Consider the following 55,272-nt stretch of genomic DNA (forward strand, 5'->3'; position numbering starts at 1 on the left):
GGCGATGCGATGCGCGTTGTGCAAAACCGCTATGGGCCCGGACTGTCGGCAATGGGCGAAAGCGCGGTCAGTTCCATCATCCTTGCCGGTCAGCGCGCGGGTGGGAAGGGGCGGCTGTTCCACGTCTATTCAGCGGGCAATTTCATCGAGGCGACAGAGGATACGCCCTATTTCCAGATCGGCGAACACAAGTATGGCAAGCCGATCCTCGACCGGGTGATTACCCCCGAAACCCCGCTCGAAACCGGCATCACCGCCGCGTTGTTGTCGATGGATTCGACCCTGCGATCGAACCTGTCAGTGGGGATGCCGCTGGACCTGTCGGTGATCAAGGCCAGCGAGATCGGAATCGTGCATGAACGTCGCATCGAGGAAAACGATGCCAATTTCCTTCACCTGTCCGACAGCTGGTCTGCCGCCCTGCGCAGCGCCTTTGCCGATATGACCGGCATCCGGGTCTGAGCCTCGCCTCGCCCTACTGGGCGTTCGTCCGCTCGATATAGCTGCGCAGTTCCTCGGCGTCTTGACGCGCATCGCGCAACCCGTCCATCGCCGCGCGCAGTTCCGCCTCTGCCTGCTGTAATTGGCTGGTCAGTTCCTGTTCGCGTTCGTGCAGGTAGGAAAGCGCCTGGTCGCGGGCCTCTTCGGCCTCGTGCAGGGCATGGGCCATCTGGTCCAGTTCGCTCATGTCGGACTGGGTAACGCGCGCGACGCGGTGGATCAGCCAAGAGGCAAACCAGCCCAGCAGGAAGGCCACGAACAGGATCAGCGTAGTCACGATCACGAATTCAGTCCTGTCCATCGCTGGTCTCCTGTGTTTTGTCTGAATCCGCTTGGCTTGGCATGTCGGGCCGGGCTTCGGGGGGAGCGGCGTTGTCGTCCGGGTCCGCGTCATCACCGGCGGTTTTTGCGCCGGTTTCGGGCGTGTCGTCCGTTTCTGTGTCGCCTTCGTCGTGACGGGCCGGTTCGGGCGCGATCAGTCTGAATGCAATTCGCCGGTTGGCCTCGCGCCCATCTTCGGTATCGTTATCCGCGATCGGCTGGCTTTCGCCATAGCCCTTGGCTGTCAGGTTGGATGTCAACACCCGCCGCGCCATCAGCGCGTCCAGGACAGCCTCGGCGCGTTGTTGGCTGAGGGCCTCGTTCATTTCCTCGCGGCCTTGGCTGTCAGTATGGCCGCCAATTTCGATCCGCGCGTCCGGGCAGGTTCTCAGAACGTCCGCGATCTTGTCGACAACCCGCACCGCCGCACCCTCGATCCTGGTCGCACCGGGGGCAAAGTTGATCTTTTGCTCGGCAAGGATCGTTTCGATCTGGGCAACGCAAAGCTCGGGGGCGGGGGCGGTATCGGGGATGGTCTCGGGTTCGCGATAGGTGATGTCGATCTGGAAATGCTCGGTCTCGCCCAGGCGGTCGGTCAGGATGCGGGTTGCCCGCGCGGTGGCGTCCTCATCCTCGGTCAGGCCGCGCAACGTGATGCGGTCGCTCTGGACCAGGACTGATCCGTTGCGAAGCTGCGACAGCGCCTCGAGCCCGGTCAGAACGCGCAACGACCAGCCCTCGGGCAGGGCGGGGTCGATCCGCATCGCGGCATAGACCTGCTGCTGTCCGAAACGCGATCGCGCATAGCTTTCGGCGGCTTCGCGCAACAGGGCATCGGGCACGCGGCCGCGCAATTGAACCAAGCCCTCGGGGGACAGCGTGGCAACGAATTCGTTCGGCCCCCGATCGGCCTTTGCCCCCTGTTCGAGATCGGGCAACACCGCCCTGAGCGCGAAGACGTCCGGCAGGTCGGCCTCCAACGCGCCTGCGACGTGATCGAAAAGCCGCGGCTCGGTGCCCTCGGGGGCGATCAACGACACATCGGCATCCGAAAAGGTCAGCGTGCCGCCCCCCAGTTCACCCACCGCCGCGATGCCGCGGGCCACGGCCATTCCCCAGCCCGGCGCAGGCACGCCAAGCCCCAGGGTGCAACGGCCCGTGCCGGGCATTCCCGCCTTGTGCGCCGCATCGAGGATCAACTCGGCCGCCTCCTCGGTGTCGGCGGTGCAGGCATCGAACCGTGCGCCCTCGTCATCCATGCGGAAGCGCAGGGTAAAGGGCGTGATCACCGGTCGCGGCGCAGAGATGTCCAGAATGACCTCAAGCCCATCGGGCACGGCGCGGTGCAGGTCGCGCTCTATCCGCGCCTTTTGCGTGGCGCTGTCCGAGACCGCGATGACCGATACGCGGTCCTTGCTGACAGAGACCTTCGATCTCTCGAGCAGGTCCAGCGCCTTCATGCCGAAGCTCATCGCGTCCTGCCAGCCCTGGGGTATGTCGTGATTGGCGATTTGCAGCATCTCGGTCACGGGCAGATCGTCGGAAATCTTTTCCAGCTCTGCCACGATGGTTTCCCGCCCGATGCCGAGAGGCACGAGCCCGATCACGGATATCCCGGCCTCGTTGCGCAACAGCTCGATCGAGAAACGCGGTGCGTTCAACGGCTCCGAGGGGGGGACGTCGATTTCGTCAAGCACATGTGCGCTGTCCAGAACGCGCCCGGCCGCTGAAAGGGCGCGGAATCGTCCGGCTTCGTCCGGGGCGGTGCCAGAAAGGTGGACCTGTGTTCCATCCGCGCGGACCGTCGCCCAGGTAAGGCCATCCTCCAAAAGCGCGGTGCGCACCTCTTGCGCGGTGCGTTTTTCCAGCAAGCCGACAGAAAGAACCGACGTTGCGAGTGCCAGCGCGGCGGCAGCGATCAGTGTCGCGGCGGTCAGGATCCTGGGAAATGTGAGTGTCATGCGCCCTGTCCGGCGTTGCGGATCATCGGATGACCCTCCTTAGAGCGGTGGCTGGCCCGTTTCAATCAGGCAAGAATGGCAAGCCCGAAGAACAGGACCGGGATCAGCCCCGCATCCCGGTTGGCGCGGAACAGGCGCAGGCAGGTTTCGCCGTCATCGGGATCAAGCTGGGAAAGTTGCCAGTAGAGATGCCCGGCAAAGCCAGCAACGCCCAGCAGCCCCACGAACAGACCAGCGCCTGACCCATGCCCGACCAGCGCCGTCATAACCGCAAGGACCATCAGTGCAACCGATAGCAAAAGGAACTGGTGCAGCCGCAGGTCTGTCAACTCGCCAAACAACAGGGCGGTCGATTTGACCCCGATCAGGGTGTCGTCGTCCTTGTCCTGATGGGCGTAGATCGTGTCGTAAAAGATCGTCCAGGCAATGCCGGAAGCGTAAAGCAGCAGCGCCGGCCAACCCAGGCTTCCGGTATGCGCAACCCAAAGCAACAGCGCCCCCCAGTTGAACGCAAGCCCGAGGAAGACTTGCGGCCAATAGGTAAAACGCTTGGCGAACGGGTAAATCGCCACCAGCGCCAGTGACCCGACGCCCATCGCGATCGCGTTGGCGTTGAAGGTCAGCAGGATGCCGAGGGCCACCAGCGACTGGATAACCAGCCATGCGATTGCGCCCCGCACACTCACCTGACCCGAGGGAATCGGACGTGACCGGGTGCGCGCGACCTTGGCATCGAACTCGCGGTCGGTGATGTCGTTCCAGGTACAGCCTGCCCCCCGCATCAGGAAGGCCCCCGCGGCGGTACCCACGATCAACCACAGGTCCAGCCAGAGAAACCCGCTGCTGGCCGCGGCCAGCGTGATCGACCACCAGCAGGGCAACAGCAACAGCCATGTTCCGATCGGCCGGTCGGCACGGGAAAGCCGCAGGTAGGGGCGTGCCCAGGCGGGCGCGTCGCGGTCTACCCAGTTGCCTTCGTATGCGTCGAAGACCTGGCCTTGCGGCTCTGGTGTTTCGCCGTTCGCAGGCATAAAACTGACCCCCATGAGCGATGTTCGTTTTACAAAAGTCCGGCTCTATGTAGAGCAGCCCTTGGGGGAGGGGCAATCCGTTCATCTCGCGCGCGAACAGGCGCATTATCTCTTTTCCGTGATGCGGCTTGTGCCGGACGATACGCTGTTGCTGTTCGATGGGCTTAGCGGCGAGTGGCTGGCCAGGGTGGCAGAGGCCGGTAAACGGAGCGGAACCTTGATCTGTGTCTCGCGGACCCGCCCGCTCCGACCGCCGCCCGATCTTTGGCTCTTTTTCGCGCCCATCAAAAAGGCGCGTACCGATTTCATCGTGGAAAAGGCCGCCGAACTGGGCGCGGCACGCATCTGCCCGGTTCAGACCGATTTCACCAATGCCGAGCGCATCCGCCGTGACCGTTTGCAGGCTCATGCGGTCGAGGCGGCGGAACAATGCGGCGGCACCTACGTGCCCGAAGTCGACGACCTGCGACGGCTCGACGATGTGCTGGTCCGCTGGCCCGAAGGGCGACAGTTGATGTTCTGTGACGAGACACTGGCGGGCGCGGGCCAAGGTCTGGGCGAGGCACCCGAGGGGGCGCCCTGGGCGATCCTGATCGGCCCCGAGGGCGGGTTTTCCCCGACTGAAAGGGCACGGCTGCGCGGGTTGCCCTTTGCTCATCCGGTCAGCCTCGGGCCGCGCGTTTTGCGGGCGGATACCGCAGCGGTGGCCGCGCTGACACTGTGGCAACTGGCATTGGGAGATTGGACATGAACCTGATCCGCCCCGAGGCGATGATGGCGATCATGCGGATGCGCGAATTGCTGGGTGCGCTGGCGATGGTAATCGTGGGGTTGTGGCTTTTCAGCGCCGGTGGCGCCTTTTTCAAGGCGCTGGGGGTCGGCGTGATCGGCGGAGCGGCCGCAATCGCCTGGGTCGGTTTGCAGCGCATGCGGTTCCGTACCCTCGATGACGGGCCGGGATTCGTGCGCCTCGACGAGGGGCAGGTGGCCTATTACGGACCGGACAAGGGTGGTTTCGTCGCCCTGAGCGAACTGAACGAAATCACGCTGGTCTTCGACGAGGCCGGCCATCGTTACTGGCGGCTGGTCCAGTCGCCCCGCGAAAGTGTGACGATCCCGGTCAATGCGCATGGGGCGGCCGCGCTTTACGACGTTTTTGTATCCCTGCCGGGCGCGCGTGCGGGGGCCTTCCTGACCGCGCTTGACCGCAGGCCGGGGGACGGGGCGATCACGCTATGGCGACGAGAGGCTCGCCTGGCCTTGACTTGATCGACCGCCCGGCGCACCTGTTGCCCCCGACGAGCAGGAACCAAGCGGAGGCCGCGGCCCATGTCCATTCCCCAATCCGGTGGCGGCCCGATCGAGGATCGCGCCCAACTGGCCGAGTATCTTGAGGCGGGTTGCAAGCCCAAGGATGATTGGCGCATCGGCACCGAGCACGAGAAATTCGGCTATGACAAGAAGACGTTGCAGCCTATCCCCTATGCGGGAGAACGGTCCGTGCTGGCAGTGCTGGAGGGGCTGCGCGTGCGCCATGGCTGGTCACCCGTCCTGGAGGGCGACCACCTGATCGGGCTGGAAAAGGACGGCGCCAATATCAGCCTTGAACCGGGTGGCCAGTTGGAACTGTCCGGCGCGCCGCTTGAGACGATTCACCAGACCTGCAACGAGGTGAACGAGCACCTGCGCGAGGTTAAGGATGTGGCCGACGAGATCGGCGTGGGTTTCATCGGGCTGGGGGCCGCGCCGATCTGGGAACACGAGGACATGCCGGTGATGCCGAAAGGGCGCTATCGGCTGATGACCGATTACATGGACCGGGTCGGCACCATGGGCAAGACGATGATGTACCGCACCTGCACGGTGCAGGTGAATCTCGACTTCTCGTCCGAGGCGGACATGGTGAAAAAGCTGCGGGTGGCGCTGGCGCTGCAACCCGTGGCAACCGCGCTGTTCGCCAACTCGCCCTTTTTGGAAGGAAAGCCTAACGGCCACAAATCCTGGCGAAGCCGCGTTTGGCGCGACCTGGACCCGGCGCGCACGGGCATGTTGCCCTTCGTCTTCGAGGACGGGTTCGGCTTCGAGCGGTGGGTGGATTACGCGCTCGATGTGCCGATGTATTTCGTCTACCGGGACGGCAGGTATATCGACGCGCTGGGCCAGTCTTTCCGCGATTTCATGGCCGGGAAACTGCCCGCGCTGCCGGGCGAGACGCCGACACTGTCGGACTGGGCCGACCACCTGACCACCATCTTCCCCGAGGCGCGGATCAAGAAATTCATCGAGATGCGCGGCGCTGATGGCGGGCCGTGGCGGCGGTTGTGCGCGTTGCCGGCCTTCTGGGTGGGGTTGACCTATGACCAGGACGCGCTGGATGCGGCCTGGGATCTGGTCAAGGGCTGGGATGCCGAAACCCGCGAGCAATGGCGCGTTGCCGCCTCGCGCGACGGTTTGCAGGCCAATGTGGATGGGCGGTCGATGCTGTCGCTGGCCGCCGAGGTGGTTTTGATCGCGCGGTCCGGTTTGCGCGCACGGGCGCGTCCCGGCCTGGGCGGCATGGTGCAGGACGAGCGCCATTTCCTTCACGCGCTGGAGGATTCGATCGAGACCGGCAAGGCCCCCGCTGACGAGTTGCTGGAACAGTACCACGGCGCGTGGGGGGGCGACCTCAGCCGGATCTACGAAGAGTTCTGTTACTGAACCCGTTTTGCTTGACGCATGCAGGAAAAGGCGGCGGGCAGGGTGCTGCTCGCCGTGATGAACGATCTCCGGCCGTCAGCGGAACACGCGGGTTTCGTTGATCCAGTCTACCATCGCCACGTCGAGCCGGCGCAGGATTTCGACCGCCGTTTCGGGGTCGTTGCGATTGACCAGCGCATCCAACGCGATCTGGACGCCACGGTGCATTTGCTGGATGCCGTCGCGCGCCTCGCGATTGGCGGAAGGTTTCATCTCGCCTGTTCCTTTTTGCCGATTTTCGGTTCGGTCCCGGCGATGAGGCGTCGGATATTGCCGGCATGCCGGATATAGATGAGTACTGCCAGCACCATAGCCAGACCGGCCATCTGGCCATATCCCAGCACCATCGCCCAGACCGGGGTCAGCGCGGCGGCGACCAGCGCCGATAGCGACGAATACCGCAGTGCCAGCGCCACTGCCAGCCAGGTGCCACAGGCCGCCAGCCCAACGGGCCAGGCCAACGCCAATGCCGTGCCGAGAAAGGTCGCCACCCCCTTGCCGCCCCGAAATCCTAGGTAGACCGGAAAGAGGTGGCCTAGAAAGGCCGCCAAACCAGCCAGTTGCGCGGCATCGTCGCCCACCGCGGCACGGGCAATCAGAACCGCGAAACCGCCTTTGCCCGCGTCGAGGATCAGCGTCAGCAAGGCCGCCGGCTTGTTGCCTGTGCGCAGCACGTTGGTCGCCCCGATATTACCCGACCCGACCTTGCGCAGATCCCCCAGCCCGAAGGCCCGCGCCATCACGATGCCGAAAGGCACCGCACCGAGCAGGTAGGCCAGGATCGCCACAAGGCCGAGGATCAGCGGGGAGGTTTCGATCACGGGCATGGCTCAGCCTTTCTCGAAGACGGGTTTTCCAGCCACCCAGGTGCCCAGCACATGGCCTTGCATCCTTGCGCCGTCGAAGGGTGTGTTCTTGGATTTCGAACGCAGGCCAAAGCGGTCCAGCACGAAGGGTGCGTCGGGGTCGAACCAGACCAGATCGGCCGGTGCGCCCGGCGCCAGCCGCCCCGTCGCAAGCCCCAGCCGCCGCGACGGGTTCAGTGACAGTGCCCGCCACAGACGGGGCAGGGCGATCGCGCCAGCATGGTAAAGCCGCATCGCGGCGGGCAAGAGCGTTTCGAGTGCCACGGCCCCGCTGGCGGCCTCTTCGTAGGGCAGGCGTTTGGACTCTTCGTCTTGCGGCGTATGCATGGACGAGATCACGTCTATGAGGCCCGAGCCCACCGCCTCGACCATCGCGAGGCGATCATCCTCGGACCGCAGGGGCGGTTTTACCTTGAAAAAGGTGCGATAATCGCCGACGTCCAGCTCGTTCAGTGTCAGGTGATGGATCGACACACCCGCAGTCACGTCGCGCCCGTTCTGCTTGGCGCGTTCCAGCGCGGGCAGGGCGCGCGCCGTGGTGATCTGGTCTGCATGGTATTTCGCACCCGTCATTTCCACCAGTGCAAGATCGCGGTCAAGCGCCATGCGCTCGGCCATGGGCGCAACCGCTGGCAACCCGCGCAGCGAGGCGAACTTGCCCGAGGTGGTGCAGGCCCCCTTGGATAGGCCGGGGTCTTGGGGATGGGCGATCACCAGCGCGCCAAGGCTGCGCGCATAGGTCATCGCGCGGCTCAGAACCTTGGTGTTTTCCACCACCCTGTCGCCATCGGTAAAGGCCACGGCCCCCGCGTCCAGCAGGAATCCGATTTCCACCATCTCGCGCCCTTCGCGGCCCTTGGTCAGGGTGGCCATGGGCTTGATTCGGACCGGGCTGGCCTCGCGCCCGCGGCGAGTGACGAATTCCAGAACCTCGGGCGTGTCGATGGCGGGGCAGGTATCGGGGCGTGTGACCATCGTGGTCACGCCGCCGGCCGCCGCCGCCGCACCTGCCGAGCCAAAGCTTTCCTTGTGCCGCTCGCCCGGCTCGCAGACCTTTACGCCGATATCGACAATTCCGGGGGCAAGGCATTTTCCGGCGCAATCGATCTTTGTTTCGGCGGGCGGCGCCTCGCCCGTTCCGATTGCAAGGATTGTCTCGCCCTCTACCAAGAGCCAGCCGAGCGCGTCGGTTTCGGCCTCGGGGTCGATCAGTCGGGCATTCGTGAAAAGGGTTTTCATCATGCGGTTCCCCGGCTTGTCTCGATCCGTGCGCGCACTGTCTCGGGATCGGCAAGAAACTTGACCAGGTGCTTGTCACCCGTCAGCGTCACCACCTGCACCGCGCTGCCCAGCTTCCGGGTAAGGCGGATCTTGTCCAGCGCCACGCGGCGCCCGCCGGGGCCCAGAAGGGCGCGGTCGGTCAGCGTCCAGACCACGGCCAGTTCCTCTTTCATCAGGTAGGCCCCGCGCAGGCCCACGCCCAGAACCGCGGCCACGATCCCCACCCAGGGATGGGGATTGCCGGTCAGGGCCAGGATGGCGCTGGCCGCCAGGCCGCCGACAAAGGCCAGCAGGATATGTGCCCTGACATACGTCGCGCGGTCGGGGAAAAAGCGGACGAGGGCGGCTTCGCCCGGTTCGGGGGGCGTCTGCGTCGCAGGATCAAACATTCAGGCTCTCCCGCCCCGCGCGCGCGGTTCGCAGGTTACGGGCCAGCAGGTCCATCGCGGCCATGCGCACCGCCACGCCCATTTCCACCTGTTCCTGGATCACGCTGCGGTTGATGTCATCGGCGAGCGTACCGTCGATTTCCACGCCCCGGTTCATCGGGCCGGGATGCATCACGATCGCGTCGTCCGCGGCATGGGCCAGTTTTTCGGCATCCAGCCCGTAGCGATGGAAATACTCCCGCTCCGAGGGGATGAAGCCGCCATCCATCCGTTCCTTTTGCAGGCGCAGCATCATCACCACGTCGGCGCCGGCCAAGCCCTCTTTCATGTCGTCATAGACTTCGACACCGAATTCTGTCGCCTTGGCCGGGATCAGCGTGGGCGGACCGACCAGGCGCACCCGGTTCTCCATCTTGCCCAGAAGAAGGATGTTCGACCGCGCCACGCGCGAATGCGCAATGTCGCCGCATATCGCGATGGTCAGCCGGTGCAGCCGTCCCTTGGCCCGGCGGATTGTCAGCGCATCCAGCAGTGCCTGGGTGGGATGCTCATGCCGCCCGTCGCCCGCGTTCAGAACCGCGCAATTGACCTTTTGCGCCAAGAGGTCCACCGCCCCCGAATTCGGATGCCGCACAACCAACAGGTCGGGGTGCATCGCGTTCAGCGTCAGCGCGGTGTCGATCAGCGTCTCACCCTTTTTTATGCTGGACGCCTGCATCGCCATGTTCATCACATCCGCGCCCAACCGCTTGCCCGCGATTTCGAAACTGGCCTGCGTGCGGGTAGAGGCCTCGAAGAACATGTTGATCTGGGTCATGCCCGCCAGCACGTCGCTGTGCTTTTGCGGGCTGCGGTTAAGGTCGACATACTCGTCGGCCAGATCCAGGATGGTAAGGATTTCGTCGGGCTTCAGCGGTTCGATGCCCAGCAGATGGCGCGCGCGGAATGTCATGGGGCCTCCGACCTGATCGCCCCGCTTATAGAAAGCGGGCCGGTCGCGGGCAAGGGAGCGTTGGCCATTGCCGTGCCCGGCCGCGCGGCCTAGCCTGTGCGGCATGGAGTCGGTACTGGATCATCACGATGCGCTGGCGCTTTTGACGTGGCAGGTCGAACTTGGCGCGACCGAGGCGATTTGTGATGCGCCGGTCAACCGCTACGAGATGGCAACGGAATCCTCCGCGGCCATGGCGCCCGACCGGCCTGCCGCCCCCCCCGCTGTTCCCCCCCGTCCTGTCGCAGCCCCTGTAACGCCGCCCGCCGCCCCCGGCATCGATCCCGTTGCGGTGGCTCGCCAGGCCGCCGCCGCGGCCAGGGATCTCGGCGAGTTGCGAGAGGCGATGGCGGCATTCGAATTCTGCGATCTCAGGCTAGGCGCGCGCAACCTGGTCTTTGCCGATGGAAACCCGCGCGCGCGCGTTATGGTGATCGGCGAGGCGCCCGGGCGCGACGAGGACATTCAAGGCAAGCCTTTCGTCGGTCGCGCGGGGCAGTTGCTTGACCGGATGTTCGCGGCCATCGGTATGGGCCGGGCCATGTCCGATGGTGCGCGCGCGGATGGTGCGCGCGCGATTTATATTACCAACGTCCTGCCCTGGCGCCCACCGCAGAACCGCGATCCAAAGCCCGACGAAGTGGCGATGCTCTTGCCTTTCGTGCAGCGTCATGTCGAACTGGCAAGCCCCGATATCCTGGTGCTTATGGGTAATATTTCCTGCAATGCGCTGCTGGGGCGCAAGGGCATCACCCGTTTGCGCGGCCAGTGGGCCGAGGTGCTGGGCAGGCCGGCGCTGCCGATGTTCCACCCGGCATACCTGTTGCGCAATCCCCATGCCAAGCGCGAGGCTTGGCATGATCTCTTGATGTTGCAGGCCAGGTTGCGAGAACTCGCATGAGCAGACCGGCAAGGGCGTTGCGCGTGCCACCGGGGGCGGCGGGGTGCGGTGTTACACGCCCCGGACGGGTTGGATGAGGTCACCCCGATCGCCCGTTCGGCAGGGGATGTTTGATCGGACAGCCCGTCTTTCGCGTCCGGCCGCGGCTTGCTGTTCGCGGTCATTTCCATGATAGCTGGGGCTGGGGTCGGCTTTGAAACGGCCGAGTCGCCGCCATGCCCCGTTATCCACCGGGGCGAGATCGGGGAGGACAGATGAGCCGCATCGACGAATCCAAGGACTTCATCCCCGTTCGCATCGCGGTCCTGACGGTGTCGGACAGCCGCAGCATGGCAGAGGACCGTTCGGGCCAGATCCTGGCCGACCGGATCGAGGCCGCGGGGCACAGGCTGGCCGCCCGCGAGATTTTGCCGGATGAACGCGATTTGATTTCCGCGCAATTGCGCGTCTGGTGTTCCGACCCCACCATCGACGTGGTGATTTCCACCGGCGGCACGGGGCTGACCGGCCGCGATGTGACCGTCGAGGCGCACCGTGATGTCTATGAAAAGGAAATCGAGGCCTTTGCCACGGTGTTTACCATCGTATCGATGAACAAGATCGGCACCTCCGCGGTGCAAAGCCGCGCCACGGGCGGCGTGGCGCAGGGGACCTACCTGTTCGCGCTGCCCGGCAGCCCGGGCGCTTGCAAGGACGCCTGGGATGAAATTCTCGCTCCGCAGTTCGATTATCGACATCGGCCTTGCAATTTCGTCGAGATATTTCCGCGGCTCGACGAACACCGGCGACGGAAATAGCCGGTTCGCGCGTAACGGTGTTGTTGCTTGGCGGATGCGCGTCCGGCGCCTATCTAGCGGCTGCGCGCGATAGCTTGCCTGCCGGGAAAGGAATTTGACTATGCGTTTTCTTCGCCGCAGCCTCGTGGGGCTGTTCCTGGTTGCCGTGACGGTGGGCATCCTGGCCTATGCGGGCAATTCCGTGCTGTCCGCTGTCAAGGCGCGCCTTGCACAGGAACCGGTCGAGCGTCCCGCCCGCGAGCGGGTCTTTGCCGTCAACGTGCTGGCCTATCAGTCGCAGGACATCGCCCCGGTGATGACGGCCTTTGGCGAGGTGCGTGCCCAGCGCACGCTTGAGGTGCGGGCACAGGCGGGCGGCGAGGTGGTCTACCTGCATCCGCATTTCGAAGAGGGCGGCGCGGTCGAGAAGGGCGAATTGGTGCTGCGCGTCGATCCGGCCAATGCGCAATCGGCACTGGACATGGCGCGTGCCGACCTGGCAGAGGCAGAGGCCGATCTGCGCGATGCCCGGCGTACGCTGGACCTGGCGCATCAGGAACTTGCCGCGACCGACGAACAGGCCCGCCTGCGCCTGCGGGCGCTGGAACGCCAAAAGGATCTGCGCGCGCGCGGCGTTGGCACCGATTCGGCGGTCGAAGAGGCCGAGTTGACGGTGGCATCCGCCAATCAGGCGGTGGTGTCGCGCCGCCAGTCGGTTGCCCAGGCTGAGGCCTCGGTGGAAACCGCCAACACCCGGTTGCAGCGTGCCCGCATAACCCTTGCCGAGGCGGAGCGCGATCTGGCTGACACGGAAGTTTTCGCCGCCTTTTCCGGCCAGTTGAGCAATGTGAGCCTGACCGAGGGGGGGCTGGTCTCTGCCAATGAACGGGTGGCCGACCTGATCGACGCCTCGGCGCTGGAGGTCTCTTTTCGGCTCTCGACGGTGCAGCATGGCCACCTTCTGGACGATGCCGGCCGCTTGCGCCCCGCGCCGGTGACCGCGGTTCTGGACGTGTTCGGCGCCGACCTGGTGACCGGGGGACATATCACGCGCGAGAGCGCGGCCGTCGGTGAGGGCCAGGTGGGGCGGTTGCTATTCGCACGGCTTGACGTTGCGCCCGGCTTTCGCCCCGGCGATTTCGTGACTGTGCGCATCGAGGAACCCGTGCTGAAAGGCGTCGCGCGCCTGCCCTCATCGGCTCTGAACGCCGCCGCAGAGGTACTGGTTCTGGGCGAGGATGACAGGCTCGAGGCGGTCGAGGTCACGCTTCTTCGGCGCGAGGGCGACAGTGTAATCGTGCGCGCGCCGGGGCTCTCAGGGCGCGAGGTCGTGGCCGAACGCTCGCCACTTCTGGGGGCGGGGATCAAGGTTCGCCCGATCCGGCGCGGCGTCGATGCCGCGGCACAGGATACGCCTGAAATGGTCGTGTTGACCCCCGAGCGACGCGCCGCCCTGATCGCTTTCGTCGACCGCAACCCGATGATGCCAGAGGATGCCAAGGCCCGCGTCAAGGCTCAGCTTGAACAGGAGCGTGTGCCGATGAAGATGATCGAACGGCTCGAAAGCCGGATGGGAGGCTGATCCATGTCCCGCTTTCCCAGCGCCGCGGGCGGTTTGCTATCTTATTTCACGCGCCACCGGACGGCGGCGAACCTGTTGTTGGTGATCCTGATCGTGGCAGGCCTCGTGGCCGCACCGCGGATGCGGGCACAGTTTTTCCCCGACGTGGTGATCGACGATATTTCTGTCGCGATCCAGTGGGAAGGCGCGGGTGCCGAGGATGTGGATGCAGGCATCGTGCAAGTGCTGGAGCCTGTCTTGCTGGCCGTCGAGGGTGTCGAGGGAAGCAGTTCGCGCTCTTCCGAGGGCAGCGCGATGATTACGCTGGAATTCGAACCCGGCTGGGATATGGGGCGGGCCGCCGACGAGGTGCAGGCCGCCGTCGACGGTGTGACGACCCTGCCCGATGAGGCCGAGGAACCAGAAGTGCGCCGCGGCGCATGGCGCGACCGGGTAACCGACGTGGTCATCACCGGGCCCGTAGCGCCGGACCAGTTGGGCCGCTTTGCCGATGAATTGGTGACGCGGCTTTTCGCGGTCGGTGTAACGCGCACGACCATCCAGGGCCTTGCTGCCTCCGAAACGGTGATCGAGGTTCCTTCGGGGGAACTCATCCGCCATGACGTGACCATGGCCCAGATTGCCGAGGCCATCGCCGCCGAGGTCGACACGGCCCCGGCCGGCGACGTCGCGGGCGGTAGCGCGCGGGTGCGCACCGGCGTGGAAAAGCGCGCCGCCGACCGGATCGCGGAAATCGTGCTGCGTTCCAACGCGGACGGCTCGAAACTGACCGTGGGCGATGTCGCCACGATCCGGCTTGAAGGCGTGGATCGCGCAAGGGCCTATTTCGTGGATGAAAATCCAGCAATCAGCGTGCGGGTCGATCGATCGGCGCAGGGCGATGCCATTGCCTTGCAACACCGGGTCGAAGAAGTGGCGGCCGAGTTGCAGGCGACCCTCCCCCCCGGCGTGTCGGTCGACCTGATCCGCACGCGGGCGGATTACATCCAGGGGCGGCTGGATATCCTGCTCGATAACGGGCTGATGGGGCTGGGGCTGGTGCTGGTGCTGTTGTTCCTGTTTCTCAATGCGCGCACGGCCTTCTGGGTGGCCGCGGGCATCCCGGTGGCGATGCTGGCCACGGTCGCGCTGATGTATGTGTCGGGCCTGACGATCAACATGATCTCGCTGTTCGCGCTGATCATCACGCTGGGCATCGTGGTCGATGACGCGATCGTGGTCGGCGAACATGCCGATTTCCGCGCCCGCCGACTGGGCGAGGGGCCTGTAGAGGCCGCAGAAAATGCCGCGCGCCGCATGGCTGCACCGGTCTTTTCATCGACCTTGACCACGGTGATCGCGTTTTTCGGGCTGGTTCTGATCGGTGGCCGGTTCGGTGACATGATTGCCGACATTCCCTTCACGGTGATCGTGGTGCTGTTGGCCTCTCTGGTCGAATGTTTTCTGATCCTGCCCAACCACATGGCCCATGCCCTCGCCCATTCGGCGAAACAGCATTGGTACGATGCACCCTCCAGGGTGGTCAATCGCGGGTTTGGCTGGTTTCGGCGCAGCCTTTTTCGTCCCTTCATGGCCGGTGTGGTCTGGGCGCGTTACCCGGTGATGGCCCTGACCATCCTGTTGCTTGCCAGCCAGGTGTCGCTCTTGATCCGGGGCGATGTGCCGTGGCGCTTTTTCAACGCGCCCGAGCAAAGCTCGGTCACCGGGAATTTTGCCATGCTTCCGGGGGCAACCCGCGAGGACACGCTGGAAATGATGCGTGAGATGCAGCGCGCAACCGAAGAGGTCGCCGCGAGATATGAGGCAGAGCATGGCGTTAACCCGCTGGATTACGTGCTGGCCCAGGTTGGGGGCACGACCGGGCGCGGGCTTGCCGGGGCGGATACCAAGGATGAGGATCTGCTGGGCTCGATCGCAATCGAACTTATCGACGCCGATCTGCGCTCCTATTCCTCGTTTCAGTTCGTCGGCGAGTTGCAGGACGCCGTGCGCCAGCATCCAAGGGTCGAAACCGTCAGCTTTCGCGGCTGGCGCGCGGGACCCGGTGGCGATGCGCTGGACGTGCAATTCTACGGGGCCGATGCCGATACGCTGAAAGCCGCGGCCGAGGCGCTGAAGACCGAGCTTGCCCAGTATGGTGAGGTCTCCGCCGTCGAGGACAGCATGGCCTATGACAAGGAAGAGCTGATCCTCGACCTGACCCCGCAAGGGTCGGCATTGGGTTTCACCATTGATGGTCTTGGCGGCGTGCTGCGTCACCGCCTGAACGGGATCGAGGCCGCGACCTATCCCGACGGCCCCCGCTCGGCCACGATCCGGGTGGAACTGCCCGAGGGCGAGCTGACCGCCGATTTCCTCGAACGCACCCTGCTGCGCGCGCCCTCTGGGCAATACTTGCCGCTGTCCGACATCGTGACCGTGCAACAGCGAACCGGATTTTCCACCGTGCGGCGCGAAAACGGGCTGCGCGTGGTGTCGGTTACTGGCGACATTTCCGAGGACGACCCGGCCCGCGCCGAACAGATCATGACCGAACTGCAGGAGGTGATCCTGCCCCGGATCGAGTCAGAGCATGGCGTCGCATGGCGCCTATCGGGCCTGGCCGAGCAAGAAAGCGAGTTTCTTGCAGATGCGAAATTCGGTCTCTACATCACCCTGATCGGAATCTACCTCGTGCTGGCCTGGATATTCTCAAGCTGGACAAGGCCCGTGGTGGTGATGGCGGTGATCCCCTTTGGGCTGATCGGGGTGGTTTACGGCCACATGCATTGGGGTGTGCCCCTGTCGATGTTCACAGTGGTCGGCCTGATCGGGATGGTTGGCATCATCATCAACGATTCCATCGTTCTAGTCAGCACGGTCGATGAATACGCCCGCACGCGGGGTCTTTTCCCGGCGATCATCGATGCGGCATGCGACCGGTTGCGACCGGTGCTGTTGACGACGGCGACCACGGTTTTGGGACTTGCGCCGCTTCTGTTCGAGAAGTCCCAACAGGCCCAATTCCTGAAGCCCACCGTGATCACGTTGGTCTATGGGCTGGGCTTTGGGGTCTTTCTCGTGTTGCTGGTGGTGCCGGCTTTGCTGGCCATGCAGCAGGATGTCGCCCGCCAGCGCGCCGCGCTGCGCCATGCTCTGCGCGCGGGGGCGCGGGGGCGGTCGGTCAGGTTGGCCACGGGCGGGGCGGCCGCGATCCTCGGTTTGTGGTTCGCCGCGACGATGGGCGCTGCGATCGTGACCGGGGCGCTGCCCGGTGCGCTGACCGGGATGGTGCCGCCGCTTAGTCAGGCTCCCGCGCTGCCTGCGGCTCTGGGCCTGTTTCTCGGGGGGGCTGTGTTGGTGGTGCTGGTGGCCTATTCGGCCGCGGCGCTGGCTATCGGGCGGGCAGGGCGCGCGGGCTGATCCCCCGCGCAGCCCCGGATATCGATGGCCTGTTCCGTACTCAGAAGGGTGATCCGCACCGAGGCTCGGTCCAGCTCGAAGGGTCTGCCGCTGACAGGAACGAGGTCGGCATGGGCCACCATTGTCTGCCCCGCCCGCAGGGTTTGTGCCTCTGACACCCAGATCGAGGGATCGCCCAGTTCGAACACCGCCGCCTCGCCGTCGCCAAGTTCGGGCACGTCGATCTTTGCCGTCAGCCGAATTCCGTCGGAAATCGGTTCGACCGCACAGAGCACCTCGCCCACTTGGGCCTGGTCGCCGGGCATGGGACGCGCGGCAAGGGCTGCGCGAATTGGGGCCTGTTGTCGCCCCGTGCCCGCTGCGGGCAGGGGCGCGGCGAGATCCAGGTCCATCGGCATGCAGATGTCATGGCATACGCCCAGCTCGATGCGGGCGCGCAACGCAATGGGTTCGCCCGGACGCGCCGGGGTCAACTCGACCGGAAGCACCACCTGCGTTTCATATCCGATCGTGCGCATGTCGTTGTTCGAGAACAGTTTGGGCCTGGGCCAATGCACCTGGACATCGGCCAGGTTATCCGACCCTGACCAGTCAAAGCGCGGCGGAATGCCTGCATCCCCCGGCGCGCGCCAGTAGGTTTTCCATCCCGGCGCCAAGTCCAGCCGCAGACCAGCCATGTAGGTGCCCGAGGCAGTTTGCCATCCGGGCAGGATCTCTGCATTCAAGATCTGGTCGTCGGCTGCGCCGGCCAACCGCGGCTGCGCAACAAGGACAACCAACGCCGCGGCGGCCACAAGGGTTCTGTTCCGTATACAGGTCATGGCCGACACCATATCAAGAGCCACGGAAAGCAAAAATCACATTCGGGCGAGAGCGTTGCGAAAAGTGTCGCGCTCCGGCTTGCGCCGGGAACGGCGCGGGCTCATTCTCGGGATATGAGCGCGATCCGACACCTCCTTCAGTTGAGCGGCAAGCTGTTGATCGCGATGCCGGGCATGGGCGATCCCCGTTTCGAGAAAAGCGTGGTCTATCTTTGCGCCCATTCCGACGAGGGGGCGATGGGGTTGATCATAAACAAGCCTTTGAAAGGTTTGTCGTTTTCTGACCTTCTTGAACAACTCGGCATTCCGAGTGCCCCGGGCGCGCGCCCGGTGCGCGTCCATTTCGGGGGGCCGGTGGAACATGCCCGCGGTTTTGTCCTGCATAGCGGCGACTATGGCGGCGACCGCGACAGCACGCTAAGGGTCGATGGCCGCTTTGCCATGTCGGCGACGGTGGATGTCCTTGCGGACATCGCACGAGGCGATGGTCCGGCCCGCGCGCTCTTGGCATTAGGCTATGCGGGCTGGGGGCCCGGCCAGCTAGAGGGCGAGATCCAGCAGAACGGCTGGCTTACCTGTGAGGCCGCGCCCGAACTTGTCTTTGACGAGGCGGACGCGACCAAATGGGAACGCGCATTGCGCACCCTTGGTATAGATCCCCTGATGCTGTCCGCCGCCGCCGGACATGCCTGAAGGCGGCAGGGTGATCGCTGCCACCCAAGGCCCGCCCTTGCCGCGCCCGCGGCCTCAGGCGTTCAACACCCGCCCGGCAATCGCGTCCAGCCGCGCGACCAGCGCCGGGTCGCGTTTTTCCGGCGCCGTGATAAGGGCGTATTCCAGTGCCGTATCACAGCCCTTCTCACAAGGCTTGTGGGCGCCCAGAAGTCCCGGCAACCGGGTCACCATCGCGCGGGCCTTTTCGGCATTGCCGACAAGCGTCTTGACGATGTCGGCCACCTCGACCGCGTCGTGGTCGGGGTGCCAGCAATCGTAATCGGTGACCATGGCGATCGAGGCATAACAGATTTCGGCCTCGCGGGCGAGTTTCGCCTCGGGCATGTTGGTCATGCCGATCACGTCGCAGCCCCAGTTTTCCCGGTAGAGTTTCGATTCCGCCAGCGTCGAGAATTGCGGCCCCTCCATCGCCAGGTAGGTGCCGCCCTGGTGGATTGTGATGCCCTCGTCGCGGGCGGCCTGAAGGCAATGGGCGCCAAGCCTGCCGCAGGTCGGGTGCGCGACGCTGACATGGGCGACGCAGCCCTGGCCGAAAAAGCTCTTCTCGCGGGCGAAGGTGCGGTCGATGAATTGGTCCACGACCACGAAATCACCCGGCGCCAGTTCTTCGCGGAATGACCCGCAGGCGGACACCGACACGATATCTGTCGTCCCCAGCCGTTTGAGCGCGTCGATATTGGCGCGGTAGGGCACGGTCGAGGGCGAATGCACGTGGCCCCGGCCATGGCGCGGCAGGAATGCCATCTTAACCCCGTCCAACGTTCCGGTCAGGATCTCGTCCGACGGTGTGCCCCAGGGGCTTTCTACCGCTGTCCATTGCGCGTCCTCCAGCCCGTCGATGTCATAGACGCCCGAGCCACCGATCACCGCGATCATCCGTTCCATGTCATCCGCCCTTTTTTCGTTGAATTGGCATGCGCGCCCCTTCTACCGGGATCAGCCACCAAGTGAAGCCGCAGCGTGGCCGCAGGGGGGAAATCGGAACAGGCCGGGCCCGTAGACCTGATTTTTCGTCGAAAATCACGTCCGGTACCTAGTCGTCGGGACGATCGAGCGCGAATAGAGCGTCGATCACGGCGTAATCGCGATAGCCCATTCGGGCCAGCGGTCGAAACTGCGTGACGTCGAAATACCCCGCGACAACGAAATCGTCGCGCATGTGAATGCCGGTGACTTCGCCGAAAACGGCGAAATTGGCCGCGCCCGGAAGTTGCAGGATTTGGGTCAGGCGGCATTCCAGGTTTGCGGGCGCCTCTGCTACGCGGGCGCAGGCGATGGTCTGGCAGTCCGCCTTGGCGATGCCTGCCTGTTCGAATTCGTCGATTTCGCGCCCGAAGGCACCCGAGGTCGCGTTCATCGCGTCACGCATCTCGAAGGCGACGATATTCACGCAAAACACGCCGGTCTCGCGGATATTGGCAACGCTGTCCTTGGTGCCGTCTCGATCCGGTTTCGCGGCGGTCGAGGCGAACATCACCTGTGGCGGCTCATAGGCGACCGCGTTGAAAAAGGAATAGGGCGCAAGGTTGTCGGCGCCCTTGGCGTCACGGGTGGAAATCCAGCCGATCGGGCGCGGCGTGACGATTGCGTTGAACGGGTTGCGGGGCAGGCCGTGGCCGTCTTGGGGGCGGTAGAACATGGGTGCATATCTCGCTGGCGTTTGCCCCCGGCATAACCCCGTGCTAGGGCCGTTTCCAGCAGGAAGGCAGGGGCGCGCGTGATCCGTCTGGCACAAGAAACCGCGGCAGACTGGTGGGAGGTCGAGGGGCTTTATGACCTGTGCTTTGCCCCCGGCCGCACCGCGCTGTCCTCTTACCGGCTGCGTGAGGGCGTGGCGCCGGTGGCCCCGTTATCATTGATCGTGCGCGACCGTGACGGCATTCTTGCCGCTGCGATCCGTTATTGGCCGGTGCGGGTGGGGGGTGTTCCGGCGCTGTTGCTGGGGCCGATCGCGGTGCATCCCACGCGCCAAGGCGAGGGGCTGGGGGCCGCACTGATCCGTGCCTCGCTGGAAAGGGCGCGGGATCTTGGCCATGCACGGGTGATGCTGGTGGGTGATGCGCCCTATTACGAACGCTTTGGTTTTGCGCGCCTGAACGGGGTGATCATGCCGCCGCCCACCAACCCCGAGCGCGTGCTGGGAATCGACCTGGTGCCGGGGGCATGGGCGGGCGTTACGGGCGAGGTGACGCGCGCGGATGCGTGAGGGCGCGCGATGATGGCCGCAACGTGACGCGACGGGAAATTTTCGTGAAAAACCGCTGGTCGGGATGCCAGCGGTCATTCCCCCCGCCGACGCAGCCAGTCCATCACCGCCGGGCGCACCGATTGCGCCCCGCTGGCGCGTGCCGCGTCGATGACCGCACGGGCCTCGGAAAGGTCGCTTTTGCGCAGCATGTGCTTGACCGGCCCGATCGAGGCCGGGCGCATCGACAACGCCCTCAGCCCGATGGCGGCAAAGCACAGCGCCTCGACCGGCCGCCCCGCATCCTCGCCGCAAAAGCTGAGCGGTGTGCCGGTCTCGGCGCAGCGTTTCACGATCAGTTCGAGGAAAGTCAGGAAACTGACATTCAGCGTGTCATACCGGCGGCGCACATGCTCGTTCTCGCGGTCGGCGGCAAAAAAGAACTGTTTCAGATCGTTGCCGCCGATCGAGATGAAATCGGCCTCTTCGTAGAATTGCCGAGGCGCAAAGGCCATTGACGGCGTTTCCAGCATCGCGCCGATCTCGACCTTTTCGGGCAGGGCGCGGCCAAGTCGCTCTTCGCGTTCCAACTCGTTGAAGACATGTTCGCGCGCGGCGCGAAACTCGTCGAGTTGCGCGATGAAAGGAAACATAAGGGCGAGCGGCCGACCGTTTGCCGCCCGGATGAGCGCCTGCAACTGCATTCGCATAACGCCGGGCCGATCCAGCCCGACCCGGATCGCGCGCCAACCAAGCGCGGGGTTGGGCTCGTCGCGACGCTTCATGTAGGGCAGCATCTTGTCCGAGCCGATATCGAGGGTTCGGAACACGACCCGTTTGCCGTCCGCGGCATCCATGACGCGCGCATAAAGGGCGGCCAGTTCGCTGCGCCGGGGCACGTTGGAACGCACCAGGAATTGCAACTCCGTGCGGAACAGGCCAACGCCCTCGGCCCCGGAACTGTCCAACGAGGGCAGGTCCGCCATCAGCCCCGCATTCATCGTCAGCGCAACCCGGCTGCCGCACAGTGTCAGCGCCGGTTCCTTGCGGATCGAGGCATAGCGTTTCAGCGCCTTTGCCTGCATCGCCATCTTGTCGCGGAACGCGGCGGCGACGGTTTCCTCGGGGCGCAGATGCACGATGCCCTGTTCGCCATCGACAAGGATCGGGTCGCCATTCAGCGCCTCGGTTGTGATCCGGCCTGCATGTACGATCAAGGGGATTGCCAGCGCGCGCGCCACGATCGCCGCGTGACTGCCGACCGAGCCTTCCTCCAGCACGATGCCACGCAGAGAGCGTCCGTAATCCAGCAATTCGCCGGGTCCGATATTGCGCGCGATCAGGATCGGGTCAGAGGGGCGTTCGGCTCCGGTGCGTTCGCCCTGGCCTGTCAGTATGCGCAACAGGCGGTTGGACAGGTCGTCGAGGTCATGCAGCCGCTCGCGCAGATAGGGGTCGGGAACGGTCTGCATCCGGGCACGTGCGGCGGATTGTTCCTTTTCGACCGCGGCCTCGGCGGACAGGCCGCGGGTGATATCCTCTTCCATCCGGCGTTTCCAGCCGCGGGAATTGGCGAACATCCGGTAGGCTTCCAGCACCTGCAACTGTTCGCTATCGCCGTCGGGTGCGCCGTTCAGCATCTGGTCGACGGTCACGCGCAGCCGGTCGACGGCCTCGTTCAGGCGGGCCAGTTCCGTGGCCGGATCATCGGCGATCGGCCTGGTGACGACCACACGTGGTTCGTGCAGCCAGACATGGCCCATGGCCACACCTTCTTGCGCGACGGTGCCCCGGATCATTGCCGGGCGGGAATGAAGTGCGCTCAGCGCCTCGCCCTCGCCGACAAAGGCGCCAAGTTCCGTCATTTCGGCAAGCACCATCGCGACGACTTCCAGGGCGTAGATCTCGTCGTCGGAATATTGCCGACCCTCCTTTGACTGGACAACAAGAACACCCAGCCGTTCGCCCAGACGTTGCACCGGCACGCCCAGGAAGGAGGAATAGATTTCCTCGCCCGTTTCGGGCATGTAACGAAAGCCGCGTTCCTGCGGCGCGTTGCCGGTGTTGATCGGGCGGGCGGTCTTGGCGACGCGGCCAACCAGCCCCTCGCCAACGCGCAGGCGCGTCTGGTGGACAGATTCCGGCTTTAGCCCCTCGGTTGCGCATAGCTCCAGGGTATCGGCGTCGCGGAACAGGTAGATGGAACACACATCCGTGCCCACCTGTTCGGCGATGATGCGGGTGATGCGATCAAGCCGCTCTTGCCCTGCACCGGGCTCGGCGAGGGTGTCGCGCAGGCGGCCAAGCAGCCTGCGGCTCGCGCTGTCCGTTTGTTCGGGCATTTGCCCCCGCGTCAGGCCGCCTTGTCCAATCCGAACGCATCATGGAGGGCTTGCACCGCAAGTTCCATATATTTCCGTTCGATCAGGACGGAAATCTTGATCTCTGAGGTTGTGATCACCTTGATGTTGATCCCCTCTGCGGCGAGCACCTCGAACATTTTCGAGGCGACGCCCGCATGGCTGCGCATCCCGATGCCTACGACCGATACCTTGGCGACATCGGTATCTGCGACGAGGTCGTGAAAATCGATCTCGTCCTCTTTCTTGGCCTTTTCCATTGCGTCGCGCGCGCGGGCGACCTGGTTGACCGGGCAAGAAAACGTCATATCCGTCCGGCCCTCTTCGGATATGTTCTGAACGATCATGTCCACGTTCACCCCGGCCCTCGCCAGCGGGCCGAAGATCGCAGCCGCGATGCCGGGGCGGTCGGCGACCGAGATCAGCGTCATTTTTGCCTCGTCGCGCTGATAGGCGATGCCAGAGACCACATTCTGTTCCATGATTTCCTCCTCGGCGCAGACCAATGTGCCGGAGTTGTCGTCGGTATCCTCGAAGCTGGAGAGCACCCGAAGCTTCACCTTGAAGCGCATGGCCAACTCGACCGATCGCGTTTGCAGCACCTTCGCGCCAAGGCTTGCCAGTTCGAGCATCTCCTCGAATGCGATGCGGTCCAGCTTTCGCGCCTTGTCCTCGATCCGCGGATCGGTGGTATAGACGCCGTCGACATCCGTGTAGATGTCGCAGCGCACCGCGTCGAAGGCGGCGGCAAAAGCCACGGCTGTCGTGTCCGAGCCGCCCCGGCCCAGCGTGGTGATCCGACCCTCGGGGCTGATGCCCTGGAACCCGGCCACGACGGCCACCCTCATGCCTTCGGCGAATTTCTGGTCGATATTGTCGCGCGGGATTTCCTCGATCCGTGCGGCGGAGTGGGCAGAGCTGGTCTTCAACGGTACCTGCCAGCCCTGCCAGGATCGCGCGGGCACGTCCATTTCCTGAAGCGTCAGCGCCATCAGCCCGGCGGTCACGTTCTCGCCTGAACTGACCACGGCGTCGTATTCGCGCGCGTCGAACAGGGGCGAGGTTTCCTCGACCCAGCCGACAAGCTCGTTGGTTTTGCCCGACATTGCCGAGACGATGACGATCACGTCATGACCGCGCTCGACCTCGCGCTTGACCTTCTCGGCGGCATTTCTGATCCGCCCCAGATCGGCCACCGAGGTGCCCCCGAATTTCATCACCAGAACCGGCATCTTGGCCTTTCGCCCCGTCTATGTTCCGGCATCGTGTAGGGCAAAGCCCGGATACGGGCAAGATCACAAGATCAACAGGGGTGGGGCGTGCGGTCCCAGGTCACGATGCCGCCCGCCCCGCCCATGCCGACATGTTGGGGTGGGCGAGGGCGGTGCGATGCTTTCTCAGTTGGTCTTGCGCCCGATCGCAAAAGGAAGCGGGGCGACGGGGATGCCCTCGTCAATGAGTTTTTTCGCATCTTCGAGCTTGGCCTCGCCGTGAATCGGACGCTCTGGGGTTAGTCCCTCATGCATGTCGCGCGCCTCTTGCACGAAACGCAGTCCGACGTAATCCGAATTTTCCTCGACGTGCCGCCTGAGCGCGGCAAGCGCCTGCTGGGCGGGGTGGGCAGGAGCGGCAAGCCCTGTTTCCGGCGGCGGCGGGGTGTCGTCGGCTGTACTGCTGGCGACATTGGGCGCCATCAGCCCCTTGTCGACGCGCCTGCCGCCGCAGATCGCACAGGCAAGCTGTCCGGCGGCATGCAGCGCCTCGAAGGTCTCGGCCGATTGGAACCAGCTTTCGAAGCGGTGTCCTTCGGCGCAATTCAGCGTGTAACGGATCATCCCGTCGCCCCGTTGCCAAGGATAGCGCAGTAGATAGCGACTGTGCAGAACAATGCAAAGGGCGGCTTGACCGGGGGCGGCGGCGCGATATCTGCATTTGGAGTTGCGATCCGCGGAAGGAGTGACCAGTTGCGTCCGCTGAACTTTCTGGCCGCCTTGTCGTTTTGCGCTGTTGCCGCGGCTGCCGCCCCGGCCGCGGAAGGGTTTCGTTTCGACTCCATCGACGGAGGCGAAATCGCGCTGGGCGATTACCGTGGTCATCCGGTCCTTGTGGTCAATACCGCCTCTGAATGCGGCTTTACCCCGCAATACGAGGGGCTACAGACCCTTTACGACCGATATCGCGACCGGGGGCTGGTGGTGCTGGCCATCCCGTCCGACGATTTCAAGCAGGAACTGGACGATGCCGCCGCGGTCAAGGAATTCTGCGATGTCAATTTCGGCCTGACCTTGCCAATGACCGGGATCACGCGTGTCAAGGGGCCGCAGGCCCATCCCTTCTATCGCTGGCTTGAGACGGAACACGGCTTTACGCCGGGGTGGAATTTCAACAAGGTGTTGCTGGGCCCCGAGGGGAATGTCGTGGCGACCTATGGCGCGTTCACCAAGCCGCTCTCCGCCAAGCTGGCCCGCAGGATCGAGGGAATGCTGAACTAGGCTTGCCGTTTTCGAACATCGTTTCGAACCGCGCGGTCAAAGCTCGCCTCTCTCGTTCCTGTAAAGCGGTGCGAAGCGATGGGATGGAACATGAATGGCGCCTCTTTTCTTGCACGTTTCAGGCTTTTGCGACGGCCGGGTGCCTTGCCTGGCCCAGCCGGTAAATCGGCCATGATCCGCGCCTTTGCCGCCATCGACCTGCCCGGAGATGTCCGAGATCGTCTTGTACGCCTGCAAGAGGCAATGCAGATCGGCCGCCCCGTTCCGCTCGAAAACCTGCACCTGACGCTGGTTTTCCTTGGCGAATTGCCCGAGCAGGTGTTGGACGAGGTGCATCTTGCCTTTTCGCAGATCAGGGCCGAGCCTTTCGAATTGACGCTTTCGGGTCTTGATCTGTTCGGCGGGCACAAACCGCGCGTTCTCTATGCGCGGGTGACGCCGAACCCGGCGCTTGAGCATCTGCAATCCCGCCTGGCCCAGGCGGCACGCATGGCCGGGGCGGCCGTCGAGGGGGGGCGTTTCGTTCCCCATGTGACGCTGGCATACCTGAACGTGGCGCGCACCGGGCGGGCCCGGATCAATCGTGCCGTGGTGGACAACATGGGATTCCAGGCCGGGCCGATCCCGGTCAACGATATCGCGCTTTACCGTTCCGACCTCGGGCGCGGGCCCGCACGCCACCGGGAACTGGCGCGATATCCCCTTTTTGCTTTGTCGGATCCGCCGCCGCCCGCATAATGGGCAAAACGGAGGAGACATGATCTGGCCAATCGCCCCCAACCGGGGTCTCGGACCTCTTTTACTGGGCATGTCGCCCGAGAATGTTGCGAGACTGTCCGGGATGGGACGTGCCGAGCATGTCTATCGTGGCCGCGATGGCCGCATGATGGAATATCGCGGTCTCGACGCGCCTATCTGCGACTATCGCGACGGGCGCCTTTGCCGCATCGTGGCGGGACGCAAGGTCAGGGATGTGCAATTTTCCGGCGTCGACCTCTTCGCCGCCGAGACCCTGACCGTCTTGCGGCTGCTGGAAACTCGCCTGGGGCCGGTAACGCTATGTGCCGAGCAACTGTTTTTCGGAGAGGCCAATCTCTGTCTGGCCGGGTTCTACGATGCCCATGATCACCAGTGTTTCGATCCGGCGACCGAGTATCACGATGAACGCAGCGTGGTTCTGTTTGCACCAGGCGAGGACGGAACGGAGGGTGCGACGTACGAGGTTGTGAGTTTTCTCTAGGCCCTTTGCGGGGCGGTGGCCGAATGTGGCCGGCACCGCCACAACTCTGCGCGAAAGCCGCGGTTCAGGCCGGTTGATTCATCTGGTCGGGTGCCGGGCGGGCAAGGGCGGGTTCGCCCATAAGGCGGGAAAGCTCAGCCAGAAGCGGATCAAGGCCCTTGCCGCTGTCGCGTATGCGGTCAAGCGCGGCTCGCGCCCTGTCGGCCATCCCGGCCTGTTCGTCTGCGTCGAGTGCGGCCAGTGCCTCTGCCAGTTCATCGGCATTGGCAATCCGACGGGCCGCGCGGGCAAAAGTCAGCGCGCCGTAGGCCGAGGTGAAATTTCCAACATGCGGCCCGTGCAAGATCGCCGAGTCATGAGCGACCGGTTCGAACGGGGTGTGACCGCCCTTGTCAACAAGCGAGCCGCCCACGAAAGTCATCCCGGCCAGCCGGTACCACAGCCCCATCTCGCCCATCGTGTCGGCCAGGTAGACCGCGGTTTCCGCTCCGGGAAATTCACCGCGTGAACGGGTGGCGAAGGGCAGCCGCATGCGCGCGATACGCTTGGCGATCTCGGGGGCGCGGCGGGGATGACGCGGCGCCAAAATCAGGCGAAGCATCGGGTTTGCGCGCCGTGCCCTGGCAAAGCCGGTCAGGATCACGCCTTCTTCGCCATCATGGGTCGATGCGGCCAGAAGCGTGGCCTCACGCGCGAAAAGCGGCTTGAGGCGATCAAGCACGGCAGCGTCGACCTCGTCTTCGGGGTAGGCGCCGGACTTGAGATTTACGACCGGCCCGGCCCGACCCTCGTCCAGCCCCAGCGCTATGAAGCGTTCGCGCGAGGCGCTGTCCTGGGCCGAGAGGTAGGACACCGCTGCCAGTGCAGGTCGGATCAGCCCCGGCAGGTATGCCCAGCGTGACGCGCTTTTTGCCGACATCCGCGCGCCCAGCATCACCACCGGACGTCCCAGGCGCGCCATCTCGGCCAGGCGATTGGGCCATAACTCGCTTTCGATCAAGATCAACGAATCTGGCTGCCAAGCTGCGATGAAGCGGCGCAGCGCGATCCGGTAGTCTAGCGGCGCCAAGCGCGCCTCGACCCGATCCAGCGCCCAGCCGCGAACTAGGTTGCGCCCGGTCACGGTATTGCAGGTAACGACCATGCGCGCGGTGGGCAGGCGCTCATGCATCACCGTGATCAGCCCGCGCGCCGATGTCACCTCGCCGTTCGAGGCCGCGTGAAGCCAGATCACCGGACCGCGACGCAGACGAGAAGGGCCGGTGCCGCCCAGCCGCTCGGCAGCCTCGTCGCGCCGGCGCGCCAGGCGCAACCCGATCAGCGGGGCCGCGAGCAAGAGGATCAGGCGGTAAAGTTTCACGGGCAAGGGTCCGGGGCAAACTCGGCCAAGGGTTACGCGGGCATTCGGCCGCTGGCAACCCACAGGCGAAAATGGCTTGTCAAATGACGAATTTTGGACTCACTTTTTTTTGAGCGGAATTGATCTGGGTCAAGGTCTAGACTTGGAGGAATTCTAACCTGAAGCCGACGCGTGAACCCAAAATGAACGGTGCTACCCATGAAACGCTTTCTTACCACCGCGCTCCTGACCACTGCGCTGGCGACCCCGGCTGCCGCCGAGGATCTGCGTCAGCTTGCGCTGGACTATTTCGAGCCGCTGCCCTCCACGATCCCGCAGATGGCCGATAACCGCATCACTCCCGAAAAGATCGAATTGGGCAAGGCACTTTTCTTTGATCCGCGCCTCTCGGCCTCGGGTGTCTTCTCGTGCTATTCCTGCCACAACCTGACCACTGGTGGCGATGACAACATGGAAACCTCGGTCGGTCATGGCTGGCAGAAGGGTCCGCGCAACTCGCCCACGGTGTTCAACGCGGTGCTCAACATTGCCCAGTTCTGGGATGGCCGCGCCGAAGATCTCAAGGAACAGGCCAAGGGCCCGGTTCAGGCCGGTGTCGAGATGGCCAACACCCCCGATAACGTGGTCGCCACCCTGAACTCGATGGACCAGTACAAGGCATGGTTCTCGGATGCCTTCCCCGACGAGGCCGAACCGGTCAGCTTTGACAACATGGCCCGCGCGATCGAGGCATTCGAGGCCACGCTGATCACACCCGCGCCGTTTGACGCCTATCTCAACGGTGACGACATGGCGCTGACCGACGTGCAGAAAGAGGGGCTGGAACTGTTCGTCGACAAGGGCTGCACCACCTGCCACAACGGCGTGAACCTTGGCGGCAACGGCTATTACCCGTTCGGCCTGGTCGAAAAGCCCGGCGCCGACATCCTGCCCGAAAGCGACAAGGGCCGTTTTGCCGTCACCGAAACCGCCTATGACGAGTACGTCTTCCGCGCTGCGCCGCTGCGCAACATCGCCGAAACCGCGCCCTACTTCCACTCGGGCAAGGTTTGGGATCTCAAGGTCGCGGTTCAGGTCATGGGTATCGCCCAGCTGGGCGAAGAGGTCAGCGACGAAGAGGCCGATAAGATCGTGGCCTTCCTCGAAAGCCTGACCGGCGAGGTGCCCGAGGTGACGCTGCCGGTGCTTCCGGCCGAAAGCTCGACCACCCCGCGCCCGGATATCATGGTTCACGAACACTGAGCGGGCATATCTGTCTTCAAGCTTGGAAAAGGGGCCGGCCTTGGGGCTGGCCCCTTGCTGTTCGAGACAAGAAAACGAAGGCGCCAGCCACAGTCAGGAAACAGACGGGCCCGCACAGACGGGACCGCGCGGATCAAGAGCCTCCCGATTGGGGCGGTGATCAGTCTTCGGTTGAACCAGGGGGCATATCGTAAAGCGACCAGCCATGATCTCGCCCGGTGGGCGGAAGATCACTGTCCTTGAGATGGGCCTGCATGAAAGTCTTGGCGATGAAATTCGCCGTGATCGGCGCAGTCAGGAACAGGAACAGAGTGATCAGCAACTCGTGGAATGAAAAACTGCCCTTTACCAGCAGGAAATAAAGCATCGAAGCGATCAGCACGCCGCCCACGCCAAGCGTCGTGGCCTTGGTCGGTGCATGCAGTCGTTGCAGCGTGCTTTGCAATTTGATCAGCCCGAAAGAGCCCACCAATCCGAATACACCGGATACCACCAGGAAAAAGGCGATTACGATTTCGGTGATCATCCCCATATTTGCCTCACTCGATGATGTCGCCGCGCAGAACGAAACGGCAATAGGCAACAGTCGAGACAAAGCCGACCATGGCGACCAGCATGGATGCCTCGTAGTAGATCGCGGTGCCGTGCGATATTCCATAAAGGATCAAGAGGGCGATCAGGTTGATGACCATCGTGTCCAGCGCCAGGATGCGGTCGGCCACGTCCGGCCCCCTGACGATGCGCCAAAGGTTGAACAAGAGCCCCAGCCCGTAACAGCCGAAGGCAAAGGTAAGGGCCGCCTCGATCATTGAAAGATCTCCTTCAGTCGCCGCTCATAGCGCGCCTTGATATCGTCGCGCACCCCTTCGGGATCGTCGGTATGCAGGCAATGCACCAGGATCGCGCGCCCGTCAGAGGCCAGCATGGTTGACACGGTGCCCGGTGTCATGGTGATCGTGCCGGCCAGCACCGTGATCGCCTCGGGCGATGTCAGATCAAGAGGTATGTTGATCCAGTGCGAGTGGATTTTCTCGTTTCGCTTGAACGCGATGATCTTGGCCACCTGGACGTTGGCGACCACGATATCCCACAGCACGATCAGACCGTATTCCACGACCATCAAAGGGCGGCGTAGCCGGGGGCGGTTCGGCCAATAGACCGACGTAACCAATGGCAGGACAATCCCCAGGATGACGCCGAGCAACAGGTTGCCGGGGGTGATCGTATTGACCAGCCCAAGCCAGACCAGCGTCAGCGTGACGCTCATCAACGGGTGCGGGAAAAGGCGATTCAACATGACCTAGCCCTCATGCCCGGTGGCGAGGACAGCCTCGATATAGCCATCGCGGTCGAAAAGCTGTGTCGAGGTGTCCTCAAGAAAGTTGGTGATCGGACCGGCCAGCACCGCCAGACCCGCCATGAGGGCAATCGCCGCGATCACAGCCGCCAGTTCCAGCGGCGTCGCGGGGGACGGTGCATCGGTGGGCTGGGCCTCTGTTTGTGGTGTGTCGGGGGGGGTGGTTTCGGTCGCGGTTGATTTCCAGAACAGCACGCTGCCTGCCCGTGCCAGGCCAACGATCGTCAGAAGCGACCCGACAAGGATCACCGACCAACCGACGACCAGGTGTTCGGGCGCACGCAGCGCGTCCAGCACCATCAGCTTTCCAAGAAAGCCCGACAGGGGCGGCATACCCGCCATACCGATGGCCGCGGCAAAGAAGATCGCCGCATACAGCCCGTTCTGCACCGTGGCGGACTGCGGGCTCAGCCTGTCGCTGCCCCGGCGTGTCAACACGAGATCGGCCAGCAGGAACAGCGCGGCCCCGGCAAGGGTCGAATGCAAAAGGTAATAAAGCGCAGCCGTCGTCGCCTGCGGCGTGAACGCGGCCACTGCCAGCATCAGCGTCCCCATCGAACCCACGACAGAGAAGGCCAGCATCGGCATCAGTCGCCTTGCCCCCATCACGCCGACCGCCCCGACCGCCATCGTGATCGCCGCTGCCGGGAACAGCCATGTGCCCGGCAACCCGTTGGTTGCAATGACATCGGGGCCAAAGACCACCGTGTGCATCCGCAAGATCGCGTAGGCGCCGACCTTGGTCATCACGGCAAACAGGGCGGCGACCGGTGCGGGCGCGTTCGCATAGGTGCCTGGCAACCAGAACTGCACCGGGAAAAGCGCGGCCTTGATTGCGAATACGATCATCAACAGCATCGCCGCGACGCGCACGAGGGCGGCATCCTCAAGAGGGATCTCGCGCACCCGCAGCGCAAGGTCCGCGATGTTCAACGTACCGGTCGTTGCGTAAAGCGTGCCCAGCGCGAACAGGAACAGGGTGGACCCGGCAAGGTTCATCACCACGTATTGAAGCCCCGCGCGAAGGCGCACGCCGCCCCCGCCATGGATCATCAGACCGTAAGAGGCGATCAGCAAGACCTCGAAGAAGACGAAAAGGTTGAAGGCGTCCCCGGTCAGGAACGCGCCGCAGATCCCCATCAACTGGAACTGGAACAGCGCGTGGAAATGCCGCCCGCGCCGGTCCCATCCACTGGCCGCGGCATGGGTAAGAACGATCAGTGCCAATACCGCGGTCAGCAGCACGAGAATTGCCGAAAGCCGGTCCAGAACCAGCACGATGCCAAAGGGGGCAGGCCAGTCGCCCAGCCGGTAGACATGGGTTTCCCCACCTGCGGCCAGCACGGTCAGCCCCAGCGCGATGAACGCCAGCGCGAGCGCGCCCGCGAAAGAGGCTGCGCGCGCCAGCGTGATGTCGTGGCGCATGACAAAGGCGATCACCGGAGCCAGCAGCGCGGGCAGGATGACGGGGGCAATGATCCAGTGATTCATGCGCTGGCATCCCCGTTTTCGGCATCGTCCTCGCGTTCCATGTCGATCCGGTCATGCCCGTTTTCAAGGAAGGCGCCGAGCGCGATCATCACCAGAACCGCCGTCATCCCGAAAGAAATCACAATGGCCGTCAGAACCAGGGCCTGCGGCAGCGGATCGGTATAGGTCGCATCGGCGTATTTCGAAAGGATCGGCGGGGCGTCAACCGCCAGGCGGCCCGAGGCAAACAGGAACACGTTCACCGCGTAAGACAACAGCGCCAGTCCCAGGATCACCGGAAATGCCCTGAGCCGCAGCACCAGGTAGATGCCGCCTGCCGTCATGATGCCAACCGCGCTTGCAATCACGAGTTCCATCTCAGCCCCCCTCTGCCTGCGCCGCCTCGACCCGCCGGGAGGGGTCGTAATCCATCGGTTCTACATTGACGGTTTCCCCGGCAAATCGCGCGATGCGCGAGAGGCTGTAAAGCATCAGCATCACAGCGCCAAGCACGGTCAAGAACACGCCCAGGTCAAACAGGAAAGCCGAGCCCAGCCCGAATTTCTTGATCCCCGGCAAGTCGAAATAGCCATAGGCGCTTGTCAGGAATGGCTTGCCCGCCAGCCACGCGCCCGCACCGGTCAGACCAGCGATCACCGCGCCAAGACCGATCATCGTGTGATACTCGATCTTCTGCCGGGCCTGCGCCCACGCAAAACCCGAAGCCATGTACTGCATCAACAGCGCGATCGAGATCACCAGACCCGCGATAAATCCGCCACCTGGCTGGTTGTGGCCACGCAAGAAGATGTAGATGCCCACCATGACGGCGATCGGCATCATGGCGCGCGTGGCGACCACCATCATCAGGGGGTGCCGGTCTCGCGAACGGTCGTTGGAGTAATCGGAATTTCGTAGCCGACGTGCCGCCGGACCGTCCAGCAACGCCTCCATCAGCGCAAAGATGGTCAGGCCCGCAATTCCCAGGACGATGATCTCGCCGTAGGTATCGTAACCGCGAAAGTCCACCAGGATCACGTTGACAACGTTCGTGCCACCGCCGCCGGTATAGGAATTGGCAAGGTGGAAATCGGAAATCACGCTGACATCGCGCAAAAGGAACGCAAAGGTCAGCATGGCAACGCCCACCCCGGCGGTCACCGCGATGGCCCCATCGCGCGCGCGCCGGGCGGGCGAGCTTTCGCAAGGCGTTTCCTTGGGCAGGAAATGCAGCGCCAGCAAAAGCAGCATGATCGTCACGGTCTCGACCGAGATCTGGGTCAAGGCAAGGTCGGGCGCGGAAAGGTAGATGAAACCGCCTGAAACCATCAGGCCGATGATCCCGATCACGACGAGGGCCTGGAAGCGTTGCCGGTGCAGTCCGACCATCGAGGCCACGGCCACCGCCAGCAATACCCAACCCACCGCGACCACGGCCGGAACCGGCAGCATCTCGCGGGTGGGCGCGCCCAGCCCGCCACCGCTCCAGGCGATGTAGCCCATGGCCACGGTTGCGGCGATGAAAATCGCCAGGTAACGGCTTATCGCGCCGTTATGCAGCCCGCTGCTGACCCTGTCCGAGACCGCCGTCAGCCCGTTCACCAGCCCGTCAAAGATTGCCTTGGCCTCTGGGCGGGGCGCGGCCTGCCATACCCTGTCAAGCGGTCGGTGCAGCGCCAGCAGCACGAACCCGCCCGCCACGGCGATGATCGACATGAACAGCGCGGGCGTGATGCCGTGCCACAATTTCAGGTAGACATTCAGCGACTCGCCGGTCACCGCGCCGGCGGCCACGTTGACCAGCGGCCCGGCCACAGCCGCGGGGAAAATGCCGATCACGATCACCAGCATCGCCAGAAGTGCGGGCGAGGCCCACATGCCGAGGGGCGGGTCGTGCGGTTTGGACGGGTAGTCGTCGCGCACGGGGCCCAGGAACACATGGGCGATGAAGCGGAAGGAATAGGCCACCGACAAGACCGCGCCCAGGGTGGCCAGAACCGGCACCGCGTAATGGCTGCCGGCCCAGACGGTGTGCGCGGCCTCTTCGAGCATCAATTCCTTCGAAAGGAACCCGTTCAACAGCGGGATGCCCGCCATCGACAGCGCGGTAATCGTGCCCAGCGCCGCGGTCACGGGCATCAGCCGGGCAAGGCCGCCAAGCCGCTTTATGTCGCGGGTATGCGCCTCGTGATCGACGATCCCGGCGGTCATGAAAAGCGCCGCCTTGAAAGTCAGGTGGTTCAGCACGTGGAACACCGCCGCCGCCGCCGCCATCTTGGTGCCAAAGCCCAGAAGCATCGTCAGAAGACCAAGGTGGCTGACCGTCGAATAGGCCAGCAGCGCCTTGAGATCGTCCTTGAACAGCGCGATCACCGCGCCCAGGACCATCGTGATCAGACCCGTCGTGGCAACGATGTAGAACCACGCCTCGGTCCCGGCCAGAACCGGCCACATCCGCGCCATCAGGAATACGCCCGCCTTTACCATCGTGGCCGAGTGCAGGTAGGCCGACACCGGCGTGGGGGCGGCCATCGCGTGCGGCAACCAGAAATGGAAAGGAAACTGCGCCGATTTGGCAAAGGCCCCGATCAGGATCAGGATCAGCGCGGGGATGTACCATTCCGAGGCGCGGATCGCCTCGCCCTGTTGCAGGATATCGGTCAACTCGTAGCTGCCCACGATATTGCCCAGGATCAGCATGCCCCCGATCATCGCCAGCCCCCCCGCGCCGGTAACAGCCAGCGCCATGCGCGCGCCTTGTCGACCCTCGGGAAGGTGTTTCCAATAGCCGATCAGCAAGAACGAAGTCAGGCTGGTCAGTTCCCAGAAAATAAGTAAAAGCAATATGTTGTCAGAGATCACGATGCCCAGCATCGCGCCCTGGAACAACAGAAGGTAGGTGTAGAACTGTCCCATCGGGTCGTCGGCCGACAGGTAAAAGCGGGCATAAAGCGTGATCAGCAGGCCCATCCCGAGGATCATCCCCGCGAACATAAGGCCCAGACCGTCGAGGAAAAAGCTGACCGATAGCCCCAGTTGCGGCAGCCACTCTATCCGGGTCTCGATGACCTCGCCCTGCATCACCTGCGGCGCCAAAAGACCCAGCATCACCAGCGCCAGCGCGGTGGGCAGCGCGGTAAAGCTGGCACAGGCTGTTCGGCCCGCACGCACCATGACCCCCGGCACCAGTGCGCCGAGGAAGGGCAGAAGGGCAATGATCGGAAGAAAGCTGTTGCCGCTGGTCATCCCTGTCACCGGTCGTTCCTGTCGATTCGTATGCTTAAACGGATTTCGGCCCGCGGAAAACGCGCACCGACAATATATTGGGGCTTGGCGGTGCGAATTCCCCCCGCTTTGTCCTTTTCACAGCATGGGCCGGGGGGCGGGCGATCAAATATCCGTCAGGGGACGCAATTCATTGCCACGCGCCCTGCGTGCCGCCCTGTCCGGCCGGGCCCTTGCCGGGGCGGCCGCTTCCATCCGCATTGAATACCGGGCGCGGCACCGGACCGGTCAGGGCGGGCCGATAGCCCAGTACGAAGGCACCCCATCCAGCGCACCACAGACCGGCAGCCAGGTTCAAAAGCCCCTCGTAGGCGTCAAACCAGATAGGCGCTGCCAGGCGGGTCAGGGCCGCCGTCCAGATCGCGCCAAAGGCGATCAACAACGCCGGCCCAAGCCGCAGTTCGGCGCCATCGCGTCGGGCCGCCGCCCGTGCCGCGATCGACAGGGCAAGTCCGCCCATTGCCCCCATCATGAGGGCATGGATCGTATCGCTCTCGCGCCAGGGCAGGGGAAAGAGACATGCCAGCCCCGTCAGAACCAGCCCCGGTGGCAGCCATGCAAAACTCAGATGCAGCATCGCGGCGGGGGCATAGCCGCGCACGGCCAGCCCCCGCCAGCCCCACATCCGCCAAAGTTGTGCCAGCCCCGCCGCGATCAGCAGCCCGGCGCCCAGGGTCCAGCGGTTTGCCAGTGTGGCGGCCAGCGCGGCCAGCAACAAGACAAGCCCCGTGCGATTGGCCAGGGGATGCAGGCGGGGCATCGGCCCCTCGCCCTTTTGCCGCAGGCTGTTGGCGGTAAAGGCCGGCGTCATCCCGCCGGCGATCACCGAAACCTTGACGGCAAAGAACAGCACCAGAATGCGTGTCGACTGCGCCGGGTCGGGCCATGCCAGCCACCCGGTTGCCGAGGCGATAAAGGCGGCATCGGCCAGCCCCAGCAAGGCAATCGTGAAGGGCAGGAAACTGCGTTGCCACATCCCTTGGGCCCAGACCGCGCGGGCAAAGAGACCGGCAAAGACTGCGTAGAATACAAGCCCCGGCGCCAGCACCACGCCCAGCGGCAGCCGCTCTCCCAGCGCCAGCGCGATCCGCGCGAACAGCCACACCCCCGCCAGCGCCGCCAGCCCCGTGCCGGTCAACCGCCGCCCGCCGGTCCAGTTGGGCATCGCGGTCAGAAAAAATGCCGCCATGCAAGCCCCGCCAAAGCCCACGGTCATCTCGTGGGCATGCCACAGCGTCGACGTGCCGAGGCTGGGCACGGGCAGGCCGAGGTCATAACCCCATTGCCACCAGCCCAGCGCGATCACCGCCCATAGGCCAGCAAGAGTGAAAAACACGCGATGTGGGGAAAGAAGGATGTCGCTAAACAGACGGCCCGTTGCCTGAGCGGCCTGACCGCCACCCTGGCCCCTGCCACGGCCAACGCCCCTGCCACGACCTGTGCCTCGGCCGTCCGGAGATCCGCCCTCGTTCATCGACGCCCCGCTATTCCTGATTTGTTTTATCAGGATAAGGCGGCGCGCGGCACATCACAACGCAGCCGAGATGCGACCGATCCGCGCCGGGTGCTCAGTTCCGGCGGATCAGCCCGACAAGTGGCATGATGGTCTTGTCCACCACCGGCACCAGCGCCGCCCCCAGCGCCAGGCCGAAAATGCCAGATCCCAGCGCCGTTAGCCCCCATTCCACCGCGCCCCCGATCGGGGGGAAGACATGGCCGGCCCCGACCGCGAATTCATGCAGCAGATGCGCAGGTGCCGCCAGGCCAAAGACCTCGAGGCTGTGCAGGACGATGCCGCCACCGACCCACAGCATCGCCAGTGTGCCGACCGTGGACAGCAGGTTCAGAACCGAGGGCATCACCCGCACAAGCGCTCGCCCCGCCGCCGCCACGATCCGCGACCCCGACCTGGCCAGCGCGACCCCGGCATCGTCCGCCTTCACGATCAGGGCGACCGCGCCATAGACCAGGAAGGTCAGGAAAAGTCCCACCAATGCCAGCGAAAGCGCCTTGTTCACCAGCGGGATATCCGCGGGCAGCGCGGCAAGCGTGATTGCCATGATCTCGGCAGACAGGATCAGGTCGGTCTTGATCGCCGAGCGGACCTTGCGTTCCTCGAACTGCGCCAGTTCCGCAGGGGTTTGCGGGGCGGCCGAGAGATCGGTATCGGTCTTGTGGCGATGGGTCGGTGCAAGCCAGTGATGCACCTTTTCGGCCCCCTCGAAAGCCAGGAAAAGCCCGCCCAGCAGCAGGATCGGCTGCACCGCCCAGGGCGCGAAGAACGACAGGGCCAATGCGCCGGGCATCAAGAGGACCAGCTTGTTGATCAACGAGCCCCGCGCGATGCGCAGCACGATCGGCAATTCCCGTCTCGCAGCAAGCCCGGTGACATAGCTCGGCGTCACGGCGGTGTCGTCGATCACGACCCCGGCCGATTTGGTCCCCGCCTTGTAGGCATGTGCTGCCGCATCGTCGAGAGAGGCCGCTGCCGCCTTGGCGATCAGGGTGACATCGTCGAGCAGAGCAAGAAGTCCGGAACTCATGGAATGTGCATCCTTTTGGCTGACGGGCCGCATCCTGGCGCGAAGCTCGCGCCGTTGCAGCCCCTGTCATGGGGCTTGCCGTTTTCAGCCCTCGGGTGTGGGCGGCCATTGCGCGCCGCGTTTTTCCATGTATGGGCGGAAATATTCACGGAATGCCGGAAAGCCCTCTGCCAACATCAGGAAGGACTCGCGCTCGACGACCAGAACCTTGGTATCTTCCAGCGCATGAACAGTGGTCTGGCGCCGGGTGGCGCCAAGGATCAGCCGTTCGCCGAAATGGCCGCCGGGGCCGATGATGCGCCTTGTCACCTCGCCGGTGGCGGGATCCTTGCGTTCCATTTCCACAGCGCCCGAGATCACCGAATAGAATCCGTCCGACCGGTGCCCGGCCTCGTAGACCGTATCGCCCGAACGGTAATGGATATACCTGAGCTGTGGCCGGGCCTGCGGGCGCAATTGTACCAGGTTTCGTGCGCCCAGGATGTCCAGCAGCCAGTTGAACATGACCCTGATCCGTGTTGCCACACCGGGCAGAAGCGCAAGGTAATAGGACCGCCAGAGTATCCACGCGAAAAGGCCGGTGAACTGGGTGCCGAAAATCTCGGCGACGCCTCGCCGAGCGCCCAGCGAGGCCAGCGCCCCCCGTGAGGTGTAGTGGAACGGCCTGGGGGATTTACCCTTTAGCGTGGCGGCGATGTTTTGAGCGAGTTGTTTGGCCTCGCGCACGGCGAATTGCGCGGTAGGCGGCGCGAAATCGGCCCGCTCAGCAGCGCCATCCCTGAGCGGGATCAGTGCGCAATCGCCTAGCGCCCAGACATTCGTGCCCCCCTTCACGCGCAGGGTCCGGTCGACCTTGAGGCGCCCGTGCTGATGGGGCAGGGCCATACGCGCGACAACCGGCAGGGGCGCGTTGCCGATCGTGGCCACGATGGTGCGGGTGTCGATCACCTCGCCGCCGGTGGTGACCATTTGCGTGCCCGTGGCGCTGACCACGCCGGTATTCAGCTTTAGCGTAATCCCATGTTTTTCGAGTTGCTCTGCCGCGTAATCACCCAGCCGCGCGGGCATTTCGCCCAGGATACGGCCGGCATATTCAACCAGGATCACGCGCACTTCGGAGGGCGCGATATTGGGATAATAGGGCAGCGACCTGTCGATAAGTTCTTTCAACTCACCTACGGTTTCTACGCCCGAAAAACCGCCTCCCACAACCGTGAAGGTCAGCGCGCCGCGCTTCGTTTCCGGCACTTGGCTGACCTGGGCGTGTTCGAGCTGCTCGATCACGTGACCGCGCAGGCGCCGGGCATCCTCCAGTGTCTTCATCCTCAGCGCGTGCTCTTCCAGGCCCGGCATGCGCGACAGGTCCGCACCCAGCCCCAGTGCGATCACCAGGTGGTCATAAGGCACCTCGGTCGGGCGGCGCTGGATGCCTTGGAACACGGTGATGATGCGCCGCTCGAAATCGACGCTGTCCACCACCGCCTTGCGCACATGTACGCCCTTGAGCAGCACCCGCAACGATGACACCGCATGGGCGGGCGTGATCGAACCCGCGCCGACCTCGGGCAATAGCGGTTGAAAAACGAAATAATTCTCGTCGTTGATGAGTTCGATCTGCGCCTTGCGGCCCAGTTGCCGGCGCAGGGCGCGCGCGGCATACATCCCGCCGAAGCCGCCGCCGAGGATGACGATGCGTGTGGTCACTGGTGAGTCTCCTGTGCTGCTGCCAGCCTAACGCATCCGTGGGGCAGGGCTAGTGGCGCGTCGCCGCCCCGGCCTGAAAACCCGGAACGAAAAAAGGCGCCCACGGCGGGGCGCCCTTCACGTCTTGGCTTTTCCCAGGCTTAGGCCAGGGCGATATTCGTCGCCGACTCGCGGCCGTCACGGCCGGGTTCGATGTCGAAGGTCACTTTCTGGTTGTCAGCAAGCGTGCGCAGACCGGCGCGTTCCAGTGCAGTGATATGCACGAACACATCTTTCTTGCCGCCATCGGGGGCGATGAAGCCAAAGCCTTTGGTTTCGTTGAACCATTTCACGGTGCCAGTAGCCATCCGTCAGTCTCCTTTAATAGGCCGCTCGCGTCGGTGCAGCGGCTTGGCGCAGTCATGGGTCGATCGAGGGACTGCAGCCGGTAAAGGTAGACAGTGGTCGAAAGTCGTAACGTCGCCAGACGCATATGAGGCCTTTGCCGAGTCGTTGCAAGCAAATTCGCGGGAGCGCCGCAGCAGGGGATGATCCCCGGCCCCTGTCTGTGCAGGATGCGCGTTCCTTGAATGGCGGGGGAGAGGTAGGGCAGGCAGGGGCCGTGAAACTGGCGTTTGACTCGACTCGGGCGAACTGTAACACTTTGTTCATAAAATAATTTCGGGCAGGGCTACAATTCTTTACGGGGGACTCTAATGTTTACGAAATCCGCCCTTTTGGCCGCCGCCCTTGCGGTGGTTGCCGGATCTGCAAGCGCATGGACCGACATGGCCCAACCGCATGACCCGAACAGCACGGGACCACGTTCCGTTGCGGGGCCAAATTATTGCCGCGACGGGTTGCAACCTGTGGAATGGAATGGCGTCGTATCGTGTGGCGGCACCTACAGGCCGGCATATATCCGCCTCAACAGCCTCGACGAGGTGCCGCCCGGCTATGTCGGGCGCGTCTATCACCTGCGATACGGTAATCCCGGCACGCAGCCGCTACAGTAGGCGGGCAACCGCCTCGCGATCGCGCTATTGGCGCTGGCATGTGATAGGACCAGCGCCAAGCTTTCTGTGCAATGGTCGGGCGGTTGCAAACAGCGCCGCAACCGCCCTGTGGCACTCTTAGAGTGCCTTGAGATCGCCGGCGGATTTGCGGCCGTCGCGCCCCTCGATCATTTCAAAGGCAACCTTCTGGTTGTCGGATAGCCCCGTCATCCCGGCGCGTTCGACCGCCGAGATATGCACGAAAATATCCTGGCCGCCATCATCGGGTGCGATAAAGCCATAGCCCTTGGTGGCGTTGAACCATTTCACGGTGCCGGTAGGCATCTTCTGTCTCCTCTCTTCTCGCTTCATGCGCGCCCGCGGAATTGCGGCGCGGCAGGTCACAGCCAGGTCTTCCAGTCTTCCGGCTGCCCCTGAAGGAGGAGCGGTCGTCCAGTCGTCTGCCGTCACGCGTTGAGGATGAAGGCCGAATCGGGCCAAAATCAAGTGTCAGGCAATTGAGAGTCTGTCGCAGGCGAATTCTGGCGTGAACGGAGGCAGGATTGATCCTTTACGGGCTGAAAAATTGTGACACGTGCCGCAAAGCGCGGCGCATGTTGGAAGGTGCGGGCCATACGGTGACGTTGCGAGACCTGCGCGAGGCGCCGCTAAGCGCGCAAGAACTGGATAGGTTCCTTGAGACGTTCGGTGCCGAACTCGTCAATCGCCGCTCGACCACATGGCGGGGGCTGGCGTCGGATCAGCGTGATGCGCCACCGCCCGATCTGATCGCTGCCCACCCCGCACTGATGAAACGCCCGGTGATCGAGGCCGAGAGCCGGTTGTTACCCGGTTGGAACAAGGAGGTTCTGGCCGCTCTGTGCTGATCGGGCGCGTCGCGGCGCGCGCGGCCGGGCGCAAGTGAGCGTCAAGAGAAAGGGCACCGCCATTGGCGATACCCTCAGCTTTTGGCGCGGCCGGCTTCAGCCCAGGTCCGGCGGGGTTGCATCGCGAGACAGGTCGGCAACGATATCGTCCAGGGGGACGGTTGTGGTCTGTTTTTCGCCAAGCCGCCGCACCGTCACGGTGCGTTCCTCGACCTCGCGCAGACCGATCGCCAGGATCACCGGCACTTTGCCGACGGAGTGTTCGCGAACCTTGTAGTTGATCTTTTCGTTGCGCACATCGGCCTCGGCCCGCACGCCCGCGGCCTTCAGCGCGGCGACGACCTCGTGTACGTAATCGTCGGCATCGGAAACGATCGAGGCCACGACTACCTGCCGCGCGGCCAGCCAGAACGGCAGCTTGCCGCCGAAATTCTCGATCAGGATGCCGAGGAAGCGTTCGAAGCTGCCCAGGATCGCCCGGTGCAGCATGACGGGGCGGTGTTTCGCGCCGTCCTCGCCGATGTAATGGGCCTCCAGCCGCTCGGGCAGGACGAAATCCACCTGCAGCGTGCCGCATTGCCAGTCGCGTCCGATGGCGTCGGTCAGCACGAATTCAAGCTTTGGCCCATAGAACGCACCCTCGCCGGGGTTCAGTTCATAGGCATATCCGGCCGCCTCGGTCGCGGCCTTCAGCGCGGTTTCAGCCTTGTCCCAGACCTCGTCGCTGCCCGCACGTTTTTCCGGGCGGTCGGAAAATTTCACGCGGAACGTCTCGAACCCCAGATCGGCATAGACCGAGCTGAGCAGTTCGATGAATTTCTGCGTCTCCTCCTCGATCTGGCTCTCGCGGCAGAAGATATGCGCGTCGTCCTGGGTAAAGCCGCGCACCCGCATCAACCCGTGCAGCGCGCCCGAGGGCTCATACCGGTTGCACGACCCGAACTCGGCCATCCGAAAGGGCAGGTCGCGATAGGATTTGAGCCCCTGGTTGAAGATCTGCACATGGCCGGGGCAGTTCATCGGTTTCAGCGCGTTGATCGATTTCTCGCGCGCGTGTTCCTCGTCGACCTCGACGATGAACATGTGTTCCTGGTATTTTTCCCAGTGGCCCGAGGCCTCCCACAGCTTGCGGTCGACGACCTGGGGCGTGTTCACCTCGACATAGCCGCCCGCGTATTGGCGACGGCGCATGTAATCTTGCAACGTGGTATAGATGCGCCAGCCGTTGGGGTGCCAGAACACCTGCCCCGGCGCCTCTTCCTGCATGTGGAACAGCTCCATCTCGCGGCCCAGGCGGCGATGGTCACGTTTCTCGGCTTCTTCGAGGAAGGTCAGGTAGTCCTTCAATTCCTGCCGCGTCCGGAAGGCCACGCCATAGATCCGTTGCAGCATCGGGCGGTTGCTGTCGCCCCGCCAATAGGCGCCTGCCACCTTCATCAACTTGAAGGCATCCGCGGGCACCTGCCCGGTATGTTGCAGGTGCGGGCCACGACACAGATCCTGCCAGTGGCCGTGCCAGTACATGCGGATCGGCTGGCCCTCGGGGATCATGCCGACCAGTTCGACCTTGTAGGGTTCGTTATTGGCCTCGTAATAGGCCACCGCCCGGTCGCGGTCCCAGGTCTCGGTGGTGACAGGATCGCGGCGGTTGATGATCTCTTTCATCTTGGCCTCGATCCGGCCCAGATCCTCGGGGGTAAACGGATCTTGCCGGTCGAAATCGTAATACCAGCCGTTCTCGATGACGGGGCCGATGGTGACCTTTACCTCGGGCCAGATCTCCTGCACCGCGCGGGCCATGATATGCGCCAGGTCGTGCCGGATCAGTTCCAGCGCCGGACCCTCGTCCTGCATCGTGTTTATGGCAATGGCGGCGTTGTCGGTGATCGGCCATTGCAGGTCCCAGTGGGCGCCGTTCACCTGCGCTGAAATCGCCTTTTTCGCAAGGGAATTGGAAATGCCTGCGGCGATCTCGGCGGGGGTGATCCCGGCCTCGAACGCTTTGACGTTGCCATCGGGGAAGGTGATATCGATCTGGCCCATAGCTGGACTCCTCGTCGGTTTGGCGCCCACGGAACGCCCGGTTGCGGGTATGGATTGCGCCTAGGTGGACCCCGGCGCCAAGGGTGTCAAGCGTTTGCGGGTGCGGCGTAAACGCCGCACCCGAAATCTTACGCCAGTTCCGCCAGCCGGGCCAGGGCGGCGCGCAGCTTGTCGGCCTCCTCCGTCTTGGCCTCGGCCAGCTCGCGGGTTTCCTCGACCACGTCCTCGGGGGCGCTGTCCACGAATTTGGGGTTCTTCAGCCGGCCTTGCAGCCCGCCCAGTTCCTTTTCCAGCTTGCCCAACGATTTTTCCAGCCGCACCTTTTCGGCGGCCACGTCGATGATGCCCTCCAGCGGCAGGCCCAGCGTGCCGCCTTCGACCGCGATGGTGATGCAGCCCTTGGGCATCGTCTCGGCGGCGTCCAGGCTGTCGATCCGGGCCAGCCGTTTGATCAGCGCCTCGTTGCGGTCCCAGGCGGCGCGGCCATCGGCGTCCAGCTCGGTATAGAGCATCGGCACCTGCGCGCTGGCGGGCACGCGCATCTGCGCGCGGGCCGAGCGGACCTCTTCGATCAGGGAAATCACCCAGTTCATTTCGCGGTCTGCGTCGGCGTCGATCAACTCGGCCCCGTAGGTCGGCCAGTCCGCATGGACCAGCATCTTTTCCCGCTTGCCCAGCGTGCCCCACAATTCCTCGGTGATGTAGGGCATGATGGGATGTAGCAGGATCAGGCACTGGTCGATGACCCAGGCCATTGTGGCGCGGGTTTCCGCCTGCTGCTCGGGCGTGCCGTCCATCAAGAGCGGCTTGGAGAATTCCACGTACCAGTCGCAGACCTTGCCCCAGACAAAGGCATAAAGCGCGTTCGCCGCATCGTTGAAGCGATAGGCCGCCAGCGCCTCGTCCACCTCGGCCCGGACGCGGGCGGTTTCGCCGACGATCCAGCGGTTCACGGTCTCGGAAGGGTTCGGGCTGCTGCCATCGGGATTGTAGTTTTCGAACACCCCGTTCATTTCGGCAAAGCGCGCGGCATTCCACAGCTTGGTGCCGAAATTGCGATACCCGGCAATGCGTTGGGTCGACAGCTTCAGGTCGCGACCCATCGCGGCCATGGCCGTCAAAGTAAAACGAATCGCATCTGCGCCGAATTCGTCGATCAGTTCCAGCGGGTCCAGAACGTTGCCCAGGGACTTGGACATCTTCTTGCCCTTCTCGTCGCGGACAAGGGCGTGGACATAGACCGTGTGGAACGGGATCTGGTCGACCACGGCCAGTTGCATCATCATCATCCGGGCGACCCAGAAAAAGATGATGTCGAACCCGGTGATCAGGACATCGGTGGGGAAATACTTCTCCAGCTCCGGCGTTTTTTCCGGCCAGCCCAGCGTGCCGATCGGCCAGAGGCCCGAGGAGAACCAGGTGTCCAGCACGTCGGGGTCGCGGGTCAGCGTCTTGCCGCCCGCCATCGCCTGAGCCTCTTCCTCGGTCGCGGCGCAGTATTCCTTGCCGTCCTCGTCATACCAGACCGGGATCTGATGCCCCCACCACAGCTGGCGGCTGATGCACCAGGGCTCGATATTCTCCAGCCAGTGGAAATAGACCTTGCGGTCGCGTTCGGGCAGGATCTGGGTGCGGCCGTCGCGCACCGCGTCCAGCGCGGGGCCGACGATGGCCTCGGCATCCACGAACCACTGGTCGGTCAGCATCGGCTCGATCACCACCTTGGATCGGTCGCCGAAGGGCTGCATGATCGGCTTGTTTTCCACGAAGGGGATCAGGTCCGGTTCGCCCTCTTCGCCCGCCTTGGGGTTTTCCACCATCACCGCCAGACCCTCGGCGGTGATGTCGGCGATCACCTGCTTGCGCGCCTCGAACCGGTCGAGGCCGCGGTATTTTTCGGGCACGAGGTTCACGGCGGTGGTGTCGATGGAGGATGCGCTTTGATGCCCCTCGGCGATGGCGCGGGCAAGGGCGGCCTCTTCGGCATAGGGTTTGCCGTCGGTGCGCATGTGGCCCTTGGTGTCCATCAGCACGTAAAGCGGGATGCGGTTCCTCAGCGCCACGCCGTAGTCGTTGAAATCATGCGCCCCGGTGATCTTCACCGCGCCGGAACCGAAATCCGGATCGGGGTATTCGTCGGTGATGATCGGGATCAGGCGGCGGTGTTCCTTGGGCCCCACCGGAATTTCGCAAAGCTTGCCAACGATGGGCGCATAGCGTTCGTCCGAGGGGTGGACCGCGACCGCACCATCGCCCAGCATGGTTTCGGGGCGGGTGGTGGCGATGGAAATGTAATCGCGTTCCTCTTCGAGAATGACGTTCCCGTCCTCGTCCTTCTCGACATAGGTGTAGGTCTCGCCCCCGGCCAGCGGGTACTTGAAGTGCCACATATGGCCCGCGACCTCGATATTCTCGACCTCCAGGTCGGAAATCGCGGTCTCGAAATGCGGGTCCCAGTTGACCAGCCGCTTGCCGCGGTAGATCAGGCCCTTGTTGTACATCTCGACAAAGACGCGGATTACCGCGTCGTGGAAATTGCCGTCCTCGCCTTCGGGCGCCCCCGGGGCGCCGGACATGGTAAAGGCGTTGCGCGACCAGTCACAGGAGGCACCAAGCCGTTTCAACTGGTTGATGATGGTGCCGCCGGAATGCTGTTTCCACTCCCACACCTTTTCCAGGAACTTCTCGCGCCCCATCTCGCGGCGGGTGGGGTTGGACTTGTCCTTGGCCAGTTCCCGTTCCACGACCATCTGCGTGGCGATGCCCGCATGGTCTTGCCCCGGCTGCCACAGCGTGTCGAACCCCCGCATCCGGTGCCAGCGCACCAGGATGTCCTGCAACGTGTTGTTGAAGGCATGCCCCATGTGCAGCGACCCGGTCACGTTGGGCGGCGGGATCATGATGCAGAACGTGTCGGCACCGGGTTTCGCATTGGCGCCGGCGGTGAAACAGCCGGCCTTTTCCCAGGCGTCGTAGAGGCGTTGTTCTGCGGCGGCAGCGTCGAAGGTCTTTTCCATGGGCATGCGGGGGATCCTCGCGTGGGATGGGCTTGGCCGCTGACTTAGCGAAAGCACGGGCCAAGGCCAACCCCCGCCGGGGCTGGACAGTGAACGCCGCGACGCGCCCGCGCGGCGACAGCACCGGGGGGGCCTACAAGATCCCGCGGCGCGGATCGACTTTGGCTAGGGGCGCAACCGCGCCTCGGCGCGCTGACGGGCCAATGCGCTGTCGCGGTCGTTCACGCCCAGAAGGTTGGCGCTCAGCCGCATCAGCGCATCTTCCTCGGTGTCGCGAATGCCGTCTGCCAGAACGACCTCCCAGAGCGCCTCTATGACGGCCTGGCGGTCCTCGTATGCGACGGCATCCTTGATCGCGCGGGTAAAGCGTACCGTATCGGGGGCCTCGGCCTCAAGCGCCTCGGCCCGGTGGCGCAGCGCGCTGGCCGCGTCATTGTCCAGGCCGTAGCGCGCGGCAAGAAGGCGGGTGATGCGTTCGGCTTCTTCGTGGGAATATTCCCCGTCCGAGCGCGCGATACGCACCAAAAGCGCGCCAAGCGCGAGGCGGGCGTCCGCGTCGGGCAAGGTCTGGGGTTGCGGCTGAATCAGCCTGTTCAGGAAATCGGCAAACATGCGTCACGTATACGCCCCGGCCACGGCCTGGGAAAGCCGGATCAGTTATCGTATCCGGCCACGATCACGAGATCGCCCTCGGATATCGGATCGCGCAGCGCCTTGGCGGCCTGGTAGGCGGGGCTTTCGTAACAGGCGATGGCGGCCTCGACGCTGGGAAATTCGATCACCACGGTCCGCTTGCGCGCATGTCCCTCGCGCAGTTGCTGATCGCCGCCGCGCACGATGAACCGGGCGCCGAACTCGGCAAAGGGGGCGGCATTGGCGGCCTTGTAGGTTTCGTAAGTTTCGGCATCGCGCACATCGACATGGGCGACCCAGTATCCCTTTGGCATGGTCAGTGTCCTTTCAGATGGTCGAAAAGGGTTTGCAGCCGGGCAGCCTCTTGATCGATCCCCCAAGGCGGGTTCACGATGAACATGCCCGATCCAACCAGGCCATGCCCCTCGCGCGCGGCCGGAAACCGGACCTCGTGGCACAGCGCCCCGAGAAAGGCCTCGCGCAATGCGGCGACCATCGGGGTATGCAGGCCCGAGTTCAGGATCGGATACCAGAGCGCCAGAATGCCTACATTCCACTTGCGGTGCAGCGCGGCCATGTGGCCGGGGATCGCGGCATAATCCGATTTCAACTCAAAACTGGGATCGATCAGCATCAGGCCCCGCCGCGGGGTGGGGGGCGTCAGAGCGCGCGCCGCGGCAAACCCATCCTCGCGGCGCAAATGCGCGCCGAACGGTGCAATGACCGCGGCCAGCGCCTCGTATTCGCGGGGATGCAATTCGGCGAGGTGCATAACATCGCCCCGACGCAGGCTGAGCGCCGCAATCAGGGGCGAGCCGGGATAGGCCGCGCCCCCGAAGCGCGCGCGTGTCTCGGCCAGCCTTTTGCGATAGGCATGCGCCTCTGGCAGGCGAGGCTCCATCACCCGGACGCCTGCCGCGGCCTCGCCCGTCCTGACTGCCTCGGGGGCGGACAGGTCGTACAGCCCCCGGCCGGCATGGGTTTCGATATAGCTGAGCGGCTTGTCCTTCTGGGTCAGCCGTTCGAGAATCGCGGCCAGCAGGACATGCTTGTGCACATCGGCGAGATTTCCCGCGTGATAGATGTGCTGATAGGACAGCATCGTCAGTCTGTCTCAGACCAGCCGCGAGGTTTCGACCGCCGCGCGCACGAAATCGGCAAAAAGCGGATGCGGCGCGAAGGGTTTCGATTTCAGTTCGGGGTGGAACTGTACGCCGATGAACCAGCGGTGATCCTTCCATTCGACGATCTCGGGCAAGCGGCCGTCGGGGGACATGCCCGAAAAGACCAGGCCCTTTTCCTCTAGCTTGTCGCGATAGCGTGTATCGACCTCATAGCGGTGACGATGGCGTTCTTCTATCACGGTCGTGCCATAGATCTGGGCGACGCGCGACCCCTCTGCCAGATGCGCGGTATAGCTGCCCAGGCGCATCGTGCCGCCCTTGTCATCCTCGACTTTGCGGCGGACCGTTGCGTTGCCCTGCACCCATTCCTTGAGATGGTAGACAACCGGGGTAAAGCGTTTCTTTCCCGACTCGTGATCGAATTCTTCTGATCCCGCATCGGGGAGTTGCGCGACGTTGCGCGCGGCCTCGATCACCGCCATCTGCATTCCCAGGCAAATGCCGAGATAGGGGATATCACGCTCGCGGGCGAATTGTGCGGCCTTGATCTTGCCCTCGGTTCCGCGCTCGCCGAACCCGCCGGGCACCAGGATCGCGTGGAACCCTTCCAGCCAGGGCGAGGGGTCTTCGCGTTCGAATATCTCGGCATCGATCCAGTCGGCCTTGACCCGGACGCGGTTGGCCATGCCGCCATGGGTCAGCGCCTCGGCGATGGATTTATAGGCGTCTTCCAGTTGGGTATACTTGCCGACGATGGCGATCCGTACCTCGCCCTCGGCGTTGAAGATTCGGTCGGCCACATCCTCCCACCGGGCGAGGTCGGGCTTGGGGGCGGGGCTGATCTGGAAGGCGTCCAGCACCGCCTGGTCCAGCCCTTCGCGGTGATAGGCCAGCGGCGCCTCGTAGATGGATTTCAGGTCCTGCGCGGCGATCACGCTGTCGGGGCGGACGTTGCAGAACAGCGCCAGTTTCTCACGTTCCTTCTCGGGGATCGGCCCTTCGGAGCGGCAGACCAGCACGTCGGGGGCGATCCCGATGGAGCGCAGTTCCTTGACCGAGTGCTGGGTGGGCTTGGTCTTCAACTCGCCGGATGCGCGGATATAGGGCAACAGCGTGAGGTGCATGAAAATGCACTGTCCGCGCGGCTTGTCCTGGCCGAACTGGCGGATCGCCTCGAAGAAGGGCAGGCCCTCGATATCGCCGACGGTGCCGCCGATCTCGCACAGCATGAAGTCGACCTCGTCCTCGCCGATGCGGATGAAGTCCTTGATTTCATTCGTGACGTGCGGGATTACCTGGATCGTCTTGCCCAGATAGTCGCCGCGGCGTTCCTTTTCCAGGACATTGGAATAGATGCGCCCTGAACTGACCGAGTCGGTTGCCCGCGCCGCCACCCCGGTGAAGCGTTCGTAATGGCCCAGATCCAGGTCGGTTTCGGCGCCGTCATCGGTGACGAAAACCTCGCCATGTTCGAACGGGCTCATCGTGCCGGGATCGACGTTGAGATAGGGGTCGAGCTTGCGCAGCCTTACGCTGAATCCGCGCGCCTGCAACAGCGCCCCCAGCGCGGCCGAGGCCAGACCCTTGCCCAGCGAGGACACGACCCCGCCCGTGATAAAGATGAACCGTGCCATGTAGCGGACGCCCCCGTGATTGTCGCTTTTCCTGAGCTCGATCCGGCGCAAAACGCCGCAGCATCACGGGAGTCAAGGTATAGCGGATTCGGGAACGCGCCGCAACCGAGCCTCAAGATGCTGGGGCCAGTTACCGGCCCGATTCAATTTGTTGTGGTGTTTTCGCCGATCAATCAGCCCTGGGCGGTGCCAAGGGGGCATCGCCGGTGGCCAGTGGTGGCGGCGGCAACAGGCCGCCACTTTCCGGTTGGGCCGGTTCGGGCAATGCCTGTTCTTGCGTGTCAGGCACGACGACGGGGCCCAGCCGGTCGACGACCGACGTGCCCTCGGCATTCTTGGCGGCAAAGATCGTCAGGGTCATCGAGGTGGCGATGAAGGCCACGGCAAAGACCCAGGTCAGCTTGCCCAGGGGCGTTGTGGGAGCGCGGCCCGTGATGGCCCCGCCGCCGCCCATGCCCAGGCCACCCCCCTCGTTCCGCTGCAACAGCACGATGCCGATAAGGCAAAGCGCGAGGATCAGGTGAACGATGAGAATGACATTTTCCATGAAGGTGCGGCCCCGGCTGCGTTTGCGCGTTTACCTAAGCCCAACGGGCCGCACCCGCAACCCCCGTCAGGCCTTTGCGGCTTTCGCGGCCTTCTTGGTGGACTTGGCGCGCGTCTCTTCCTGCGCGACCTTTCGGCTGGTCTTTGCCGCGCTGCGCCAGCTCATTGCGGCGGCAATCACCAGCGCAAGCACCGCGATGCCGCCCCAGATGTTGAAGTCGCTCATTTCCAGCGTCAGCAGGCCGTTATCGACAAGGATATAGCCGGCCAGCGCAAAGATGATGATCAGCAGCAGCACGCCCAGCTTGCCCAGCGTGCCAAAGAGAACGCCGAAAAGCATCAGGTAGACGATGCCAAGGAACACGCCGAGCCCGATCACGAGCGCCTTTTGCGCATCGTAATTATCCTGTGCCCAGGTGATGTAGTTGTATTCGGTGGTATTGTAGGTCGCAGCAAGGATGATGAAGGCGATCACCCAGCGAAAGATAAACCCGGACATATCGGCTCCTCCGTATGTTTTTCAATGACGAGTCGCGAGAAAGTGTAACGCTCCTTAACGCGGATGCGGCGAAAATGTGGTTTGCCTCATCGTCGCAGGGTGGGGCGCCGCCCCGATGCCTGCCGCGACCAGTTTTGCCTTGCCTCGACGTTGGACCTGTCTATAGAGGCGAGCGTTTGCAGTTCAAAACGAGGAGTGGCCATGGCCAATGTCGTCGTCGTCGGCGCCCAGTGGGGTGACGAAGGAAAGGGCAAGATCGTCGACTGGCTGTCTGAGCGCGCGGATGTGGTCGCGCGGTTCCAAGGCGGTCACAATGCCGGCCATACGCTGGTGATCGGCGGCACCGTCTACAAGCTGCACGCGCTGCCCTCGGGCGTGGTGCGCCCCGGCAAGCTCAGCGTGATCGGCAACGGCATGGTGCTCGATCCCTGGCATGTTCTCAAGGAAATCGAGACGCTGCGCGCGCAGGGGGTCACGATCACCCCCGAGACGTTGATGATTGCCGAGAATACCCCCCTGATCCTGCCTTTTCACGGTGAACTCGATCGCGCCCGCGAAAGCCAGACCGCGGTTGCGCGGATCGGTACCACTGGCCGTGGGATTGGTCCGGCCTACGAGGACAAGGTCGGCCGCCGGGTAATCCGTGTCGCCGACCTGGGCGACCGCGCGACGCTGGAACTGCGTGTAGATCGCGCGCTGATCCACCATAACGCGCTGCGTGCGGGCCTGGGGTTGGACTCCATCGACCGCGATGCGCTGATCGCCGCGCTTGAGGATATCGCCCCCGAGATCCTGAAATACGCCGCCCCCGTCTGGAAGGTGCTGAACGAGAAACAGAAAGCGGGTAAACGTATCCTGTTCGAGGGGGCCCAGGGCGCGCTTCTGGACATTGATTTCGGCACCTATCCCTTCGTGACCTCGTCGAACGTGATCGCCGGGCAGGCGGCCACGGGGACCGGCCTGGGGCCGGATGCGGTGGATTTCGTGCTGGGCATCGTCAAGGCCTATACCACGCGGGTCGGCGAGGGGCCGTTCCCGACCGAGTCGCATGATGCGGATGGCGAACGGCTGGGAACCCGCGGGCATGAATTCGGAACCACCACGGGCCGCAAGCGCCGCTGCGGCTGGTTCGACGCAGTGCTGGTGCGCCAGACCTGCGCGACCTCGGGCGTCAACGGCATCGCGTTGACCAAGCTCGACGTGCTTGACGGTTTCGAGACGCTGAAAATCTGTGTCGGTTACGACCTGGATGGCGAGCGGCTGGATTACCTGCCTACCGCGGCTGACCGCCAGGCGCGGTGTGTCCCGATCTACGAGGAATTGCCCGGCTGGTCGGAATCGACAGAAGGAGCACGAAGCTGGGCCGACCTGCCCGCGAACGCGATCAAGTATGTCCGCCGGGTCGAAGAGTTGATCCAATGCCCGGTTGCGCTATTGTCCACCTCGCCCGAGAGGGACGACACCATCCTTGTCACGGACCCGTTTGCAGACTGATGGCGCTATCTTACAAAGCTCGCCGCCGCTGGGCGCTGGTCATCCTGTTGATCGGCCTGCCTGCCTATATCGTGGTCGCGATCACGATCATGAACCTGCTGGATCGTCCGCCTTTCCTGGTCGAGTTGCTGGTTTATGTCGCTCTTGGCATCGTCTGGGCATTGCCGTTCAAGTTCGTCTTCAGAGGGATCGGCCAGGCCGATCCCGATGCCGTCCCCGGACAAGACGAAAACCCATCTGACAAGAGGTGAACGGCCGGGCGTTGCGCCCGGCCGGTTTGATCGTGATCGATCATGCCGTCCCGTTCAGGCCTGGCGAAGCGTTTCCTTGTCGAAATCGTCATCTTCGCCCGTGCCGCCATCCAGCGTGAACCGGCCCTTGTCTATCTTGCGTAGCCGCCCCGAGCGCAGCATCGTTCCGAAGGCCCTCAGAAGGTCTTCACGCAGGACGGTCTCGCCCAGCTCGGCCATTGCCAGCCGCATCACCTGCGGGCGGCTGAAATCGGCCAGTTGCTCGATTTCGGTCAAGTAGGCGCAAGCCGCCTCGACCACCGTTTGCGGCGATGCCGCGCCGCGCGATTGCACGAATTGGGTAAAACTCTGTTCGGCGGCAAAGAGGTTGTCGGGGGTCGAATCCCCGGAACTGGCGAGATCCTCGACCCTGGCCACGCGGCGCGGACGCACGGCGCGCGGCTCGTCGCCGGGGAGGGTTTCGGGCCTATCCACGCGCTGTTCCGAGACCAGCATCAGCGGCGCCAGCGGCTCGCGGCGGTCGGGGCGCGGGGTGCGCGGTGCGGTTGTGCCGCGCACCACCTTGGCCAGGACCTCGCGATAGGGATGTCTCTGGCGCTCGGCCTCGGCGCCCTTGTCCGGGACGGGTTCAAGCTTGCGGTCCGCAACTGTCGCTGTCACCGCGGCCTTGAGATGCGCGATCGCGGCCAGCCTGCGTTTCTGGTCGGGGCCTTCCAGCTTTGTATTCGTTTCGTCCACCAGGCGGCGCAGCATGCCGTCCTGGGTATCGAGTTCGGCCCCCTTCAGACGCAGGGCGGCGTCGCGCTGTGGCGCGGCAGCTTTTGTCGTTTCCCCGGACTCGGCGACGGTAGCGCGATGGCCTTTTTCCCGAATATCGGCTTTGCTGTCATCGGTGCGCGTGGCCACTGCCTCGCGTGCAGCGGCGGCCAATTCGGCCTGAAGTTCGGCCTCAAGCGCATCGGGCAGGCGCGCATCATCCGCGTCGGATTCCGATAGCGCATCGGCAAGCGCGTCGATGATTTCGGTCTCGGTCTCGGTCTCGGTCTCGGTCTCGGCGGGTTTCGTCTCCTGGGTCGTGCCGTCAGCGGATGCCGCGTCCTCGGAGAATGCGTTCTGCGCGGCTGCACCTTCCGGTGTCGTGTCCTGGTCCTGCGTGCCATGCTTGATTTGCAGGATACGGGCGCGGGCACGACCGGCGGCGGCCTCGACCGCGGCAGTGATTTCGGAAACGCGTGGTGAAACCGCCTGCGTGGCCGTGCCCGGCGCGGTTTGGGCGATCTCGTCGAGTGCATCTTTCCGATCCGCGGTCTTTGCGCTGTCGTGCTGGGCAACAGTTTCGTCGAACTCATCCCGCGTGGGATCGGCAGTCTGCTCGGCGGTGTCGGCGAGGCGCATGTCGTTTTGCGCGGGCGCCTCGTCTCGGGCATCTTTGGATTGGGCGTCTTCTACCTGGTCGGGCTGGTCGTCGGAAAGGTCAGGCGCGGCCTCGTGGGTCTCGGCCATGTCTTCTGGGGGGATGTCCGTCCGTGCGGTGCGGTCACCTGCCGTGTCGGTGGTTTCGTGCCCTAACGCGGCCTGGACGTTTTGCAGGATCGGATCATCCTCGGGCCCTTGCGGCGCGGCCTCGGGCTGTGCGACCCCGGACTCGGGGGAAGGGTCGGGCTTGCGCGGCGCAGGCGTGGCCGGATGAACGGCGCCGCTGTCGGGCGCGCTGTGACGGGCCGATTCGACCACGGCGCGGATGCGTGCCAGCTTGGCCGCGACGGAATCGGCGGGGGCGGGCTGGGCCTCGGGCATGACCGGTGCGTCGGATTGCTCGGCGGTGCGTTGCGCCGAGGCGGGGGCCGTTTGCGCGGGCGGGGTGGGATTGACCTGCCGTGGTGCGTCCAGCGTGGCGGGGCGCAGAACAATCCCGTCCTGGCCCACATGGGCATCTACACGCTTGCGGATTTCGCGTTCGGCGATGCGCTGAAGCATTTCGGCGTCCGGCGTCGGTGGCTCGGCTCCGAAATAGCGGTCATCGGCTGCAAGATCGCGGAAATATTCCGCGATTGCCTTCATAGTGCCAAAAGAGTCGTCGAACCCTTCCAACGTACAGGAGAAGGTTCCATAGGAAACCGTGAGGATCTTACTCGTACCAACCATCTTCTGCTCGCTTTCTCCCCGCACCTTCCACCAATTGTTTACCATATAGGAGGCTGTGAAATTGAACAGAAAGGGGAATTTTGAAGGATTTTTCAGTGTTCGGATTGTGATCGGACAGCGATTGGCCCATGCATGACGTCATGCTGACACGAATTCTGCAAAGTTCTGACAATATTACGATTATCGGTGGGGGCACGGTTTCCGCGCCGCTATTGTCCGAGGCGCTGAGGTTTGCCCCGATGCTGGTGGCGGCCGATGGAGGGGCCGATACGATTCTGGCCCATGGTCACATGCCGCGGGCGGTTGTCGGAGATTTCGATTCGATCTCTGATCGGGCCCGAGTGGCGATTCCAGCCGACCGCCAACATCGCGTCGCCGAGCAGGAGAGCACCGATTTCGAGAAAACTCTGCGCGCGATCTCAGCCCCACTGATCCTCGGGCTTGGCTTTCTCGGGCCCCGGATCGACCACCAGCTTGCTGCTCTCAATAC

54 protein-coding genes (2 of these 54 running past the window's edge) are annotated in these 55,272 nt (G+C 64.1%); 19 read left to right on the top strand and 35 right to left on the bottom strand.

All coding sequences use genetic code 11. The features are described from left to right. Positions 1–462 carry the 3' portion of a proteasome-type protease gene (locus tag EV663_RS00550; protein ID WP_132949819.1) on the top strand. It extends 270 nt beyond the left edge of the window, so the window shows 462 of its 732 coding nt (coding positions 271–732); its start codon lies off the left edge, out of view; the stop codon is at positions 460–462. A 13-nt stretch (positions 463–475) separates the two neighbouring features. On the opposite strand, the gene EV663_RS00555 is transcribed toward EV663_RS00550, so the two are convergent. The 3 genes from EV663_RS00555 to ubiA all read right to left on the bottom strand — a co-directional run bounded on the left by EV663_RS00555 (position 476) and on the right by ubiA (position 3,829). Beyond that, positions 476–802: a hypothetical protein gene (locus EV663_RS00555; protein ID WP_132949820.1), complete on the bottom strand. Its 327-nt coding sequence runs from the start codon at positions 800–802 to the stop codon at positions 476–478. Next, positions 789–2,783 (bottom strand): OmpA family protein, encoded by a 1,995-nt coding sequence (locus EV663_RS00560; protein WP_132949821.1) that lies wholly within the window; start codon positions 2,781–2,783, stop codon positions 789–791. The genes EV663_RS00555 and EV663_RS00560 overlap by 14 nt, the downstream gene beginning before the upstream one ends. 65 nt (positions 2,784–2,848) lie before the next feature. Further along, positions 2,849–3,829 (bottom strand): 4-hydroxybenzoate octaprenyltransferase, encoded by a 981-nt coding sequence (gene ubiA / locus EV663_RS00565; protein WP_243697836.1) that lies wholly within the window; start codon positions 3,827–3,829, stop codon positions 2,849–2,851. Between ubiA and EV663_RS00570 the strand changes: the two genes are divergently transcribed. Genes EV663_RS00570 through EV663_RS00580 form a run of 3 tightly spaced genes read left to right on the top strand, consistent with a single transcriptional unit; the run spans position 3,828 to position 6,514 of the window. After that, a complete protein-coding gene (locus EV663_RS00570; protein WP_132949822.1) occupies positions 3,828–4,565 on the top strand; it encodes a 16S rRNA (uracil(1498)-N(3))-methyltransferase in 738 nt (245 codons plus the stop codon). The two genes, ubiA and EV663_RS00570, sit on opposite strands and share 2 nt — an antisense overlap. Further along, a complete protein-coding gene (locus EV663_RS00575; RefSeq protein WP_132949823.1) occupies positions 4,562–5,083 on the top strand; it encodes a hypothetical protein in 522 nt (173 codons plus the stop codon). The genes EV663_RS00570 and EV663_RS00575 overlap by 4 nt, the downstream gene beginning before the upstream one ends. Before the next feature lie 60 nt (positions 5,084–5,143). Next, positions 5,144–6,514, top strand: coding sequence for a glutamate--cysteine ligase (locus EV663_RS00580; RefSeq protein ID WP_132949824.1), 1,371 nt, complete (start codon positions 5,144–5,146; stop codon positions 6,512–6,514). Positions 6,515–6,589: 75 nt separating this feature from the next. Here EV663_RS00580 and EV663_RS15540 read toward each other — a convergent pair whose 3' ends face one another. Genes EV663_RS15540 through EV663_RS00600 form a run of 5 tightly spaced genes read right to left on the bottom strand, consistent with a single transcriptional unit; the run spans position 6,590 to position 10,041 of the window. After that, entirely contained in the window at positions 6,590–6,766 is a 177-nt protein-coding gene (locus EV663_RS15540) for a hypothetical protein (protein WP_165910099.1), read from the bottom strand. Beyond that, positions 6,763–7,380: a glycerol-3-phosphate 1-O-acyltransferase PlsY gene (gene plsY / locus EV663_RS00585; protein ID WP_132949825.1), complete on the bottom strand. Its 618-nt coding sequence runs from the start codon at positions 7,378–7,380 to the stop codon at positions 6,763–6,765. The genes EV663_RS15540 and plsY overlap by 4 nt, the downstream gene beginning before the upstream one ends. Before the next feature lie 3 nt (positions 7,381–7,383). Beyond that, entirely contained in the window at positions 7,384–8,658 is a 1,275-nt protein-coding gene (pyrC, locus tag EV663_RS00590) for a dihydroorotase (RefSeq protein ID WP_132949826.1), read from the bottom strand. After that, positions 8,658–9,089 carry a hypothetical protein gene (locus EV663_RS00595; protein WP_132949827.1) on the bottom strand — a complete coding sequence of 144 codons (432 nt, stop codon included), beginning with the start codon at positions 9,087–9,089 and terminating at the stop codon, positions 8,658–8,660. The genes pyrC and EV663_RS00595 overlap by 1 nt, the downstream gene beginning before the upstream one ends. Continuing rightward, the gene (locus EV663_RS00600; protein ID WP_132949828.1) at positions 9,082–10,041 is read right to left on the bottom strand and encodes an aspartate carbamoyltransferase catalytic subunit; all 960 of its coding nucleotides are present in this window, start codon (positions 10,039–10,041) and stop codon (positions 9,082–9,084) included. Before EV663_RS00600 ends, EV663_RS00595 begins: the two co-directional genes overlap by 8 nt. A gap of 103 nt (positions 10,042–10,144) precedes the next feature. On the opposite strand from EV663_RS00600, the gene EV663_RS00605 reads away from it, so the two are divergent. From EV663_RS00605 to EV663_RS00620, 4 genes are all read left to right on the top strand, one after another. Then, complete coding sequence (locus tag EV663_RS00605) at positions 10,145–10,981, top strand: uracil-DNA glycosylase (protein ID WP_132949829.1); 837 nt, start codon at positions 10,145–10,147, stop codon at positions 10,979–10,981. A gap of 254 nt (positions 10,982–11,235) precedes the next feature. Continuing rightward, positions 11,236–11,778, top strand: a complete 543-nt coding sequence (gene moaB / locus EV663_RS00610; RefSeq protein WP_132949830.1) for a molybdenum cofactor biosynthesis protein B — start codon at positions 11,236–11,238, stop codon at positions 11,776–11,778. 100 nt (positions 11,779–11,878) lie between these two features. Beyond that, the gene (locus EV663_RS00615; RefSeq protein ID WP_132949831.1) at positions 11,879–13,339 is read left to right on the top strand and encodes an efflux RND transporter periplasmic adaptor subunit; all 1,461 of its coding nucleotides are present in this window, start codon (positions 11,879–11,881) and stop codon (positions 13,337–13,339) included. 3 nt (positions 13,340–13,342) lie between these two features. Beyond that, positions 13,343–16,741 (top strand): efflux RND transporter permease subunit, encoded by a 3,399-nt coding sequence (locus EV663_RS00620; RefSeq protein ID WP_132949832.1) that lies wholly within the window; start codon positions 13,343–13,345, stop codon positions 16,739–16,741. Here EV663_RS00620 and EV663_RS00625 read toward each other — a convergent pair. Then, positions 16,693–17,562 (bottom strand): protein-disulfide reductase DsbD domain-containing protein, encoded by an 870-nt coding sequence (locus tag EV663_RS00625; protein WP_132949833.1) that lies wholly within the window; start codon positions 17,560–17,562, stop codon positions 16,693–16,695. The two genes, EV663_RS00620 and EV663_RS00625, sit on opposite strands and share 49 nt — an antisense overlap. 114 nt (positions 17,563–17,676) lie before the next feature. On the opposite strand from EV663_RS00625, the gene EV663_RS00630 reads away from it, so the two are divergent. After that, entirely contained in the window at positions 17,677–18,255 is a 579-nt protein-coding gene (locus EV663_RS00630; protein WP_132949834.1) for a YqgE/AlgH family protein, read from the top strand. Between the two features lie 54 nt (positions 18,256–18,309). Here EV663_RS00630 and EV663_RS00635 read toward each other — a convergent pair whose 3' ends face one another. After that, positions 18,310–19,182, bottom strand: a complete 873-nt coding sequence (locus EV663_RS00635; RefSeq protein ID WP_132949835.1) for an S-methyl-5'-thioadenosine phosphorylase — start codon at positions 19,180–19,182, stop codon at positions 18,310–18,312. 148 nt (positions 19,183–19,330) lie between these two features. Next, complete coding sequence (locus EV663_RS00640) at positions 19,331–19,936, bottom strand: flavin reductase family protein (RefSeq protein ID WP_132949836.1); 606 nt, start codon at positions 19,934–19,936, stop codon at positions 19,331–19,333. Positions 19,937–20,014: 78 nt separating this feature from the next. Between EV663_RS00640 and EV663_RS00645 the strand changes: the two genes are divergently transcribed. Further along, positions 20,015–20,503 carry a GNAT family N-acetyltransferase gene (locus tag EV663_RS00645; protein ID WP_132949837.1) on the top strand — a complete coding sequence of 163 codons (489 nt, stop codon included), beginning with the start codon at positions 20,015–20,017 and terminating at the stop codon, positions 20,501–20,503. Between the two features lie 74 nt (positions 20,504–20,577). On the opposite strand, the gene ptsP is transcribed toward EV663_RS00645, so the two are convergent. The 3 genes from ptsP to EV663_RS00660 form a co-directional block, all read right to left on the bottom strand. Beyond that, entirely contained in the window at positions 20,578–22,824 is a 2,247-nt protein-coding gene (ptsP, locus tag EV663_RS00650) for a phosphoenolpyruvate--protein phosphotransferase (protein ID WP_132949838.1), read from the bottom strand. Positions 22,825–22,835: 11 nt separating this feature from the next. Then, positions 22,836–24,074, bottom strand: coding sequence for an aspartate kinase (locus EV663_RS00655; RefSeq protein ID WP_132949839.1), 1,239 nt, complete (start codon positions 24,072–24,074; stop codon positions 22,836–22,838). Positions 24,075–24,239: 165 nt separating this feature from the next. Beyond that, positions 24,240–24,677, bottom strand: a complete 438-nt coding sequence (locus tag EV663_RS00660) for a DUF1178 family protein (protein WP_132949840.1) — start codon at positions 24,675–24,677, stop codon at positions 24,240–24,242. Positions 24,678–24,815: 138 nt separating this feature from the next. Between EV663_RS00660 and EV663_RS00665 the strand changes: the two genes are divergently transcribed. The 3 genes from EV663_RS00665 (at position 24,816) to EV663_RS00675 (ending at position 26,574) form a co-directional block, all read left to right on the top strand. Then, positions 24,816–25,334, top strand: coding sequence for a glutathione peroxidase (locus tag EV663_RS00665; protein ID WP_425057112.1), 519 nt, complete (start codon positions 24,816–24,818; stop codon positions 25,332–25,334). A 171-nt stretch (positions 25,335–25,505) separates the two neighbouring features. Further along, positions 25,506–26,072, top strand: a complete 567-nt coding sequence (gene thpR, locus EV663_RS00670) for an RNA 2',3'-cyclic phosphodiesterase (protein WP_165910101.1) — start codon at positions 25,506–25,508, stop codon at positions 26,070–26,072. A gap of 19 nt (positions 26,073–26,091) precedes the next feature. Next, the gene (locus tag EV663_RS00675) at positions 26,092–26,574 is read left to right on the top strand and encodes a hypothetical protein (RefSeq protein ID WP_132949842.1); all 483 of its coding nucleotides are present in this window, start codon (positions 26,092–26,094) and stop codon (positions 26,572–26,574) included. 64 nt (positions 26,575–26,638) lie between these two features. Here the strand turns inward: EV663_RS00675 and EV663_RS00680 are convergent, their stop codons facing one another. Continuing rightward, a complete protein-coding gene (locus EV663_RS00680; RefSeq protein WP_132949843.1) occupies positions 26,639–27,934 on the bottom strand; it encodes a 3-deoxy-D-manno-octulosonic acid transferase in 1,296 nt (431 codons plus the stop codon). Between the two features lie 198 nt (positions 27,935–28,132). Here EV663_RS00680 and EV663_RS00685 point away from each other — a divergent pair, with 198 nt between their 5' ends. Continuing rightward, the gene (locus EV663_RS00685) at positions 28,133–29,176 is read left to right on the top strand and encodes a cytochrome-c peroxidase (protein WP_132949844.1); all 1,044 of its coding nucleotides are present in this window, start codon (positions 28,133–28,135) and stop codon (positions 29,174–29,176) included. A gap of 160 nt (positions 29,177–29,336) precedes the next feature. On the opposite strand, the gene EV663_RS00690 is transcribed toward EV663_RS00685, so the two are convergent. The 10 genes from EV663_RS00690 to EV663_RS00735 form a co-directional block, all read right to left on the bottom strand. After that, positions 29,337–29,708, bottom strand: coding sequence for a Na+/H+ antiporter subunit G (locus tag EV663_RS00690; RefSeq protein ID WP_132949845.1), 372 nt, complete (start codon positions 29,706–29,708; stop codon positions 29,337–29,339). 7 nt (positions 29,709–29,715) lie between these two features. After that, complete coding sequence (locus EV663_RS00695; RefSeq protein ID WP_132949846.1) at positions 29,716–29,985, bottom strand: K+/H+ antiporter subunit F; 270 nt, start codon at positions 29,983–29,985, stop codon at positions 29,716–29,718. After that, positions 29,982–30,473: a Na+/H+ antiporter subunit E gene (locus EV663_RS00700; RefSeq protein ID WP_132949847.1), complete on the bottom strand. Its 492-nt coding sequence runs from the start codon at positions 30,471–30,473 to the stop codon at positions 29,982–29,984. The genes EV663_RS00695 and EV663_RS00700 overlap by 4 nt, the downstream gene beginning before the upstream one ends. 3 nt (positions 30,474–30,476) lie before the next feature. Further along, the gene (locus tag EV663_RS00705; protein ID WP_132949848.1) at positions 30,477–32,024 is read right to left on the bottom strand and encodes a monovalent cation/H+ antiporter subunit D; all 1,548 of its coding nucleotides are present in this window, start codon (positions 32,022–32,024) and stop codon (positions 30,477–30,479) included. Continuing rightward, positions 32,021–32,380, bottom strand: a complete 360-nt coding sequence (locus EV663_RS00710; protein ID WP_132949849.1) for a Na+/H+ antiporter subunit C — start codon at positions 32,378–32,380, stop codon at positions 32,021–32,023. The genes EV663_RS00705 and EV663_RS00710 overlap by 4 nt, the downstream gene beginning before the upstream one ends. A gap of 1 nt (position 32,381) precedes the next feature. After that, on the bottom strand, positions 32,382–35,249 hold the full coding sequence (locus EV663_RS00715; RefSeq protein ID WP_132950389.1) for a monovalent cation/H+ antiporter subunit A: 2,868 nt from the start codon (positions 35,247–35,249) through the stop codon (positions 32,382–32,384). A 169-nt stretch (positions 35,250–35,418) separates the two neighbouring features. After that, a complete protein-coding gene (locus EV663_RS00720) occupies positions 35,419–36,762 on the bottom strand; it encodes an NnrS family protein (protein ID WP_132949850.1) in 1,344 nt (447 codons plus the stop codon). 94 nt (positions 36,763–36,856) lie between these two features. Continuing rightward, positions 36,857–37,831, bottom strand: coding sequence for a DUF808 domain-containing protein (locus tag EV663_RS00725; RefSeq protein WP_132949851.1), 975 nt, complete (start codon positions 37,829–37,831; stop codon positions 36,857–36,859). Between the two features lie 84 nt (positions 37,832–37,915). Then, positions 37,916–39,535 carry an FAD-dependent oxidoreductase gene (locus EV663_RS00730; protein ID WP_132949852.1) on the bottom strand — a complete coding sequence of 540 codons (1,620 nt, stop codon included), beginning with the start codon at positions 39,533–39,535 and terminating at the stop codon, positions 37,916–37,918. A gap of 140 nt (positions 39,536–39,675) precedes the next feature. Beyond that, a complete protein-coding gene (locus tag EV663_RS00735) occupies positions 39,676–39,882 on the bottom strand; it encodes a cold-shock protein (RefSeq protein ID WP_132949853.1) in 207 nt (68 codons plus the stop codon). A 348-nt stretch (positions 39,883–40,230) separates the two neighbouring features. Here EV663_RS00735 and EV663_RS00740 point away from each other — a divergent pair, with 348 nt between their 5' ends. Beyond that, positions 40,231–40,530, top strand: coding sequence for a hypothetical protein (locus EV663_RS00740; protein ID WP_132949854.1), 300 nt, complete (start codon positions 40,231–40,233; stop codon positions 40,528–40,530). A 117-nt stretch (positions 40,531–40,647) separates the two neighbouring features. Here EV663_RS00740 and EV663_RS00745 read toward each other — a convergent pair whose 3' ends face one another. After that, positions 40,648–40,854, bottom strand: coding sequence for a cold-shock protein (locus EV663_RS00745; protein ID WP_132949855.1), 207 nt, complete (start codon positions 40,852–40,854; stop codon positions 40,648–40,650). A gap of 218 nt (positions 40,855–41,072) precedes the next feature. Here EV663_RS00745 and EV663_RS00750 point away from each other — a divergent pair, with 218 nt between their 5' ends. After that, a complete protein-coding gene (locus tag EV663_RS00750) occupies positions 41,073–41,396 on the top strand; it encodes an arsenate reductase family protein (RefSeq protein ID WP_132949856.1) in 324 nt (107 codons plus the stop codon). Between the two features lie 96 nt (positions 41,397–41,492). On the opposite strand, the gene thrS is transcribed toward EV663_RS00750, so the two are convergent. The 8 genes from thrS to EV663_RS00790 all read right to left on the bottom strand — a co-directional run bounded on the left by thrS (position 41,493) and on the right by EV663_RS00790 (position 50,892). After that, a complete protein-coding gene (gene thrS, locus EV663_RS00755) occupies positions 41,493–43,439 on the bottom strand; it encodes a threonine--tRNA ligase (protein WP_132949857.1) in 1,947 nt (648 codons plus the stop codon). Positions 43,440–43,567: 128 nt separating this feature from the next. Then, positions 43,568–46,462 carry a valine--tRNA ligase gene (locus EV663_RS00760; RefSeq protein WP_132949858.1) on the bottom strand — a complete coding sequence of 965 codons (2,895 nt, stop codon included), beginning with the start codon at positions 46,460–46,462 and terminating at the stop codon, positions 43,568–43,570. A 159-nt stretch (positions 46,463–46,621) separates the two neighbouring features. After that, positions 46,622–47,068, bottom strand: coding sequence for a tellurite resistance TerB family protein (locus EV663_RS00765; protein WP_132949859.1), 447 nt, complete (start codon positions 47,066–47,068; stop codon positions 46,622–46,624). A gap of 41 nt (positions 47,069–47,109) precedes the next feature. After that, positions 47,110–47,403, bottom strand: coding sequence for a DUF1330 domain-containing protein (locus tag EV663_RS00770; RefSeq protein ID WP_132949860.1), 294 nt, complete (start codon positions 47,401–47,403; stop codon positions 47,110–47,112). A 2-nt stretch (positions 47,404–47,405) separates the two neighbouring features. Then, complete coding sequence (rlmJ, locus tag EV663_RS00775; RefSeq protein WP_132949861.1) at positions 47,406–48,191, bottom strand: 23S rRNA (adenine(2030)-N(6))-methyltransferase RlmJ; 786 nt, start codon at positions 48,189–48,191, stop codon at positions 47,406–47,408. A gap of 12 nt (positions 48,192–48,203) precedes the next feature. Beyond that, complete coding sequence (locus EV663_RS00780) at positions 48,204–49,847, bottom strand: CTP synthase (RefSeq protein WP_132949862.1); 1,644 nt, start codon at positions 49,845–49,847, stop codon at positions 48,204–48,206. A gap of 169 nt (positions 49,848–50,016) precedes the next feature. Continuing rightward, positions 50,017–50,394, bottom strand: a complete 378-nt coding sequence (gene secG / locus EV663_RS00785; protein WP_132949863.1) for a preprotein translocase subunit SecG — start codon at positions 50,392–50,394, stop codon at positions 50,017–50,019. A gap of 66 nt (positions 50,395–50,460) precedes the next feature. Beyond that, positions 50,461–50,892 carry a DUF6524 family protein gene (locus EV663_RS00790; protein WP_132949864.1) on the bottom strand — a complete coding sequence of 144 codons (432 nt, stop codon included), beginning with the start codon at positions 50,890–50,892 and terminating at the stop codon, positions 50,461–50,463. Between the two features lie 201 nt (positions 50,893–51,093). Here EV663_RS00790 and EV663_RS00795 point away from each other — a divergent pair, with 201 nt between their 5' ends. Next, complete coding sequence (locus tag EV663_RS00795; RefSeq protein ID WP_132949865.1) at positions 51,094–52,386, top strand: adenylosuccinate synthase; 1,293 nt, start codon at positions 51,094–51,096, stop codon at positions 52,384–52,386. Then, complete coding sequence (locus EV663_RS00800) at positions 52,386–52,637, top strand: DUF2842 domain-containing protein (protein ID WP_132949866.1); 252 nt, start codon at positions 52,386–52,388, stop codon at positions 52,635–52,637. Before EV663_RS00795 ends, EV663_RS00800 begins: the two co-directional genes overlap by 1 nt. Positions 52,638–52,691: 54 nt before the next feature. On the opposite strand, the gene EV663_RS00805 is transcribed toward EV663_RS00800, so the two are convergent. Beyond that, complete coding sequence (locus tag EV663_RS00805; RefSeq protein WP_132949867.1) at positions 52,692–54,782, bottom strand: hypothetical protein; 2,091 nt, start codon at positions 54,780–54,782, stop codon at positions 52,692–52,694. A 128-nt stretch (positions 54,783–54,910) separates the two neighbouring features. Here EV663_RS00805 and EV663_RS00810 point away from each other — a divergent pair, with 128 nt between their 5' ends. Continuing rightward, on the top strand, positions 54,911–55,272 hold the 5' portion of the coding sequence (locus EV663_RS00810; RefSeq protein ID WP_243697838.1) for a thiamine diphosphokinase. 328 nt of this gene lie beyond the right edge of the window; only the first 362 of its 690 coding nucleotides appear in the window; it begins with the start codon at positions 54,911–54,913; its stop codon lies off the right edge, out of view.

Source organism: Rhodovulum bhavnagarense (assembly GCF_004343505.1).
In the GTDB taxonomy this organism is placed as follows: Bacteria; Pseudomonadota; Alphaproteobacteria; order Rhodobacterales; family Rhodobacteraceae; genus Rhodovulum; species Rhodovulum bhavnagarense.

What these genes read in the sequence shown, in the direction of transcription:
- EV663_RS00745 (WP_132949855.1), bottom strand. Translation starts at nt 40,854, where the DNA reads ATGCCTACCGGCACCGTGAAATGGTTCAACGCCACCAAGGGCTATGGC.
- EV663_RS00790 (WP_132949864.1), bottom strand. Translation starts at nt 50,892, where the DNA reads ATGTCCGGGTTTATCTTTCGCTGGGTGATCGCCTTCATCATCCTTGCT.
- EV663_RS00735 (WP_132949853.1), bottom strand. Translation starts at nt 39,882, where the DNA reads ATGGCTACTGGCACCGTGAAATGGTTCAACGAAACCAAAGGCTTTGGC.
- EV663_RS00580 (WP_132949824.1), top strand. Translation starts at nt 5,144, where the DNA reads ATGTCCATTCCCCAATCCGGTGGCGGCCCGATCGAGGATCGCGCCCAA.
- EV663_RS00765 (WP_132949859.1), bottom strand. Translation starts at nt 47,068, where the DNA reads ATGTTTGCCGATTTCCTGAACAGGCTGATTCAGCCGCAACCCCAGACC.
- EV663_RS00725 (WP_132949851.1), bottom strand. Translation starts at nt 37,831, where the DNA reads ATGAGTTCCGGACTTCTTGCTCTGCTCGACGATGTCACCCTGATCGCC.
- EV663_RS00655 (WP_132949839.1), bottom strand. Translation starts at nt 24,074, where the DNA reads ATGCCGGTTCTGGTGATGAAATTCGGGGGCACCTCGGTGGCCGATCTG.
- EV663_RS00685 (WP_132949844.1), top strand. Translation starts at nt 28,133, where the DNA reads ATGAAACGCTTTCTTACCACCGCGCTCCTGACCACTGCGCTGGCGACC.
- EV663_RS00720 (WP_132949850.1), bottom strand. Translation starts at nt 36,762, where the DNA reads ATGAACGAGGGCGGATCTCCGGACGGCCGAGGCACAGGTCGTGGCAGG.
- EV663_RS00660 (WP_132949840.1), bottom strand. Translation starts at nt 24,677, where the DNA reads ATGATCCGTTACACGCTGAATTGCGCCGAAGGACACCGCTTCGAAAGC.
- EV663_RS00600 (WP_132949828.1), bottom strand. Translation starts at nt 10,041, where the DNA reads ATGACATTCCGCGCGCGCCATCTGCTGGGCATCGAACCGCTGAAGCCC.
- EV663_RS00675 (WP_132949842.1), top strand. Translation starts at nt 26,092, where the DNA reads ATGATCTGGCCAATCGCCCCCAACCGGGGTCTCGGACCTCTTTTACTG.
- thpR (WP_165910101.1), top strand. Translation starts at nt 25,506, where the DNA reads ATGATCCGCGCCTTTGCCGCCATCGACCTGCCCGGAGATGTCCGAGAT.
- EV663_RS00560 (WP_132949821.1), bottom strand. Translation starts at nt 2,783, where the DNA reads ATGACACTCACATTTCCCAGGATCCTGACCGCCGCGACACTGATCGCT.
- pyrC (WP_132949826.1), bottom strand. Translation starts at nt 8,658, where the DNA reads ATGAAAACCCTTTTCACGAATGCCCGACTGATCGACCCCGAGGCCGAA.
- EV663_RS00715 (WP_132950389.1), bottom strand. Translation starts at nt 35,249, where the DNA reads ATGACCAGCGGCAACAGCTTTCTTCCGATCATTGCCCTTCTGCCCTTC.
- EV663_RS00800 (WP_132949866.1), top strand. Translation starts at nt 52,386, where the DNA reads ATGGCGCTATCTTACAAAGCTCGCCGCCGCTGGGCGCTGGTCATCCTG.
- EV663_RS00805 (WP_132949867.1), bottom strand. Translation starts at nt 54,782, where the DNA reads ATGGTTGGTACGAGTAAGATCCTCACGGTTTCCTATGGAACCTTCTCC.
- EV663_RS00760 (WP_132949858.1), bottom strand. Translation starts at nt 46,462, where the DNA reads ATGCCCATGGAAAAGACCTTCGACGCTGCCGCCGCAGAACAACGCCTC.
- EV663_RS00630 (WP_132949834.1), top strand. Translation starts at nt 17,677, where the DNA reads ATGAGCGCGATCCGACACCTCCTTCAGTTGAGCGGCAAGCTGTTGATC.
- EV663_RS15540 (WP_165910099.1), bottom strand. Translation starts at nt 6,766, where the DNA reads ATGAAACCTTCCGCCAATCGCGAGGCGCGCGACGGCATCCAGCAAATG.
- moaB (WP_132949830.1), top strand. Translation starts at nt 11,236, where the DNA reads ATGAGCCGCATCGACGAATCCAAGGACTTCATCCCCGTTCGCATCGCG.
- EV663_RS00690 (WP_132949845.1), bottom strand. Translation starts at nt 29,708, where the DNA reads ATGGGGATGATCACCGAAATCGTAATCGCCTTTTTCCTGGTGGTATCC.
- secG (WP_132949863.1), bottom strand. Translation starts at nt 50,394, where the DNA reads ATGGAAAATGTCATTCTCATCGTTCACCTGATCCTCGCGCTTTGCCTT.
- EV663_RS00555 (WP_132949820.1), bottom strand. Translation starts at nt 802, where the DNA reads ATGGACAGGACTGAATTCGTGATCGTGACTACGCTGATCCTGTTCGTG.
- plsY (WP_132949825.1), bottom strand. Translation starts at nt 7,380, where the DNA reads ATGCCCGTGATCGAAACCTCCCCGCTGATCCTCGGCCTTGTGGCGATC.
- EV663_RS00695 (WP_132949846.1), bottom strand. Translation starts at nt 29,985, where the DNA reads ATGATCGAGGCGGCCCTTACCTTTGCCTTCGGCTGTTACGGGCTGGGG.
- EV663_RS00795 (WP_132949865.1), top strand. Translation starts at nt 51,094, where the DNA reads ATGGCCAATGTCGTCGTCGTCGGCGCCCAGTGGGGTGACGAAGGAAAG.
- EV663_RS00595 (WP_132949827.1), bottom strand. Translation starts at nt 9,089, where the DNA reads ATGTTTGATCCTGCGACGCAGACGCCCCCCGAACCGGGCGAAGCCGCC.
- EV663_RS00605 (WP_132949829.1), top strand. Translation starts at nt 10,145, where the DNA reads ATGGAGTCGGTACTGGATCATCACGATGCGCTGGCGCTTTTGACGTGG.
- ptsP (WP_132949838.1), bottom strand. Translation starts at nt 22,824, where the DNA reads ATGCCCGAACAAACGGACAGCGCGAGCCGCAGGCTGCTTGGCCGCCTG.
- EV663_RS00615 (WP_132949831.1), top strand. Translation starts at nt 11,879, where the DNA reads ATGCGTTTTCTTCGCCGCAGCCTCGTGGGGCTGTTCCTGGTTGCCGTG.
- EV663_RS00625 (WP_132949833.1), bottom strand. Translation starts at nt 17,562, where the DNA reads ATGACCTGTATACGGAACAGAACCCTTGTGGCCGCCGCGGCGTTGGTT.
- EV663_RS00770 (WP_132949860.1), bottom strand. Translation starts at nt 47,403, where the DNA reads ATGCCAAAGGGATACTGGGTCGCCCATGTCGATGTGCGCGATGCCGAA.
- EV663_RS00700 (WP_132949847.1), bottom strand. Translation starts at nt 30,473, where the DNA reads ATGTTGAATCGCCTTTTCCCGCACCCGTTGATGAGCGTCACGCTGACG.
- EV663_RS00710 (WP_132949849.1), bottom strand. Translation starts at nt 32,380, where the DNA reads ATGGAACTCGTGATTGCAAGCGCGGTTGGCATCATGACGGCAGGCGGC.
- EV663_RS00740 (WP_132949854.1), top strand. Translation starts at nt 40,231, where the DNA reads ATGTTTACGAAATCCGCCCTTTTGGCCGCCGCCCTTGCGGTGGTTGCC.
- EV663_RS00575 (WP_132949823.1), top strand. Translation starts at nt 4,562, where the DNA reads ATGAACCTGATCCGCCCCGAGGCGATGATGGCGATCATGCGGATGCGC.
- EV663_RS00620 (WP_132949832.1), top strand. Translation starts at nt 13,343, where the DNA reads ATGTCCCGCTTTCCCAGCGCCGCGGGCGGTTTGCTATCTTATTTCACG.
- EV663_RS00570 (WP_132949822.1), top strand. Translation starts at nt 3,828, where the DNA reads ATGAGCGATGTTCGTTTTACAAAAGTCCGGCTCTATGTAGAGCAGCCC.
- rlmJ (WP_132949861.1), bottom strand. Translation starts at nt 48,191, where the DNA reads ATGCTGTCCTATCAGCACATCTATCACGCGGGAAATCTCGCCGATGTG.
- thrS (WP_132949857.1), bottom strand. Translation starts at nt 43,439, where the DNA reads ATGGGCCAGATCGATATCACCTTCCCCGATGGCAACGTCAAAGCGTTC.
- EV663_RS00640 (WP_132949836.1), bottom strand. Translation starts at nt 19,936, where the DNA reads ATGTTCTACCGCCCCCAAGACGGCCACGGCCTGCCCCGCAACCCGTTC.
- EV663_RS00635 (WP_132949835.1), bottom strand. Translation starts at nt 19,182, where the DNA reads ATGGAACGGATGATCGCGGTGATCGGTGGCTCGGGCGTCTATGACATC.
- ubiA (WP_243697836.1), bottom strand. Translation starts at nt 3,829, where the DNA reads ATGGGGGTCAGTTTTATGCCTGCGAACGGCGAAACACCAGAGCCGCAA.
- EV663_RS00780 (WP_132949862.1), bottom strand. Translation starts at nt 49,847, where the DNA reads ATGGCACGGTTCATCTTTATCACGGGCGGGGTCGTGTCCTCGCTGGGC.
- EV663_RS00705 (WP_132949848.1), bottom strand. Translation starts at nt 32,024, where the DNA reads ATGAATCACTGGATCATTGCCCCCGTCATCCTGCCCGCGCTGCTGGCT.